65 protein-coding genes and 1 pseudogene (2 of these 66 only partly in view) are annotated in these 53,666 nt (G+C 71.7%); 23 read left to right on the top strand and 43 right to left on the bottom strand.

What is annotated here, in order from left to right:
* Nucleotides 1-2,095, top strand: the 3' portion of a protein-coding gene (locus ACWEGE_RS10830) for an NACHT domain-containing protein (RefSeq protein ID WP_449660221.1). The gene continues 1,022 nt to the left of window position 1, outside the view; only the last 2,095 of its 3,117 coding nucleotides appear in the window; its start codon lies beyond the left edge, outside the window; the stop codon is at nt 2,093-2,095.
* On the opposite strand, the gene rdgB is transcribed toward ACWEGE_RS10830, so the two are convergent.
* Genes rdgB through ACWEGE_RS10805 form a run of 5 tightly spaced genes read right to left on the bottom strand, consistent with a single transcriptional unit; the run spans nt 2,092 to nt 5,720 of the window.
* Nucleotides 2,092-2,694: an RdgB/HAM1 family non-canonical purine NTP pyrophosphatase gene (gene rdgB, locus ACWEGE_RS10825; protein ID WP_449660220.1), complete on the bottom strand. Its 603-nt coding sequence runs from the start codon at nt 2,692-2,694 to the stop codon at nt 2,092-2,094. The two genes, ACWEGE_RS10830 and rdgB, sit on opposite strands and share 4 nt — an antisense overlap.
* Nucleotides 2,691-3,467, bottom strand: a complete 777-nt coding sequence (gene rph / locus ACWEGE_RS10820; RefSeq protein ID WP_091317310.1) for a ribonuclease PH — start codon at nt 3,465-3,467, stop codon at nt 2,691-2,693. The genes rdgB and rph overlap by 4 nt, the downstream gene beginning before the upstream one ends.
* A gap of 23 nt (nt 3,468-3,490) precedes the next feature.
* Nucleotides 3,491-4,258, bottom strand: a complete 768-nt coding sequence (locus ACWEGE_RS10815) for an MBL fold metallo-hydrolase (RefSeq protein ID WP_449660219.1) — start codon at nt 4,256-4,258, stop codon at nt 3,491-3,493.
* Between the two features lie 29 nt (nt 4,259-4,287).
* A complete protein-coding gene (gene murI, locus ACWEGE_RS10810) occupies nt 4,288-5,094 on the bottom strand; it encodes a glutamate racemase (RefSeq protein WP_449660218.1) in 807 nt (268 codons plus the stop codon).
* A complete protein-coding gene (locus tag ACWEGE_RS10805) occupies nt 5,091-5,720 on the bottom strand; it encodes a rhomboid family intramembrane serine protease (protein ID WP_449660217.1) in 630 nt (209 codons plus the stop codon). The genes murI and ACWEGE_RS10805 overlap by 4 nt, the downstream gene beginning before the upstream one ends.
* Before the next feature lie 92 nt (nt 5,721-5,812).
* On the opposite strand from ACWEGE_RS10805, the gene ACWEGE_RS10800 reads away from it, so the two are divergent.
* Nucleotides 5,813-6,673 carry an arylamine N-acetyltransferase family protein gene (locus ACWEGE_RS10800; RefSeq protein WP_449660216.1) on the top strand — a complete coding sequence of 287 codons (861 nt, stop codon included), beginning with the start codon at nt 5,813-5,815 and terminating at the stop codon, nt 6,671-6,673.
* On the opposite strand, the gene ACWEGE_RS10795 is transcribed toward ACWEGE_RS10800, so the two are convergent.
* The gene (locus ACWEGE_RS10795) at nt 6,631-7,347 is read right to left on the bottom strand and encodes an aspartate/glutamate racemase family protein (protein ID WP_449660274.1); all 717 of its coding nucleotides are present in this window, start codon (nt 7,345-7,347) and stop codon (nt 6,631-6,633) included. The two genes, ACWEGE_RS10800 and ACWEGE_RS10795, sit on opposite strands and share 43 nt — an antisense overlap.
* Before the next feature lie 10 nt (nt 7,348-7,357).
* On the opposite strand from ACWEGE_RS10795, the gene ACWEGE_RS10790 reads away from it, so the two are divergent.
* Nucleotides 7,358-8,179, top strand: coding sequence for an MBL fold metallo-hydrolase (locus ACWEGE_RS10790; RefSeq protein WP_449660215.1), 822 nt, complete (start codon nt 7,358-7,360; stop codon nt 8,177-8,179).
* A gap of 1 nt (nt 8,180) precedes the next feature.
* Here ACWEGE_RS10790 and ACWEGE_RS10785 read toward each other — a convergent pair whose 3' ends face one another.
* The 3 genes from ACWEGE_RS10785 to ACWEGE_RS10775 all read right to left on the bottom strand — a co-directional run bounded on the left by ACWEGE_RS10785 (nt 8,181) and on the right by ACWEGE_RS10775 (nt 9,879).
* The gene (locus ACWEGE_RS10785) at nt 8,181-9,131 is read right to left on the bottom strand and encodes a PLP-dependent cysteine synthase family protein (protein WP_176175261.1); all 951 of its coding nucleotides are present in this window, start codon (nt 9,129-9,131) and stop codon (nt 8,181-8,183) included.
* A gap of 3 nt (nt 9,132-9,134) precedes the next feature.
* Entirely contained in the window at nt 9,135-9,407 is a 273-nt protein-coding gene (locus ACWEGE_RS10780; protein WP_176175260.1) for a MoaD/ThiS family protein, read from the bottom strand.
* A 64-nt stretch (nt 9,408-9,471) separates the two neighbouring features.
* The gene (locus tag ACWEGE_RS10775; RefSeq protein WP_410567957.1) at nt 9,472-9,879 is read right to left on the bottom strand and encodes a Mov34/MPN/PAD-1 family protein; all 408 of its coding nucleotides are present in this window, start codon (nt 9,877-9,879) and stop codon (nt 9,472-9,474) included.
* A gap of 81 nt (nt 9,880-9,960) precedes the next feature.
* On the opposite strand from ACWEGE_RS10775, the gene ACWEGE_RS10770 reads away from it, so the two are divergent.
* Nucleotides 9,961-10,338: a hypothetical protein gene (locus ACWEGE_RS10770; RefSeq protein ID WP_449660214.1), complete on the top strand. Its 378-nt coding sequence runs from the start codon at nt 9,961-9,963 to the stop codon at nt 10,336-10,338.
* Here the strand turns inward: ACWEGE_RS10770 and ACWEGE_RS10765 are convergent.
* Genes ACWEGE_RS10765 through clpS form a run of 3 tightly spaced genes read right to left on the bottom strand, consistent with a single transcriptional unit; the run spans nt 10,326 to nt 12,162 of the window.
* Entirely contained in the window at nt 10,326-11,312 is a 987-nt protein-coding gene (locus tag ACWEGE_RS10765; protein ID WP_449660213.1) for a P1 family peptidase, read from the bottom strand. The two genes, ACWEGE_RS10770 and ACWEGE_RS10765, sit on opposite strands and share 13 nt — an antisense overlap.
* Nucleotides 11,309-11,866: a DUF2017 domain-containing protein gene (locus ACWEGE_RS10760; RefSeq protein WP_043776746.1), complete on the bottom strand. Its 558-nt coding sequence runs from the start codon at nt 11,864-11,866 to the stop codon at nt 11,309-11,311. The genes ACWEGE_RS10765 and ACWEGE_RS10760 overlap by 4 nt, the downstream gene beginning before the upstream one ends.
* On the bottom strand, nt 11,863-12,162 hold the full coding sequence (gene clpS / locus ACWEGE_RS10755) for an ATP-dependent Clp protease adapter ClpS (protein ID WP_004560461.1): 300 nt from the start codon (nt 12,160-12,162) through the stop codon (nt 11,863-11,865). The genes ACWEGE_RS10760 and clpS overlap by 4 nt, the downstream gene beginning before the upstream one ends.
* A gap of 74 nt (nt 12,163-12,236) precedes the next feature.
* Here clpS and ACWEGE_RS10750 point away from each other — a divergent pair, with 74 nt between their 5' ends.
* From ACWEGE_RS10750 to ACWEGE_RS10740, 3 genes are read left to right on the top strand one after another with little or no spacing between them, the layout of a single operon-like run.
* Nucleotides 12,237-13,538 carry a nicotinate phosphoribosyltransferase gene (locus tag ACWEGE_RS10750; RefSeq protein ID WP_449660212.1) on the top strand — a complete coding sequence of 434 codons (1,302 nt, stop codon included), beginning with the start codon at nt 12,237-12,239 and terminating at the stop codon, nt 13,536-13,538.
* Between the two features lie 15 nt (nt 13,539-13,553).
* Nucleotides 13,554-14,132, top strand: a complete 579-nt coding sequence (locus ACWEGE_RS10745) for an isochorismatase family protein (RefSeq protein ID WP_364255659.1) — start codon at nt 13,554-13,556, stop codon at nt 14,130-14,132.
* A complete protein-coding gene (locus ACWEGE_RS10740; protein ID WP_449660211.1) occupies nt 14,129-14,773 on the top strand; it encodes a bifunctional 4-hydroxy-2-oxoglutarate aldolase/2-dehydro-3-deoxy-phosphogluconate aldolase in 645 nt (214 codons plus the stop codon). Before ACWEGE_RS10745 ends, ACWEGE_RS10740 begins: the two co-directional genes overlap by 4 nt.
* A 1-nt stretch (nt 14,774) precedes the next feature.
* Here the strand turns inward: ACWEGE_RS10740 and ACWEGE_RS10735 are convergent, their stop codons facing one another.
* Nucleotides 14,775-15,392 carry a choice-of-anchor P family protein gene (locus tag ACWEGE_RS10735; protein ID WP_449660273.1) on the bottom strand — a complete coding sequence of 206 codons (618 nt, stop codon included), beginning with the start codon at nt 15,390-15,392 and terminating at the stop codon, nt 14,775-14,777.
* Between the two features lie 211 nt (nt 15,393-15,603).
* Here ACWEGE_RS10735 and ACWEGE_RS10730 point away from each other — a divergent pair, with 211 nt between their 5' ends.
* The 3 genes from ACWEGE_RS10730 (at nt 15,604) to ACWEGE_RS10720 (ending at nt 18,743) form a co-directional block, all read left to right on the top strand.
* On the top strand, nt 15,604-16,191 hold the full coding sequence (locus ACWEGE_RS10730; protein WP_449660210.1) for a biotin transporter BioY: 588 nt from the start codon (nt 15,604-15,606) through the stop codon (nt 16,189-16,191).
* Nucleotides 16,192-16,294: 103 nt separating this feature from the next.
* Entirely contained in the window at nt 16,295-18,343 is a 2,049-nt protein-coding gene (locus ACWEGE_RS10725) for an ATP-dependent DNA helicase (protein WP_449660209.1), read from the top strand.
* 58 nt (nt 18,344-18,401) lie between these two features.
* Nucleotides 18,402-18,743 carry a hypothetical protein gene (locus ACWEGE_RS10720; protein ID WP_013229471.1) on the top strand — a complete coding sequence of 114 codons (342 nt, stop codon included), beginning with the start codon at nt 18,402-18,404 and terminating at the stop codon, nt 18,741-18,743.
* Here the strand turns inward: ACWEGE_RS10720 and ACWEGE_RS10715 are convergent.
* From ACWEGE_RS10715 to ctaD, 4 genes are all read right to left on the bottom strand, one after another.
* Entirely contained in the window at nt 18,740-19,144 is a 405-nt protein-coding gene (locus tag ACWEGE_RS10715) for an OsmC family protein (protein WP_449660208.1), read from the bottom strand. The two genes, ACWEGE_RS10720 and ACWEGE_RS10715, sit on opposite strands and share 4 nt — an antisense overlap.
* A 16-nt stretch (nt 19,145-19,160) precedes the next feature.
* Nucleotides 19,161-19,940 (bottom strand): peptidyl-tRNA hydrolase, encoded by a 780-nt coding sequence (locus tag ACWEGE_RS10710; protein WP_449660207.1) that lies wholly within the window; start codon nt 19,938-19,940, stop codon nt 19,161-19,163.
* Complete coding sequence (serB, locus tag ACWEGE_RS10705; protein ID WP_449660206.1) at nt 19,937-21,166, bottom strand: phosphoserine phosphatase SerB; 1,230 nt, start codon at nt 21,164-21,166, stop codon at nt 19,937-19,939. Before serB ends, ACWEGE_RS10710 begins: the two co-directional genes overlap by 4 nt.
* Before the next feature lie 115 nt (nt 21,167-21,281).
* Nucleotides 21,282-23,069 carry an aa3-type cytochrome oxidase subunit I gene (gene ctaD / locus ACWEGE_RS10700; RefSeq protein ID WP_449660205.1) on the bottom strand — a complete coding sequence of 596 codons (1,788 nt, stop codon included), beginning with the start codon at nt 23,067-23,069 and terminating at the stop codon, nt 21,282-21,284.
* A 135-nt stretch (nt 23,070-23,204) separates the two neighbouring features.
* Between ctaD and ACWEGE_RS10695 the strand changes: the two genes are divergently transcribed.
* A complete protein-coding gene (locus tag ACWEGE_RS10695; RefSeq protein ID WP_449660204.1) occupies nt 23,205-24,020 on the top strand; it encodes a phosphotransferase family protein in 816 nt (271 codons plus the stop codon).
* Here the strand turns inward: ACWEGE_RS10695 and ACWEGE_RS10690 are convergent.
* A complete protein-coding gene (locus ACWEGE_RS10690; protein ID WP_449660203.1) occupies nt 24,008-24,778 on the bottom strand; it encodes an alpha/beta fold hydrolase in 771 nt (256 codons plus the stop codon). The genes ACWEGE_RS10695 and ACWEGE_RS10690 overlap by 13 nt on opposite strands.
* Between ACWEGE_RS10690 and ACWEGE_RS10685 the strand changes: the two genes are divergently transcribed.
* Nucleotides 24,777-25,316, top strand: a complete 540-nt coding sequence (locus ACWEGE_RS10685) for a GNAT family N-acetyltransferase (RefSeq protein ID WP_449660202.1) — start codon at nt 24,777-24,779, stop codon at nt 25,314-25,316. The genes ACWEGE_RS10690 and ACWEGE_RS10685 overlap by 2 nt on opposite strands.
* 50 nt (nt 25,317-25,366) lie before the next feature.
* Here ACWEGE_RS10685 and ACWEGE_RS10680 read toward each other — a convergent pair whose 3' ends face one another.
* Both ACWEGE_RS10680 and ACWEGE_RS10675 read right to left on the bottom strand, forming a co-directional pair.
* Nucleotides 25,367-25,672, bottom strand: coding sequence for a hypothetical protein (locus ACWEGE_RS10680; RefSeq protein ID WP_449660201.1), 306 nt, complete (start codon nt 25,670-25,672; stop codon nt 25,367-25,369).
* Nucleotides 25,673-25,902: 230 nt separating this feature from the next.
* On the bottom strand, nt 25,903-27,003 hold the full coding sequence (locus ACWEGE_RS10675; protein WP_449660200.1) for an NAD/NADP octopine/nopaline dehydrogenase family protein: 1,101 nt from the start codon (nt 27,001-27,003) through the stop codon (nt 25,903-25,905).
* Nucleotides 27,004-27,155: 152 nt separating this feature from the next.
* Here ACWEGE_RS10675 and ACWEGE_RS10670 point away from each other — a divergent pair, with 152 nt between their 5' ends.
* On the top strand, nt 27,156-27,416 hold the full coding sequence (locus ACWEGE_RS10670) for a transposase (RefSeq protein WP_449660199.1): 261 nt from the start codon (nt 27,156-27,158) through the stop codon (nt 27,414-27,416).
* A 149-nt stretch (nt 27,417-27,565) separates the two neighbouring features.
* Here the strand turns inward: ACWEGE_RS10670 and ACWEGE_RS10665 are convergent, their stop codons facing one another.
* Entirely contained in the window at nt 27,566-28,690 is a 1,125-nt protein-coding gene (locus ACWEGE_RS10665) for an alkaline phosphatase family protein (protein ID WP_449660198.1), read from the bottom strand.
* A 45-nt stretch (nt 28,691-28,735) separates the two neighbouring features.
* Between ACWEGE_RS10665 and ACWEGE_RS10660 the strand changes: the two genes are divergently transcribed.
* Nucleotides 28,736-28,945, top strand: a complete 210-nt coding sequence (locus tag ACWEGE_RS10660) for an FmdB family zinc ribbon protein (protein ID WP_206784598.1) — start codon at nt 28,736-28,738, stop codon at nt 28,943-28,945.
* 24 nt (nt 28,946-28,969) lie between these two features.
* Here the strand turns inward: ACWEGE_RS10660 and ACWEGE_RS10655 are convergent, their stop codons facing one another.
* The gene (locus ACWEGE_RS10655) at nt 28,970-30,088 is read right to left on the bottom strand and encodes a trans-sulfuration enzyme family protein (protein WP_449660197.1); all 1,119 of its coding nucleotides are present in this window, start codon (nt 30,086-30,088) and stop codon (nt 28,970-28,972) included.
* Nucleotides 30,089-30,146: 58 nt separating this feature from the next.
* Between ACWEGE_RS10655 and ACWEGE_RS10650 the strand changes: the two genes are divergently transcribed.
* On the top strand, nt 30,147-30,623 hold the full coding sequence (locus ACWEGE_RS10650; protein WP_449660196.1) for an Lrp/AsnC family transcriptional regulator: 477 nt from the start codon (nt 30,147-30,149) through the stop codon (nt 30,621-30,623).
* 10 nt (nt 30,624-30,633) lie between these two features.
* Here ACWEGE_RS10650 and ACWEGE_RS10645 read toward each other — a convergent pair whose 3' ends face one another.
* Nucleotides 30,634-31,158: an adenylate kinase gene (locus ACWEGE_RS10645; protein WP_449660195.1), complete on the bottom strand. Its 525-nt coding sequence runs from the start codon at nt 31,156-31,158 to the stop codon at nt 30,634-30,636.
* On the bottom strand, nt 31,142-31,606 hold the full coding sequence (locus ACWEGE_RS10640) for an Lrp/AsnC family transcriptional regulator (RefSeq protein ID WP_449660194.1): 465 nt from the start codon (nt 31,604-31,606) through the stop codon (nt 31,142-31,144). The genes ACWEGE_RS10645 and ACWEGE_RS10640 overlap by 17 nt, the downstream gene beginning before the upstream one ends.
* A 93-nt stretch (nt 31,607-31,699) precedes the next feature.
* Here ACWEGE_RS10640 and ACWEGE_RS10635 point away from each other — a divergent pair, with 93 nt between their 5' ends.
* From ACWEGE_RS10635 to tsaA, 3 genes are read left to right on the top strand one after another with little or no spacing between them, the layout of a single operon-like run.
* Entirely contained in the window at nt 31,700-32,539 is an 840-nt protein-coding gene (locus ACWEGE_RS10635; protein ID WP_449660193.1) for an LLM class flavin-dependent oxidoreductase, read from the top strand.
* The gene (locus tag ACWEGE_RS10630) at nt 32,536-32,964 is read left to right on the top strand and encodes a nucleoside deaminase (protein WP_449660192.1); all 429 of its coding nucleotides are present in this window, start codon (nt 32,536-32,538) and stop codon (nt 32,962-32,964) included. The genes ACWEGE_RS10635 and ACWEGE_RS10630 overlap by 4 nt, the downstream gene beginning before the upstream one ends.
* Nucleotides 32,961-33,371: a tRNA (N6-threonylcarbamoyladenosine(37)-N6)-methyltransferase TrmO gene (gene tsaA / locus ACWEGE_RS10625; RefSeq protein WP_449660191.1), complete on the top strand. Its 411-nt coding sequence runs from the start codon at nt 32,961-32,963 to the stop codon at nt 33,369-33,371. The genes ACWEGE_RS10630 and tsaA overlap by 4 nt, the downstream gene beginning before the upstream one ends.
* Here the strand turns inward: tsaA and ACWEGE_RS10620 are convergent, their stop codons facing one another.
* From ACWEGE_RS10620 to nucS, 10 genes are all read right to left on the bottom strand, one after another.
* Complete coding sequence (locus ACWEGE_RS10620) at nt 33,372-35,141, bottom strand: 3-hydroxyacyl-CoA dehydrogenase family protein (protein ID WP_449660190.1); 1,770 nt, start codon at nt 35,139-35,141, stop codon at nt 33,372-33,374.
* A 120-nt stretch (nt 35,142-35,261) separates the two neighbouring features.
* A complete protein-coding gene (dhaM, locus tag ACWEGE_RS10615; protein ID WP_449660189.1) occupies nt 35,262-35,933 on the bottom strand; it encodes a dihydroxyacetone kinase phosphoryl donor subunit DhaM in 672 nt (223 codons plus the stop codon).
* Nucleotides 35,930-36,559: a dihydroxyacetone kinase subunit DhaL gene (gene dhaL, locus ACWEGE_RS10610; protein ID WP_449660188.1), complete on the bottom strand. Its 630-nt coding sequence runs from the start codon at nt 36,557-36,559 to the stop codon at nt 35,930-35,932. The genes dhaM and dhaL overlap by 4 nt, the downstream gene beginning before the upstream one ends.
* The gene (dhaK, locus tag ACWEGE_RS10605) at nt 36,559-37,560 is read right to left on the bottom strand and encodes a dihydroxyacetone kinase subunit DhaK (protein ID WP_449660187.1); all 1,002 of its coding nucleotides are present in this window, start codon (nt 37,558-37,560) and stop codon (nt 36,559-36,561) included. The genes dhaL and dhaK overlap by 1 nt, the downstream gene beginning before the upstream one ends.
* Nucleotides 37,561-37,638: 78 nt before the next feature.
* Entirely contained in the window at nt 37,639-38,631 is a 993-nt protein-coding gene (locus ACWEGE_RS10600; RefSeq protein ID WP_449660186.1) for a DUF3558 domain-containing protein, read from the bottom strand.
* A 47-nt stretch (nt 38,632-38,678) separates the two neighbouring features.
* Entirely contained in the window at nt 38,679-38,963 is a 285-nt protein-coding gene (locus tag ACWEGE_RS10595) for a hypothetical protein (RefSeq protein WP_449660185.1), read from the bottom strand.
* 9 nt (nt 38,964-38,972) lie between these two features.
* Nucleotides 38,973-40,670, bottom strand: a complete 1,698-nt coding sequence (locus tag ACWEGE_RS10590; RefSeq protein WP_449660184.1) for a sodium:solute symporter family protein — start codon at nt 40,668-40,670, stop codon at nt 38,973-38,975.
* Between the two features lie 200 nt (nt 40,671-40,870).
* Nucleotides 40,871-41,647: a hypothetical protein gene (locus ACWEGE_RS10585; protein ID WP_449660183.1), complete on the bottom strand. Its 777-nt coding sequence runs from the start codon at nt 41,645-41,647 to the stop codon at nt 40,871-40,873.
* Between the two features lie 384 nt (nt 41,648-42,031).
* On the bottom strand, nt 42,032-42,238 hold the full coding sequence (locus ACWEGE_RS10580; protein ID WP_449660182.1) for a DUF1653 domain-containing protein: 207 nt from the start codon (nt 42,236-42,238) through the stop codon (nt 42,032-42,034).
* Nucleotide 42,239: 1 nt separating this feature from the next.
* Nucleotides 42,240-42,899, bottom strand: coding sequence for an endonuclease NucS (nucS, locus tag ACWEGE_RS10575; protein WP_167384890.1), 660 nt, complete (start codon nt 42,897-42,899; stop codon nt 42,240-42,242).
* 37 nt (nt 42,900-42,936) lie between these two features.
* Between nucS and ACWEGE_RS10570 the strand changes: the two genes are divergently transcribed.
* Entirely contained in the window at nt 42,937-43,482 is a 546-nt protein-coding gene (locus tag ACWEGE_RS10570) for an NUDIX domain-containing protein (RefSeq protein ID WP_449660181.1), read from the top strand.
* Here ACWEGE_RS10570 and ACWEGE_RS10565 read toward each other — a convergent pair.
* From ACWEGE_RS10565 to ACWEGE_RS10550, 4 genes are all read right to left on the bottom strand, one after another.
* Nucleotides 43,454-43,918 (bottom strand): DUF2867 domain-containing protein, encoded by a 465-nt coding sequence (locus tag ACWEGE_RS10565; protein ID WP_449660180.1) that lies wholly within the window; start codon nt 43,916-43,918, stop codon nt 43,454-43,456. The two genes, ACWEGE_RS10570 and ACWEGE_RS10565, sit on opposite strands and share 29 nt — an antisense overlap.
* The gene (locus tag ACWEGE_RS10560; RefSeq protein WP_449660179.1) at nt 43,915-44,415 is read right to left on the bottom strand and encodes a TetR/AcrR family transcriptional regulator; all 501 of its coding nucleotides are present in this window, start codon (nt 44,413-44,415) and stop codon (nt 43,915-43,917) included. The genes ACWEGE_RS10565 and ACWEGE_RS10560 overlap by 4 nt, the downstream gene beginning before the upstream one ends.
* Nucleotides 44,416-44,479: 64 nt before the next feature.
* Nucleotides 44,480-45,247: an enoyl-CoA hydratase-related protein gene (locus tag ACWEGE_RS10555; RefSeq protein WP_449660178.1), complete on the bottom strand. Its 768-nt coding sequence runs from the start codon at nt 45,245-45,247 to the stop codon at nt 44,480-44,482.
* Entirely contained in the window at nt 45,229-46,212 is a 984-nt protein-coding gene (locus ACWEGE_RS10550) for a GlxA family transcriptional regulator (protein ID WP_449660177.1), read from the bottom strand. Before ACWEGE_RS10550 ends, ACWEGE_RS10555 begins: the two co-directional genes overlap by 19 nt.
* Nucleotides 46,213-46,284: 72 nt before the next feature.
* On the opposite strand from ACWEGE_RS10550, the gene ACWEGE_RS10545 reads away from it, so the two are divergent.
* Nucleotides 46,285-46,827, top strand: a complete 543-nt coding sequence (locus ACWEGE_RS10545) for a cysteine hydrolase family protein (RefSeq protein WP_449660176.1) — start codon at nt 46,285-46,287, stop codon at nt 46,825-46,827.
* On the opposite strand, the gene ACWEGE_RS10540 is transcribed toward ACWEGE_RS10545, so the two are convergent.
* The gene (locus tag ACWEGE_RS10540) at nt 46,820-48,838 is read right to left on the bottom strand and encodes a protein meaA (RefSeq protein ID WP_449660175.1); all 2,019 of its coding nucleotides are present in this window, start codon (nt 48,836-48,838) and stop codon (nt 46,820-46,822) included. The genes ACWEGE_RS10545 and ACWEGE_RS10540 overlap by 8 nt on opposite strands.
* 148 nt (nt 48,839-48,986) lie before the next feature.
* Nucleotides 48,987-49,505: a PH domain-containing protein gene (locus ACWEGE_RS10535; RefSeq protein ID WP_449660174.1), complete on the bottom strand. Its 519-nt coding sequence runs from the start codon at nt 49,503-49,505 to the stop codon at nt 48,987-48,989.
* 153 nt (nt 49,506-49,658) lie between these two features.
* On the opposite strand from ACWEGE_RS10535, the gene ACWEGE_RS10530 reads away from it, so the two are divergent.
* Together ACWEGE_RS10530 and ACWEGE_RS10525 are read left to right on the top strand one after the other, a co-directional pair.
* Entirely contained in the window at nt 49,659-50,285 is a 627-nt protein-coding gene (locus ACWEGE_RS10530) for a LysE family translocator (protein WP_449660173.1), read from the top strand.
* Nucleotides 50,285-50,911 carry a LysE family translocator gene (locus ACWEGE_RS10525; protein ID WP_449660172.1) on the top strand — a complete coding sequence of 209 codons (627 nt, stop codon included), beginning with the start codon at nt 50,285-50,287 and terminating at the stop codon, nt 50,909-50,911. The genes ACWEGE_RS10530 and ACWEGE_RS10525 overlap by 1 nt, the downstream gene beginning before the upstream one ends.
* Here ACWEGE_RS10525 and ACWEGE_RS10520 read toward each other — a convergent pair.
* From ACWEGE_RS10520 to ACWEGE_RS10510, 3 genes and pseudogenes are all read right to left on the bottom strand, one after another.
* A complete protein-coding gene (locus ACWEGE_RS10520; protein WP_449660171.1) occupies nt 50,908-52,098 on the bottom strand; it encodes an alpha/beta hydrolase family protein in 1,191 nt (396 codons plus the stop codon). The genes ACWEGE_RS10525 and ACWEGE_RS10520 overlap by 4 nt on opposite strands.
* Complete coding sequence (locus tag ACWEGE_RS10515; RefSeq protein WP_449660170.1) at nt 52,095-52,913, bottom strand: NAD(P)H-binding protein; 819 nt, start codon at nt 52,911-52,913, stop codon at nt 52,095-52,097. Before ACWEGE_RS10515 ends, ACWEGE_RS10520 begins: the two co-directional genes overlap by 4 nt.
* Nucleotides 52,906-53,349, bottom strand: a pseudogene (locus ACWEGE_RS10510) (nuclear transport factor 2 family protein); the annotation flags it as partial. The gene ACWEGE_RS10515 and the pseudogene ACWEGE_RS10510, both read right to left, overlap by 8 nt.
* Nucleotides 53,350-53,423: 74 nt before the next feature.
* Between ACWEGE_RS10510 and ACWEGE_RS10505 the strand changes: the two are divergent.
* On the top strand, nt 53,424-53,666 hold the 5' portion of the coding sequence (locus tag ACWEGE_RS10505) for a TetR/AcrR family transcriptional regulator (protein WP_449660169.1). 351 nt of this gene lie beyond the right edge of the window; the window shows 243 of its 594 coding nt (coding positions 1-243); it begins with the start codon at nt 53,424-53,426; its stop codon lies off the right edge, out of view.

Below are 53,666 nucleotides of genomic sequence, written 5' to 3'. Positions count from 1 at the left end.
CGCGCACATCGCGCCGATGCTGGCCCCGCCGGAGGGCTGGGCTCGCCGGGTGCTCGACAGCGGCCGCGCGATGGTGCTGGTCGACGGCGTCGACGAGGTGGGGACCGGCCACCGCCGCGAGGTGAAGGCGTGGCTGCGCAAACTGTCCTCGGCGTTCCCGGACACGGTGATCGTGGTGACGTCCCGGACCGCGGCGGCCGACCAGCGCTGGCTGGCCCAGGAGGGCTTCGGCTGCGTCCTGCTGGAGCCGATGAGCGCGGAGGACATCGAGGCACTGGTGACCCGCTGGCACAAGGCGGCCGCGGCCGGGGGAACCGTGCGCGCGGGCACCGACCTCCCCGCGGTGCAAAGACGTCTGCTCAACCAGCTCGACTCGCGGCCACACCTGCGGACACTGGCGGCGAGCCCGTTGCTGTGCGCGATGTTGTGCGCGTTGAACCTGGCCCACCGGTCGGAGCTGCCGCGCGACCGGATGGATCTGTACCGCAAGGCGCTGTCGATGCTGTTGCACCTGCGGGACGCGGAACGCCGGATCGGCGTGATCCTGACGGAGGCGCAGAAGCAGATCCTGCTCGGAGACCTGGCTTGGCGGCTGTCACTGGCGTCGAAGGTGGAACTGCCGAAGGAGCGGGTGCTGTCGCACGTGGCACTGCGGTTGCCGTCCCTGCCGCATGTCGACCACACGCCTGCCGAGGTCTTGGACCATCTTTTGGAGCGCAGCGGCGTGTTGCGCGAGCCGGTGCGGGGCCGGGTGGATTTCGTGCACCGGACGTTCCAGGAGTGCTTGGCGGCGAACGAGGCGACAGAACAGGACCATCTGGAGACGTTGATCGACCGGGCGCATCTGGATACGTGGTGGGAGACGTTCGTGATGGCTTGTGGCCACGCGAAGCACCACCAGGTGGGGACGCTGCTGAGCGGGATCCTGGACCGGGCGGACGAAGAGCCCCGGCACGCCCGGCACTTGCGGCTGCTGGCGGCGGCGTCCCTGGAGACGGTGAGCAATGCGGATCCGGAGGTGCTCGCCCGGGTGGAAGCGGTGATCCGGGACCAGCTGGTACCACCGCGAAGCCTGAAGGAGACGCGATCGCTGGCGTCGATCGGGGAGCGGGTGCTGCGGTATCTGCCCGAGAACCTGGACGGTCTCTCGGACGCAGTCGCGGCAGCGTCGGTCCGCGCGGCGGCGCTGACCGCCGGCGCCGATGCGCTGAAACTGCTCGGCAACTACGCGCGAGACCCGCGCCCGGGGGTGCAGGACCAGCTGCTCCAAGCGTGGCAGTACTTCGACCCGGAACGCTACGCCGTCGAAGTACTGGCCGACTCACCGTTGGCCGACGGCGCCGCCCATCTGGAGACCGCACGGCTCCTGCCCTATGTACGGCGCTTGAAGAACCTGACCGATCTGCGGGTCAACCTCATCACCTCGGACACCCAGGCCGACCTCGGCGTGGTGGACGGCCTGCCGCACCTGAGCCACCTCGAGATGGACTTCCACCGGGAGGCGACCGTCAACCTCGCCCCCTTGGCACGCCATCCCGGCCTCGTCACCGTCGCCTTGTACTTCGCGCGCAGGTACACGCAGTTGCAGAGTTTGAAGAGCCTGCGGAAGCTGAAGAACCTGACGATCTACCGGAAGACGGCCTGGCGGAGCATCGAGGGCTTCGGCGGTTTGACCGGTCTCAGGCACCTCGCGCTCGACAAGCTGCACCTGATCGACAGCTTGGACCCACTGGCCTCACTGGAAAACCTGGACACCCTCGCCCTCTGGGAAATCCGGGTGAAAACGCTGGAGGCTTCGGCGGCCCTCACCGCACCCAAGGTGATCGGGCTTTACCAGTACGAGCCCAAGGACAACAGGCTGAGCGGCGAAACCATCGCGAAGTGCTTTCCCGCGATGAGAGCACTCAACGTCTACGGCATGGAGATCACCGATCTCCATGCCGTAGCCACGTCCCAGCTGCGGTCGCTGGTTCTCGATTCGCTCTCCGCGCCCGTCGATGTCGGCCCGCTGGCGGGCATGGAACTGACCATCGAGGCCAGGCGCACCGAGCTCATCGGCACCGAAAAGCTCGGCCCCGGCGTGGAACTCCTCTAAACCAGCTCCCGCAGCGCCGGCACCAGCGCCCGCAAAGCCAGCCCCCGGTGCGAAACCGCGTCCTTCTCCGCCGGCTCCATCTCCGCCGACGTCCGCGACTCCCCGTCCGGCCGGAAGATCGGGTCGTACCCGAACCCGTTCACCCCACGCCGTTCCCGCACGAGCGTCCCCCGCCACTCGCCGCGGACCACCGTCTCCTCCCCCGACGGCAGCACCAAAGCCGCCACGCAGACGAACTGCGCCCCGCGCCGCTCGTCCGGCACGTCCGAAAGCTGCCCCAGCACCAGATCCAGGTTCGCCTCGTCGTCACCGTGCCGCCCGGACCACCGCGCCGACAACACCCCCGGCATCCCGTTCAACGCATCGACAGCGATCCCCGAGTCGTCGGCGATGGCCGGCAGACCACAAGCGGCGACCGCGTCACGAGCCTTCGCCACCGCGTTGCCCTCGAAGTCCGGCGCCGTCTCAGGTGCCTCCGGGAACGGCGGCACGTCGGCCAGGCCGATGACCTCGAGACCGGAAAGGCCTTCCGCGGCGACGATCCGCCGCAGCTCGCCCAGCTTCTTCGCGTTGCGCGTCGCCAGGAGCAGCTTCGTCACTTCGAGCCCTTCTTCTTGTCCGGGCGCGGCTCCGGCAGCTCGCCCGGGTACGGCAGCGCCAGCGCCTCGTTCTGCAGGCGCGTCAGCTCCGCACACCCCGCCAGCGCCATGTCGAGCATCGTGTCCAAAGTGGACCTGGCGAACGTCGCGCCCTCGCCGGTGCCCTGGACCTCGATCAGGGTGCCCGCGTCCGTGGCCACCACGTTCATGTCGACCTCGGCGCGCGAGTCCTCTTCGTACGGCAGGTCCAGCCGGACCCGGCCGTCGACCACGCCGACGCTCACCGCCGCCACCGAGGACGACAGCGGCTGCGGGTCGTTCAGGCGGTTCGCCGCGCCCAGCCAGGTGATCGCGTCCGCCAGTGCCACGTAACCGCCGGTCACCGCCGCCGTGCGGGTGCCGCCGTCGGCCTGGATGACGTCGCAGTCGATGACGATCGTGTTCTCGCCCAGCGCCGCCAGGTCGATGCAGGCGCGCAGGGACCGGCCGATCAGCCGGGAGATCTCGTGCGTGCGGCCGCCGATCCGGCCCTTCACCGACTCGCGGTCACCGCGGGTGTTGGTCGCCGACGGCAGCATCGCGTACTCCGCCGTCACCCAGCCGAGGCCGGAACCGGCCCGCCAGCGCGGCACCCCTTCGGTGACGCTCGCCGCGCACAGCACCCGCGTGTTGCCGAATTCGATCAGCACCGACCCCGCCGGCCACTGCTGGAACCCGCGGGTGATCTTGATGTCGCGGAGCTGGTCGTCGGTCCTGCCATCTTTACGAGCCACAGGTGCACTCTATGACCGCCCGCTCAGACGTCGTAGACGGCACCCTGCTTGACGACCTCGGCACCCGGGAACGCGACCGACGCCTCGGCCAGCACCGCCCCGGCGTCGGTCCACGGCGCGATGTGCGTCAGCAGCAGCCGCCCGACACCGGCGTCGCGCGCCAGCTCGCCGGCCTGCTTGCCCGACAGGTGCACCCCGGCCGGCCGCTCCGCCGAGTCCGTCCAGGACGCTTCGGCGAGCAGCAGGTCGACGCCGTCGGCGAGCTCGTTCAGCGACGGGCACGGTCCGGTGTCGCCGGTGAACGCGAGGATCCGGCCGCCGTAGGAGATCCGCAGGCCGTACGCCGGGGTCGGGTGGTCGACCTCGACCGCGACGACCTCGAACGGCCCGATCCGGAACGGCTCCGGCCGCAGCGGGTGGAAGTCGTAGACGTCGGAGAGGTCCGTGACGGCCCGCTCGGTCTCGTTGGGCGCGTACGCGTTGGCCAGCCGGACCGGGGCGTCCGGCGGGGCGTACAGCGGCAGCAGCCGCGGGCGCGCCGGGTACGGCGGCGCCGGGTGGTAGCGCCGCAGGACGGTGAGCGCGCTGACGTCGGCGCAGTGGTCCGGGTGCAGGTGCGTGAGCACCAGCGCGTCCAGGTCGAACGGGTCGGCCACGGCCTGCAGCTGCGCGAGCGTGCCGTTGCCGAGTTCGAGGCCGAGCAGGAAGCCCTCGGCCTCGATCAGGTAACCGGACGCGGCGGTGTTCGGCCCGGGGATGCTGCCGGAGCACCCGAGGATGGTCAGTCGCACGACGACACCCTAAGCGTCGGCCGCCGCGATCACGCGGTGGTGGGAGCGAGGACACCCGGGGCGAACCCCATGAACCGCTGGGCGAGCCGGGTGAACGGCTCGGCGGAGCCGGTGGCGAGGAACTCGTGCCGCGGCGGGGTCTTCCGCGCGGTCAGCAGGTCCTGTTCGGTGAGCACGCGGACCAGGTCCTTGGCCGTCTCGTCCGCGCTGGAAACGAGGGTGACCTCCTGGCCCATCACGATCTGCAGCACGCCCTGCAGCAACGGGTAGTGCGTGCAGCCGAGCACGAGCGTGTCGACCTGGGCGTCGAGCAGCGGCTGGAGGTAGCCCTGCGCCAGCCCGAGCACCTGGCGCCCGGTCGTGATGCCGCGCTCGACGAAGTCGACGAACCGCGGGCAGGCGACGCTGGTGAGCGTGATGTCCGGCGCCGCGGCGAAGGCGTCTTCGTAGGCCCGCGACCGCACGGTGCCCTCGGTGCCGATCACGCCGACGCGGCCGGTGTGCGTCGCCACGACGGCGCGGCGCGCGGCGGGCAGGACGACCTCGATCACCGGGACGTCGTAGCGCTCGCGCGCGTCGCGCAGGCAGGCCGCGGACGCCGTGTTGCAGGCGATCACCAGTGCCTTCACCCCGCTCTCCACCAGCTCGTCGAGCGCCGCGAGGGCGTAGCTGCGGGCGGTGGCGATCGGGAGCGGGCCGTACGGGTTGTGGGCCGTGTCGCCGACGTAGCGGAGCTGCTCGGCGGGCAGCTGCTCGAGGATCGCCCGCGCGACCGTCAGCCCGCCGACGCCGGAATCGAACACGCCGATCGGGGCATCAGCGGGCGGAGACGTCACCCTTCGAGGTTACCCGGGACGGCCTTGCGGGAGCGGCGGGTGGTCAGCCAGGCCGCGAGGACGCCGGCCAGCGCGCCGAAGAGGTGACCCTGCCAGGAGACACCGGGGTTGCCCGGCAGCAGGCCGGCCAGCATCCCGCTCCACACGCCGAGCAGGACGACGGCGACCACGATCTGCCCGGCCGCGCGGTTGAACAGGCCGCGGACCAGCAGGTAGGCGAGCCAGCCGAAGGCCAGCCCGGACGCGCCGACGGTGACGCCGTCCGACGGCCCGAGCAGCCACACACCGAGCCCGGAAACCACCCAGATGATGGCCGTGACCAGCGCGAACCGGCCGATCCCCGCGGCCATCGCGAGGAACGAAAACACGAGGACGGGGACGGTGTTCGCGAACAGGTGCGACCAGCCGGCGTGCAGCACCGGCGCGAACAGCACGCCGTCCAGCCCGGACAGCGCCCGCGAATGGATGCCGCCCTGGTCCAGGTCGCCCGGGAGGATGACGTCGACCAGCTCGACCAGGTACAGCAGCAGGGTGAACGACAGCGCGACGATCGCGGCCGCCACCGGTTTCGGCGGCAGCACGCGCTTGGCCGCGGCGGTTTCCGGGGCGGGGTTCAAGGTGCTCACGCTTTCGAGGCTAGGCGGGCCACGGCCGCGCCACCTCGGGTGAAATCCCTGATCCGGGAGTTTTGTCGGTGGTCACCGCTAGCTTGTCCGGCATGGGGAACTTCGACGTCACCGGATACCTGCAGCGGCTCGGCCTCGGTGCGGAACCGCCGAGCCCGCCGGCGCTGCGGCGCCTGCACGCGGCGCACGTGGAGCGCGTGCCGTACGAGCCGCTGGAGATCCAGCTCGGGCGGCCGACCTCGCTCGAGCCGTCGGCGTCGCTGGCGCGGATCCTGCGCGGCCGCGGCGGGTACTGCTACCACCTCAACGGCGCGTTCTCCGCCCTGCTGCACGCACTCGGCTACCAGGTGACGCGGCACTTCGGCGGGGTGCAGGGCGCGGCGGCGGACGCGCCGAACGTCGACCGCAACCACCTGGCCCTCACCGTCACCGGCCTGCCCGGCGACCCGTCGGCGAGCTGGCTGGTGGACGTCGGGCTGGGCGACGGCATCCACGAGCCGCTGCCCCTCCGGGAAGGCACCTACGTGCAGGGGCCGCACACCTACCGGCTGCGGCCCTCGGAGGTGGCGCCGGGCGGCTGGCGGTTCGACCACGACCCCTCGGGCAGTTTCGCGGGCTTCGACTTCGCGCCCGGTCCCGCGGAGCTGGCCGGCTTCGCCGAGAAGCACGCGTGGCTGTCGACGGCGCCGGAGTCCGGGTTCGTGCGGGTCTGCGTGCTGCAGCGGCGGGACGCGACCGGCGTCGACACCCTGCGGGCGCTGACGCTGAACCGCCACGGCGTCCGGGAGCTGGTCGAGTCACCGGAGGACTGGTGGACGGCGGCCGCGGACGTGTTCGGCATCCCGGCGGCGCAGTTCACGGCCGAGGAGCGCGAGCGGCTGTGGCGGCAGTGCGTCGCGCAGCACGAGGCTCACGTCGGCGGCAGCGGCAGCGAGGTGGTGCCCAGCGCGTAGTCCACCGCCGCCTCGGCGTGCAGGCGGGTCGTGGGGAACGTGGGCACCGGGCTGTCCTCCGGGCCGACCAGCAGCTCGATCTCGGTGCAGCCGTAGATGACGCCCTCGGCACCGGCGTCGGCCAGCCGGGCGATCACGCCGCGGTAGGCCTCGCGGGACTCGGGCTTCACGACGCCGAGCACCAGCTCGTCGTAGATGATCCGGTGCACGAGGTCGCGGTCTTCGGCGCCGGGCACGAGCACGTCGAGACCGTGCGCGGCGAGGCGGTCGCGGTAGAAGGGCTGCCCCATGGTGAACCCGGTGCCGAGCAGCCCGACGCGGCGGACACCGGCGGTCCTGATGGCCGCGGCGGTGGCGTCGCCGAGGTGCAGCAGCGGGATCCCGAGGCCCTCCGCCAGCCGGTCGGCGACCTTGTGCATGGTGTTGGTGCAGAGCACGACGAAATCGGCCCCGGCGGCTTCGAGGGCCTTCGCGGCCCGGTTCAGCTCGGCACCGGCGTCGTCCCAGCGGCCGTCGGCCTGCATGGCTTCGATGGCGGCGAAGTCGACGGAGTAGAGCACGGTGTGCGCCGAGTGGAACCCGCCGAGCAGGGTCTTCACCCGCTCGTTGACCAGCCGGTAGTACTCGATCGAGGATTCCCAGCTCATCCCGCCGAGCAGCCCGATGACCTTCATGATGTCCAGCATGCCCGAACTGCGCACGGCGTTCGCCGGGGTTTCGAACGTCCTGGTCACCGACGGAAGCTCGGCCGTCCTGGTCGACGGCTTCTTCTCCCGGCCGTCCCCGCTGAAGATGGCGACGCGCGTGGCGCCCGACCGGACGCGGATCGCCGAGGCCCTGCGGCGCCTCGGTGTCGCCGAGCTGGACGCCGTCCTGGTCGCGCACTCCCACCTCGACCACGTGCTGGACGCACCGATCGTCGCCGAGCTGACCGGCGCCACGCTCGCCGGCTCGCGCTCGACCCGGATGGTCCAGGAGGGCTACGGCCTGGCCGCCGAGCCGTTCGCGGAACTGGTGCCGGGCGAGCCCGTCGAGTTCGGTGCCTTCACGGTGACGCCGGTCGGCGCCGAGCACAGCGCCGGCGACCGGGTGCCCGGCGAGATCACGGAGCCGGTCCGGCTGCCGGCCAGGGCGAAGGCCTTCAAGACCGGGCGGTGCTACTCGTTCCACATCGCCCACCCGGCGGGGCGGGTGCTGGTCCACGCGTCGGCGAACTTCGTGCCCGGCGCGCTGGCGGGTCACCGGGCCGACGTCGTCTACCTCGGTGTCGGGCAGGCGGGGAAGCAGACCGAACGATGGCGGGAGCGGTACTGGCGCGAGACCGCCGGGGCCGTCGGCGCGCGGACCGTCCGGCCGATCCACTGGGACGCGTTCTGGCGGCCGCTGAGCAAGCCGCTCAAGCGCCTGCCGAAGGCGTTCGACGACCTGGGCGCCACCATGGCCACCTTCGAGCGGTTGGCCGATGGCGTCGACCTGGCCCTGCCCGAGCTGTGGCGGCTCGAGTAGCTCAGGCCCAGAGCTGCCCGTCGAGCCGCTCGGCCGCCTCGTCGAGCGACCCGGCGTAGGCCCCCGTGGAGAGGTACTTCCACCCGGCGTCGGCGACGACGAACGCCACGTCCGCCTGCTCGCCACGGGCCGCGGCCTTCTCGGCCACCGCCAGCGCCGCGTGCAGCACCGCGCCCGTCGAGATGCCCGCGAAGATGCCTTCGTGCTCCAGCAGCTCACGGGTGCGCCGCAGCGCGTCGTACGCGCCCACGGAGTACCGCCCGTTGAGCACCGAAGCGTCGTACAGCTCCGGCACGAACCCCTCGTCGAGGTTGCGCAGCCCGTACACCAGCTCGCCGTAGCGCGGCTCGGCCGCGATGATCTGGACGTCCGGCTTGGCCTCGTGCAGGTAGCGGCCGACGCCGACCAGCGTGCCGGTCGTGCCGAGGCCGCCGACGAAGTGCGTCAGCGTCGGCAGGTCCTTGAGCAGCTCCGGGCCGGTGCCGCGGTAGTGCGCGTCGGCGTTGGCCGGGTTGCCGTACTGGTAGAGCATCACCCAGTCGGGGTTCGCCTCGGCCAGCTCCTTGGCCCGCCGGACGGCCTCGTTCGAGCCGCCCGCGGCCGGAGAGAAGACGATCCGGGCGCCGTAGGCCTGCAGCAGCTGCTTGCGCTCGGTGGAGGTGTTCTCCGGCATCACGCAGACCAGCCCGTAGCCCTTGAGCTTGGCGGCCATGGCCAGCGAGATGCCGGTGTTGCCGGACGTCGGCTCCAGGATCGTGGAGCCGCGCCGCAGCTTGCCTTCACGCTCGGCGGCTTCGATCATGGCCAGCGCGGGCCGGTCCTTGATCGAGCCGGTCGGGTTGCGGTCCTCCAGCTTCGCCCACAGGCGCACGTCGTGCGTCGGGGAGAGCCGGGGCAGCCCGACCAGCGGGGTGCCGCCGAGCGCGTCGAGCAGGGACTCGAAGCGAGCCATCGATCAGCCACCGGCCACGGCGGGGAGGATGGTCAGGGTGTCGCCGTCCTTGACCTCGGCCTCGAGCCCGCCGGCGAAGCGCACGTCCTCGTCGTTGACGTAGACGTTGATGAAGCGGTGCAGCTTCTCCTCCTTGACCAGGCGCGCCTTGAGGCCGGCGTGCCGGGACTCGACGTCGTCGATGACCTCGAGGACGGTCGCGCCCTTCGCCTCGACGGACTTCTCGCCGCCGGTGTGGGTGCGCAGGATCGTCGGGATGGAGACGGTCACGGCCATGGGTTCTTACCTCCGGTGGTTTCCTAGACGCAGACGCCTTCGGCGCGCGGTTTGTTCCGGTTCCTCAGTCGATGATCTCGACCGGCTCCTCGGTGATCTCGGCGTCCACGATCCGGTACGACCGGAACTCGTGCACTTCTGGGTCGCGGGTGGAGACGAGCACGTAGTGCGCGTCCGGCTCGGCGGCGATGTTCGCGTCGGTCCGCGACGGGTAGGCCTCGGTCGCGGTGTGCGAGTGGTAGATCACCACCGGCACCTCGTCGTTCGCGGCCATCTCGCGGTAGAGCTTCAGCAGGTCACCGGAGTCGAACTCGTAGAACGTCGGCGACCGGGCCGCGTTCAGCATCGGGATGAACCGCTCGGGGGAATCCGAGCCCTCGGGCCCGGCGATCACCCCGCACGCCTCGTCGGGGTGGTCACGACGGGCGTGGGCGACGATCTCGTCGACGAGTTCACGGCGGATCCGGAGCACACCGACATCTTAGGTGGTGGACAAGGCGCGTCCAGATGGTGAGACATACCGCTCACCAGGCATTCCTGGGACACTGGGCCGATGCCGTTGTCGTCGAAGGTGCGCGACCGGTGCCGGATGTACCTCGGCACGGACGAGCGGATCCAGTACCTGATCCCCACGATGTCGTACTATGTGAACCGCATGCGCGCCCGGGTCGGCTTCCTGATCATGGTGACCGACCGGCACGTCACGCTCCTGGCCTGCAGCCGCTGGACCCTGAACCGGCCGAAGCAGATCTGGGAGCGCCTGCCGCGCAACACCGTGCTGGGCCCGCTGGACATCCACCCGTCACTCGGGCCGATCCTGTCCGTCGCCGGCCTCGACCTCGAGGTCGACGAGGAGTACATCGCGGCGATCCGGGCGGCGAACCTCGAGATCAGCGGTGACGCCCTGCCCGAAGACCCCTATCCGGGCTGAAACGCCTCCGGCCAGACGTCCCGGTAGGCGGGCACCCCACCGGCCGTGGTCGCCGCCAGAAGCCCGTGCACCATCGCCCGGGCGAACACCCGCGCGGCCGCCGAGCACAGCGCGTCCAGCGCCGCCGGCCGGGCCGCCGCGCCGAACGGGCCACTCGCTTCGGGGAGCTCCCGCGCGCCCGTGGCCAGCGCGAACACCGTGTCGCCGTCGAACATCGTGTGGGCCGGGCGCACCGCCCGCGCCAGCCCGTCCTGGGCCGCGACCGCGATCCGCCGCGCTTCGGCCTTCGACAGGGCCGCGTCGACCGCGACCACGCCGATCGTCGTGTTGAGGTCCGTCCGCCGTGAAGGCAGGTCAGCGGGCCGCGAAGGCCACTTCACCCCGAAGTCGCCGTGATCGGCCGCGTATGCCCGGCCCGTCGAGAGGTCCACGGCCTCGCCGGCCGCGTTCACCGCCGCCAGCGCGCCCACGGTGAACTCGCCCACGACCTCGCTCGCCGACCCGATCCCGCCCTTCAGCGACCCCACGGCCGCCCCGGCGCCCGCCCCGACCGTGCCCTGCGCGAAGGAGTCCGAAGCCGCTTCGCAGGCCGCGTACCCGAAGGACGCGTCCGGCCGGTTGCCCCACTCGCTGCGCGGCAGGTCGAACAGCACGGCCGCGGGCACGATCGGCACGACCTCGTGGGGCTGCGCCCCGACCGGGAAGCCCAGGTTGCGCTCCGCGAGCCACCGCATCACGCCGTCGGCCGCGGCGAGGCCGTACGCCGAGCCACCCGACAGGCACACCGCGTTGACCCGCTGCACCAGGTTCTCCGGCTCCAGCAGGTTCGTCTCCCGCGTGCCGGGCGCGCCGCCGCGCTGGTCGACCGCGCCGACCGCGCCCTCGGGCACCAGGACCACCGTCGTCCCGGTGGCCCAGCCGTCGCCGACCCGCTCGTGGTGCCCGACCAGGACACCCGGCACGTCGGTGATCATCCCGTCAGCGCCTGGATCAGCGTCTCCTGCACCCAGGTCAGCCAGTGGTAGACGCCGAGGTGCGGCGCCCGCGGGTCGTCCTCGGGCAGCTCGTCGGGCATGTCCTCGGTGACGTCGAGCGCGGTGCCCAGGGCCAGCCGGACGTCGTTGAGCGCGCCCAGCCAGGCGTCGGCCTGCTCCTCGGTCAGCCGGACGTGGCCGCCGTCGCGCGGCAGCGTGTCGAGCACGATCTTGGCCACGCCGACCTTGATGTCGAGCAGCTCCGGCTCGTGCAGCGACCGCATCGCCGCGACCGAGTCGATGTCCTCCCGCGACGGGTTGTCCGGGTCGAGCTTGTGGAAGTCCGGGAGCAGCCGCGAGAGCACCGGGTCGTCCGGGGACTCGGTGGGACCGGTCCGGATGCCGGTGAGCTCGGCGAGCTCGTCCTGGGGCGCCTCCTCGGCCCGCGCGGTGAGCATGTCCTCGAGCTGGCTGACCAGCCCGCGCAGGACGGCCGCCTCCTGCTGTTCGAACCCCGCGTGGATCACCGCGCCCTTGCGCCGCCAACCGTTCACGAGGGCTGCTCCATGGTCGCCCAGAGGCCCGCCGCGTGGAGTTTCGCCACGTCCGTCTCCACCTTCTCCTTGCTGCCGGACGAGACGATCGCCTTGCCCTTGTGGTGCACGTCCAGCATCAGCTTGGTGGCGTGGTCGCGGCTGTAGCCGAACAGCTTCTGGAAGACGTACGTCACGTACGACATCAGGTTGACCGGGTCGTTCCACACCACGGTCCGCCACGGTGTGTCCGACTCGGCGACTTCGGCACCGGCCGGTTCGACCTGCGTCTGTTCGGATGCGACAGGCGTGGACATGCACCCCATGGTGTCACGGGGGTCACGGGGTACGCCGCGCCAGGTCCGGCCATGTGGGTGAATAGGCTTACCCCATGGGTTCACCGGAGCCGGTCACGGCCAGCACTGCGCTGCTCACCGACCACTACGAGCTGACCATGCTGGGCAGCGCGCTCGCCGACGGGACGCACGCGCGGCCCTGCGTGTTCGAAGTTTTCGCCAGGAGGCTCCCGGACGGCCGCCGCTACGGCGTCGTCGCGGGCACCGCCCGGGTGCTCGACGCGATCGCCGACTTCCGGTTCACCGACGCCGAACTGGCGCAGCTGGAGGCCACCGCGGTGGTCGACGAGGCGACGCTCGCCTGGCTGGCGGACTACGAGTTCTCCGGTGACATCGACGGCTACCCCGAGGGCGAGCTGTACTTCCCCGGCTCGCCGATCCTCACCGTCACCGGTTCGTTCGGCGAATGCGTGCTGCTGGAGACGCTGGTGCTGTCGATCCTCAACCACGACAGCGCCATCGCGTCGGCCGCGGCCCGGATGTCGGGCGCCGCGCACGGCCGCCCGATCATCGAGATGGGCGGCCGCCGCACGCACGAGTACGCCGCGGTCGCGGCCGCCCGCGCCGCCTACCTGGCCGGTTTCGCGACGACGTCCAACCTGGAAGCCGGGCGCCGCTACGGCATCCCGACGCGCGGCACCGTCGCGCACGCCTTCATGCTGCTGCACGACAGCGAGGAGGCGGCCTTCCGCGCCCAGGTGGACAAGATGGGCCCGGACACGACGCTGCTGGTCGACACCTACGACATCACCGCGGGCATCGAGACGGCGGTCCGCGTCGCCGGGCCCGAGCTCGGCGCGATCCGGATCGACTCCGGCGACGTCGGCCCGCTCGCCCGCCGCGCCCGCGAGCAGCTGGATTCCCTCGGGGCGAAGGACACCCGGATCGTGGTCTCCGGCGACCTCGACGAGCACGCCATCGCGGCGCTGCGCGCGGAGCCGGTGGACGCCTACGGTGTCGGCACGTCCGTGGTCACCGGGTCCGGCGCGCCGACCGCCGGCATGGTCTACAAGCTGGTCGAAGTGGACGGCAAGCCGGTCGCCAAGCGCAGCGCGCACAAGGAGTCCCGCGGCGGCCGCAAGTCCGCGCTGCGGCGCCACCGCGGCACCGGCACGGCGGTCGAGGAGGTCGTCTGGACGACCTCCGGTTCCGCGCCCGAGCCGGACGCCAACGACCGGCCGCTGCAGATCCCCCTGATCCGCGCTGGCCGTCCGGAGGCCGACCTGCCTACGCTCGACGACGCCAGGCAACGGCTGCGCCGCGGCCTGGTCAGCCTGCCGTGGGAGGGCCTCAAGCTTTCGCACGGCGAGCCCGCCATCCCGACGCTGTTCCTCTGAGAGGGAGTTCGACCGATGGGTACCGCGCTGATCGTGGTGGACGTGCAGAACGACTTCTGCGAAGGGGGTTCGCTCGGCCTGCCGGGCGGGGCCGCCGCGGCCGCCGGCATCTCGAAGCAGGCCGCCGAGGGCGGGTACAGCCACGTCGTGGCGACCCGGGACAACCACATCGACCCGGGTGACCACTTCAGCGAGACGCCGGACTTCAAGGACAGCTGGCCGGTGCACTGCGTCGCCGGCACGGCGGGCGCGTCGTTCCACGCCGCGCTCGACGTCGTCCCGATCGGCGAGGTGTTCTCCAAGGGCGAGTACAGCGCCGCCTACTCCGGCTTCGAGGGCGCGGCCCGCGACGGGAAGTCGCTGGAAGCCTGGCTGCGCGAGCACGACGTGACCGACGTCGACGTGGTCGGCATCGCGACGGACTTCTGCGTCCGCGCGACGGCCCTCGACGCGAAGAAGGCCGGCTTCGGCGTGCGGGTGCTGCTGGACCTGACCGTCGGCGGCTCGCAGCCGACCGTCGACGCGACGCTGAAGGACTTCGACGAGGCGGGCGTCGCGTACACCGGCACCGCCGTCGTCGGCCCGGCCGCGTGAAGGACCTGCGGGCGGCGCTGGCGGAACACCGGCTCGTCGCGATCCTGCGGGCCGGCGACGCGTCACGGTTCGCCGACGCCGCGATGGTGCTGCACGCGGCGGGCGTCCGGCTGCTCGAAGCCACGCTGACCACGCCGGGGGCGCCCGCGGCCATCACCGCGCTGCGCCTGGCGCTCGGCGAGGACGCGCTGGTCGGCGCGGGCAGCGTCCGCGAACCGTCCGATGTGGACATCGCGGTGGACGCCGGTGCCGCGTACCTGATCACGCCGACGGTCAACCCGGCGGTGCTCGAGCGCGCCGCCGCCCTGGACACGCCGGTGGTCTGCGGCGCGCTGACGCCGACGGAGATCGACCAGGCCTGGCGGCTCGGCGCGGCCGCGGTGAAGGTGTTCCCGGTCGCGGCCGTCGGCGGGATCGCGTACCTGCGCGCGGTCCGGGCGCCGCTGCCGGACGTCCCGCTGGTGCCCACCGGCGGCGTCCACCTGACCGACGTCGAGGGCTACCTGCGCGCGGGCGCGATCGCGGTCGCCGCGGCGACGCCGTTGCTGGGCGACGCGCTGTCCTCCGGCGGGAGCCTGCCGGACCTGGCCACCCGGGCCGGCGAGTTCGTCGCGGCGGCGGCCCGCTTCACGACCACCTGAGCTACTTCTTGCCGAACGGGTCGCAGGCGGCCGTGCCCAGGTAGATGTCGCCGCTCGCCGGGCCGCCCTGCGGGAACAGCTTGATGTGCACCGCGTGCGTCACCAGGCTGCCGTCCGGCGGCTGGGGCGTCACGGTCTCGTTGAGCACGACCGTCGCCAGCGCGGTGCCGGCGGCGCCCCCGGGGATGACGATCCGGTAGTTCGGCGGGATCTCCCCCGGCACGGTGACCCCCTCCACGGCGCCGACCGCCACCTCGCCGAGGCTGCCGGTCGCCGTCGTCGCGCACTTCGCCGAGTAGGTGCGGACGGTGATCTCCGGACCGCCGTAGCGCTTCAGCACGGTCGCTTTGAAGCGCCGCCCGGACGCCTGGGCGATCGACACCTCGCCGGACCGCCCGCAGCCGGTGTCGCCGGCGCCGAACACGGCGACGTCGCCCGTGGCACCCCCCTGCGTCCAGCCCCGGTAGGGGCCGTCGACCGTGCATTTCGCCAGTTCACCGGTGACGATCTGCTCGTTGTCGATGGTCACGGCCACCGAGCCGGACGACGCCCATCCGGTGGACGTCACGGGGGCCGCCGCGCCCAGGAGCGGGACGGCCAGCGCCGTCACGGCCAGCAACCGGTATGTCCTTTTCCTGGCGTTCCGCATGCTCGGGCCTCCACGGTCGGCGGGACAGATCGCAGCCATGCCCTTCGTCATCGGCCGGTCCGGCGGCCGCCCTGATCGGGTCCACCCGGACGAGTGGCCGGTGAGGAACGCAACTCGGCGGGTCCACGGGACGGTAACGAGCGTTAACCTCGGTCGTCGCCTGTTCACCCTGGGAGGTTTCGTGACTTCGCTGTCCTTCGCCGGCAAGCGGCCCGTGCTGGCCGACCTCGTGCCCGGTTCGCTCGTGCGGGACATCGCGCTGGTCGCCGGCGGTGCCGTGCTCACCGGCGCCGCCGCGCAGCTGACGATCCCGGTGCCGGGCAGCCCGGTGCCGATGACCGGCCAGACGTTCGCCGCGCTGCTCGTCGGCGCCTCGCTCGGCATGTCGCGCGGTGCCGCCTCGATGCTCGTCTACCTGCTGGTCGGCGCCGTCGGCGTGCCGTGGTTCCAGCACGGTACCGCGGGCCTGTCCGGCGCCAGCGCCGGCTACATCGTCGGGTTCGTCTTCGCCGGCGCCCTGGTCGGCGCGCTGGCCGGCCGCGGCGGCGACCGGACGCCGGTGCGCACCGCGGGCACCATGGTGCTCGGCAACCTGGTGATCTACGCGTTCGGCGTGCCGTGGCTGATGGCCTCGACCGGGTTCGACCTGCCGACCGCGTTCGCCAAGGGCGTGACGCCGTTCCTGGCCGGGGACGCGATCAAGATCGTCGTCGCCGCCGGCCTGCTGCCGCTGACCTGGAAGCTGGTTTCCGGCCGCAAGCAGGACTGACGCTCGCCGGGGGACCTCCCGCCCGGGAGGTCCCCCGCGACGCGAGTGGCCCGTTCGCGACGGAGCACCGATCTCTGTCGGTGGTGGCGGCTAATGTGTCGCTGTGCCCGCCCGAACCGATTTCCCCGGCGTCCTCGAACTCCTCACCCACGCGGTGGAGTCCGTCGGCGGTGCCGAACGTCCAGGGCAGGTGCAGATGGCCGATGCCGTCGGCCGTGCCATCCGCACCGGCGAGCACCTGGCCGTGCAGGCCGGCACCGGTACCGGCAAGTCACTGGCCTACCTCGTGCCCGCGATCCGCCATGCTGTCGAGAAGGAGGCCACGGTCGTGGTCTCCACGGCCACGATCGCGCTGCAGCGCCAGCTCGTCGACCGCGACCTGCCGCGCCTGGCGAAGGCGCTGAAGAAGCCGCTCGGCCGCGAGCCGACCTTCGCGATCCTCAAGGGCCGTCGCAACTACATGTGCCTGCACCGGCTGGATTCCGGCGCGCCGGACGAGCCGGAGGACGCCCAGCTCTTCGACCCGTTCGCGGTGTCCCGGCTGGGCAAGGAGGTCACGAGGCTGCGGGAGTGGGCGTCGGACACCGAAACCGGCGACCGCGACGAGCTCGTCCCCGGCGTCTCCGACCAGGCGTGGCGGCAGGTTTCGGTGACGGCGAAGGAATGTCTCGGCGCTTCGCGCTGTCCGATCGGCACGGACTGCTTCGCCGAGAAGGCACGCGCCGAGGCCGGCCGCGCGGACGTCATCGTCACCAACCACGCGCTGCTGGCGATCGACGCGCTGCAGGGCTACCAGGTCCTGCCGGACCACGACGTGGTGATCATCGACGAGGCCCACGACCTGGTCGACCGGGTCACCTCGGTCGCCACCGGCGAGCTGACCAGCGCGATGTGCGCGTCGGCCGCGCGCCGCTGCGGCAAGCTGATCGACGCCGACGTCGCCGACCGCCTGCTGGAGGCGGGCGACGGGCTGGCGCTGATCGTCGACGACCTGCCCGCGGGCCGGATGGACGAGCTGCCGCGGCCGCTGCGGGGCGCGATCCCGGCGGTGCGCGACGCCGCGCACGCGTGCATCACGGCGCTGGGCAGCGACCGCAAGGAGGACGTCGAGGGGGCGACGGCGCGCAAGCTGGCGCGGTCGCTGCTCGACGAGGTGCACGACACCGCCGTCCGACTGCTGGAGGCGTTCGACGAAGACCAGGCGCACCAGCGTGACGTCGTCTGGCTCTCCGGCGACAAGTACTCGTCGAACCCGCGGCCGCCGGCCCTGAAAGTGGCGCCGCTGGGCGTTGCCGGCCTCCTGCGGGAGCGCGTGTTCAACCAGCACACGACGATCCTGACGTCGGCAACGCTGACCCTGGGCGGCACGTTCGACACGATGGCGCGCCAGTGGGGCCTCCCGCCGGGCGCGGCCCGGGTGGAGCAGGCGCCGGGCGCCGCGACGGAGAAGGAAGCGCCGTCGGACGACTCGGGCCCCAAGTGGACCGGCCTGGACGTCGGTTCGCCGTTCGACCACCGGCGCAACGGCATCCTGTACCTGGCCAAGCACCTGCCGCCGCCGGGCCGCGACGGCCTCACGCCGTCCACAATGGACGAGCTGGCCGAGCTGATCGAGGCCGCGGGCGGGCGCACCCTCGGGCTGTTCTCCTCCATGCGGGCGGCCAAGCAGGCCACCGAGGAGATGCGCGAGCGGCTGGACTTCCCGATCCTGTGCCAGGGCGACGACGCGACGTCCCTGCTGGTGCAGAAGTTCTCCGAGGACGTCCGCACGTGCCTGTTCGGCACGCTTTCGCTGTGGCAGGGCGTGGACGTGCCCGGGCCGTCGCTGCAGCTGGTGGTGGTCGACCGGATCCCGTTCCCGCGCCCGGACGACCCGGTGTCCTCGGCCCGGCAGCGCGCGGTGGAAGCCCGCGGCGGCAACGGGTTCCTCACCGTGGCGGCCACGCATGCCGCGTTGCTGCTCGCGCAGGGCACCGGGCGGCTGCACCGGGCGGTCAGTGACCGCGGGGTGGTGGCGGTGCTGGATTCGCGGCTGGCGAACGCCCGCTACGGCGGTTTCCTGCGTGCGTCGCTGCCGCCGTTCTGGCCCACGATGGACCCGAAGGTGGTGCGGGAGGCGCTGCGCCGGCTCGACGCAGCCGCGCCCGCGTGACGCGGTCCACAGCATCGCCCGGTACGGTGAAGCAACCGAAGCAACAAGGGAGCACCGGTTGACCCAGGATTCGTCCAGCGCCCAGTCCCGGACCGTCAGCGTCGACGACACCGGCGTGCGGCGACGGCTCGCGGACGGCAGCGAAGAAGCTGTCACGTGGGCCGGCCTGTCGTCGGTGATGGTGCGGGTCATCCCCGACGGCCCGTGGAACGAAGACGTGTTCTTCATGCTGGTGGGCACCGACGGCAAGGGCACGGCGGTGCCCAGCGGCGACCCGGCGGCGGACGCGCTGATCGAGCGCCTGCAGGCCCTGCCGGGCTTCGACAACGAGAAGTTCATCGAGGCCATGACGACCGACGCCGACCAGGCGTACGTCGTTTGGGAATCCGGTCAGAACTAAGCCGCGGGGAAGGTTTCCGTCACCGGGATCTCCTTCTTGAGCGTCCGGCTCACCGTGCAGAGCCGTTCGATCGCGCGGTCCACGGCACCGGCGAGCGCGTCCCGCTGATCCGCCGTCAAAGCCGACACGTCGACATCGAAAGCGACGTGCACGGCGTCCAGCTCCGCAGCACCTTCACGCCGGTCCGCGGTGACGGCGACGCGGAACTTCGCGTCGTCACCGACCCGCCGCGTGATCAGCTCTTCGGCGGTCACCGCGCTGCAGCCCGCCGCCGCGATCTGCAGCAGTTCGGCGGGCGAAAACGCCCCTTCGGCGCCCTTGCGGCCCAGCCGGACTTCCGCGCCGCGCTCGTTGCGCCCGACGAACGCGTGCTCGCCCGTGCGTTCCACTTCCAGAGTCATGCCCGCTCCAACCCGGTCAGGAAACCGCTTGTTCCGGCGCCCACTGGGCGAGAACCGTGATCGTGCCCGGGTCGACCTCGGTGAACCCGGCGTCCCGCACGGCGATGACGCGGTCGCGCCGCCACGCGCCCTCCGGGTCGTCGCCCGGGTGCAGTTCCTTCCACTGCACGGGCGTCGCCGTGCGCACGGCGACCCGGAAGCCCCGCTCGGCCCAGGCGGCCCGCTCGGCGTCGCCCAGCAACGCGGCGAGGATCATCGTCGCGTGGCCGACCTGGGCGGCGCCCTTGCCGACGGTCATCGGCACGTGCGGGTTGAGCAGCAGCAACGGGACGCCGTCCGGGACCGGACCCGGCTCGTCCGGCGGCAGCTCGCTGCTGGAGATCTGCAGCCGTGCGACGTCCTTGGGGGTCTCGGTGACCAGCCCCGGCACGAGCGCCCGCGCCTCGGCGCCGTCGACCTCGACGGTGACGCCCGGCAGGTCCTGGACGGCCGCCCAATGCGCGCCCCGCGCCCGCCGTGCGACCTTCCGGATCCGGTTGTCGAGCCACGCGTGCACCGGCTCGGCCCACTCGCCACCAGGCTGCGAACGCTCGTCGAGGCACACCGCCAGCGCCGCCGCGGCCGCCGCCTCCAGCAGCGGCGTGCGGCCCGGCGGCTCGGCCCGCTCGATGCGGAGGATGACCGGCATCGCGCGGACTTCCTCCGGGAGCTCGTCGGAGGTGTCCGAAGTGTCTTCGGCCGGGAGCCCCAGCCAAAAGGCGTAGCGGGCGCCCAGGGGGTCGAGAACGCTGCTCACGGACGCATCAGCTCGAGCCCGTCGGCGGCGTCGGCCGCTTCGACCTCGCCGCGGGTCAGGCCGAGCATGAACAGCACGGCGTCGAGGTACGGGTGCGACAGCGCGGTGTCGGCCACTTCGCGCAGCGCGGGCTTCGCGTTGAAGGCGACCCCCATGCCCGCGGCCGACAGCATGTCGATGTCGTTGGCCCCGTCTCCGACGGCGACGCACTGCTCGAGCGGGATGTCGTACTCGGCGGCGAAGCGGCGAAGCACCTTCGCCTTGCCCGCGCGGTCGACGACGTCGCCGACGACCTTGCCGGTGAGCTGACCGTCCACGATCTCGAGCTCGTTCGCCACGGCGAAGTCGAGCCCGAGCTCCTCCGCCAAGCCCGCGATGACCTGGGTGAAGCCACCCGAAACGACGCCGGTGCGGAAGCCCATCCGCTTGAGCGTCCGGATCGTGGTGCGGGCACCCGGGGTCAGCTCGAGCGACGCGGCGACCTGGTCGATCGCCGACGCCGGCACACCGGCCAGCAGCGCGACCCGCCGTTCCAGCGACTCGGTGAAGTTCAGCTCGCCCCGCATGGCCGCTTCGGTGATCTCGCGGATCTCCGGCTCGACCCCGGCGTGCGCGCCCAGCATCTCGATGACCTCGCCCTGGATGAGGGTCGAGTCCACGTCGAACACGACGAGCCGCTTCGCCCGGCGCATGATGCCGGCCCGCTCCACCGCGATGTCGACCCCCGCCTCCACGGCGGCGTCCGCGAGCTGGGAGCGCAGCGCCGCGTCGGCGTCGGCGCTGTCCTCGTGGACCGAGACGTACAGCTCGAGCCCGGTCACGGGGTAGTCGGCGACGCTGCGGATCGCGTCGATGTTGGCGCCCAGCGCGGCCAGCCGGCGGGCGACCTCCGAGAAGCCGCGCGCGGTGACCGGGCGGCCCAGGACGACCAGGACGTGCGAGGAGTCGCGGCGTCCGAGCGCGAACGGGTCGTCGCCGATCGCGCTGCCGATCTTCACGTCGACCTGCATGCCGACGGAGGCCATCGCCTGCTCGACCGACTCCTGCAGGCCCTCCGGGTCGCGGTAGACGCCGGCGAGCACCCCGAGCACGAGCTGCCCGCGGATGACCACCTGCTCGACGTCGAGCACGTCGACGTCGTGCCGGGTCAGCACGGCGAACAGCACGGACGAGACACCCGGCTTGTCGGGGCCGGTCGTCGTGATCAGGACGGGGGTCTGGGTCACTGGTCATCCCTCGTTCGGCAACGCTGCACAGCCAGTCTGCCGGTCCGGGGTCGGACATAAGTAGAGCGCGTGCCCGGCTTCACATAAGCCGGGCACGCGCTCACTCGTTCAGGTGTTACTTGTCGCCTTGCTCGCTGGCGTTGTCCTTGGAGTGGTCTCCCGGGATCACCGCTTCGGTGAGCAGCTGCGACGGCGCCGCGTGGCTGTTGACCTTCTGCTTCCCGAAGAAGCCGATCTCGCCCTCGTTGTGGATGCGCTCGATCATGTGCGGGTAGTGCAGCTCGAACGCGGGCCGCTCGGAGCGGATCCGGGGCAGCTCGGTGAAGTTGTGCCGCGGCGGCGGGCAGGAGGTCGCCCACTCGAGCGAGTTGCCGTAGCCCCACGGGTCGTCCACCGTGACGATCTCGCCGTACCGGTAGCTCTTGAAGACGTTCCAGATGAACGGCAGCGTCGAGGCACCGAGGATGTACGCGCCGATCGTGGAGATCGTGTTCAGCGTGGTGAAGCCGTCGGTGGTCAGGTAGTCCGCGTACCGGCGCGGCATGCCCTCGGCACCCAGCCAGTGCTGGACGAGGAACGTGCCGTGGAAGCCGATGAACGTGGTCCAGAAGTGCCACTTGCCGAGCTTCTCGTCCATCATCCGGCCGGTGATCTTCGGGAACCAGAAGTAGATGCCGGCGAAGGTGGCGAACACGATCGTGCCGTAGAGCACGTAGTGGAAGTGCGCGACGACGAAGTAGCTGTCCGACACGTGGAAGTCGATCGCGGGCGCGGCCAGCAGGATGCCGGTCAGGCCGCCGAAGAGGAACGTGACGATGAAGCCCATCGAGAAGATCATCGGCGTCTCGAAGGACAGCTGGCCCTTCCACATCGTGCCGATCCAGTTGAAGAACTTGATGCCGGTCGGGACGGCGATCAGGAACGTCATGAAGGAGAAGAACGGCAGCAGCACGGCGCCGGTGGCGTACATGTGGTGCGCCCACACCGCGACCGACAGGGCCGCGATGGCCAGCGTCGCCCAGACCAGGCTCTTATAGCCGAACAGCGGCTTGCGGCTGAACACCGGGAAGATCTCCGACACGATGCCGAAGAACGGCAGCGCGACGATGTACACCTCGGGATGGCCGAAGAACCAGAACAGGTGCTGCCAGAGGATGACGCCGCCGTTTTCGGGGTCGAACACGTGCGCCCCGAGGTGCCGGTCCGCCAGCAGGCCCATCAGGGCCGCGGTCAGGATCGGGAAGGCGAGCAGGACCAGGATCGACGTCACCAGGATGTTCCAGGTGAAGATCGGCATCCGGTACATCGTCATGCCCGGCGCGCGCAGGCAGACCACGGTGGTGATCATGTTGACCGCACCGAGGATGGTGCCGAGACCACCGACGATCAGGCCGGAGATCCAGAGGTCGGCGCCGACGCCCGGCGAGTGGATGGCGTCCGACAGCGGGGTGTAGGCGAACCAGCCGAAGTCGGCGGCGCCACCCGGGGTCAGGAAGCCGGACATCACGATCAGGCCGCCGAAGAGGTACAGCCAGTACGAGAACGCGTTCAGCCGCGGGAAGGCGACGTCCGGCGAGCCGATCTGCAGCGGCAGGACGAAGTTCGCGAAGCCGAAGAGGATCGGGGTCGCGTACAGCAGCAGCATCACCGTGCCGTGCATGGTGAACAGCTGGTTGTACTGCTCCTGGGACAGGAACTGCTGCCCGGGGCGCGCCAGCTCGGTGCGGATCAGCATGGCCATCGCGCCGCCCGCCATGAAGAAGGCGAACGACGTGACCAGGTACATGATCCCGATCTGCTTGTGGTCCGTCGTGCGGAACAACCGCAGCAGGTACGAACCCTTGACCGACTCGCGCGCGGGATACGGGCGCGTCGCGATCGGCTTGGGGGCTACGGCCGTCACTCCTGCCTCCAACACTGAAACCTTGTGGTGGTCATCGTCGCGCCACCGGGGCTCGGGAAGGCCCGATCCGGCGGCTTAGGGGGATCGTAGCCCTCGCTACCGACAGTCGCGCGCACCGGCTGGCAAGATCGGGGCGTGGCCGACGACTACACCCGCGCGGCGGTGCGCGCGGCCCAGGCCGTGACCGCCCGGCTGGGCCTTCCCGGCCACGGGCCCGAGGTGCTCCACGAACGCTCGAACGTGCTGGTGAGGCTGGGTCCGCTGGTCGCCAGGGTGCCCGCGACGACCCGGCTGCTCCGCCCGGAACCGGCGGCCTGGCTGGCGCGGGACGTCGCGCTCTCGAGGTTTCTCACGGAACGTGGTGTGCTCGTCGTCTCACCGACGACGGATCCCCCGGCCGGGCCGCATTTCGCGGACGGGCTGCCGGTCACGCTCTGGCACCACACCCCGCACGATCCGGGCCACCGGTACGCCCCGGACGTCGTCGCGCGTTCGCTCGCCGAAGTGCACGCGGCCCTGCTCGAATACCCGGGCGAGATGCCCCGCCGCGGGCCACTTTCCGAGCTCGAGGGGCTCCTCGGGCGGTTCGACCTCGACCCCCGCCTGCGCGCGGAAGCCGCCCGGATCGAAGCCGCGTTGCCGGACGGCCCGGTCCGGCCGCTGCACGGCGACGCCCACCCCGGCAACCTGATCGCGACCGCGGCCGGGCCCTGCTGGCTGGACTTCGAGGACACCTGGCTGGGGCCGCTCGCCTGGGACCTCGGCATCCTGGCCCGGCAAGGCGGCCCGGAGTACCTGGCCGCCTACCCCGGTCCGGTGCCCGAGGACGCCCTCGAGGCGTACACGCGGTTGCGGGAACTCTTCGCCGTCGCCTGGCGCTTCGTCATCGCCCGGCGGTTCCCGCACCGGCTTCCCGAAGCCCGCTCCGCGCTCGCTGCTTACTTCTCTTGAAGCTCTCGAGTCGCGGGGTACCAGGAGAGGATCGCCTCGACCACGCCCGCGGGGTCTTCGAGCGGCGTGAGGTGGCCGGCGTCGGGCAGCACGACCAGCGTCGCGCCGTCCATGACCTCGGCGATTTCGCTCGCCGACGCCACCGGGGTGATCGGGTCCTCTTCGCCGACGATGACCAGCGCCGGGACCTTCGAGTCCCGCAGCAGGTCCAGCGAGTCGGGCCGGGTGCGCAGCGCGAGCGCCGTCCACGAGATCCCGGCCGGCGGCTGGGATTCGATGATCTCCCGGACCGTTTCGACGAGCTCGGGACGCCGCGCGTGCGTCGATTCGGTCAGCAGGTTGGGCAGGTTGGCCTCGGCGAGCCAGGTCTTGGTGCCTTCGTGCTCCACGCGGGCCGCGACGTCCAGCCTCGTCTGCGCGGCTTCGGGCGTGTCGGGCGTGGCCTTGGTGTCGATGAGCACGAGCCCGCCGACCCGCTCCGGCGCGAGCCGCAGCACGGCCATCGCGAGGTAGCCGCCCATCGAGCAGCCGCCGAGCACGACGCGGTCGAGGTCCAGCCGGTCGAGCAGGGCGACGACGTCACGCGCGGCGTCTTCGAGACTCGGTTCGCGGCCGGTCTCCGGCAGCGGCGAGCGGCCGAGCCCGCGCTGGTCCGGGGTGATCACCCGAAGGTGTGAAGCGAGGGGCTCGCGCACCGCGTTCCACATGCGGGAATCCAGCGGGAAGGCGTGGAGCAGGACCAGCGGCAGTTCGGTCATGCGGCTCATTTTGTCGGACCCCCTCGTTAGCTTCGCCGATGTGTTCACCGACATCGAAACCGACCGGCTCCTGCTCCGTCCGCTCCGCGAGGCGGACAGGCAGGCGATGGTCGACATCCACACCGACCCGCGGACCAACCGCTTCCACCCGGACCCGCCCGACGTCCCGCGCGCGTCGGAGATGTTCTCGGGCTGGCTGGCGCACTGGGCCGAGCACGGCTTCGGCTACCCGGCGGTCCTCGAGCGCGGCGGCACCGAGGTGCTCGGCATGTGCGGCGTCCGCATGCGCGAGTTCCACGGCGAGAAGGTGCTGAACCTCGGCTACCGCTTCCGGCCGTCGGCGTGGGGAAAGGGGTACGCGGTGGAGGCGGGGCAGGCGGTACTGGCGTGGTGCGCCCGCGAGCTGCCGTCGGTGCCGGTGCTGGCGAGCGTCAGCATCGCGAACAAGCCGTCGCTGCGGGTGGCGGAGCGCCTCGGCTTCATGGAGTACACGGAGGAGCAGTACGAGGGCGCGATGTCGAGGCACTACCGGCTCTGACGGACCGGTCGCTGTTTGACAACTCCAGAGTGAACCGGGCCCACCGGGCTTCACCAGCGGCGGTGCGGCCGCCGCCGGGCCCGGGCGTCCCAGCAGGCGCGGTGCCAGTGCCGCCGGTCGGCGACGGAGCCGGTCTCGTCGGCGGGCCAGACGACGAGGTGCGGCGTCCCCGGCCGGATCTCGTGGTCGCACCCGGGGCACCGGTAGACCTTGGTGGCCTGGCTGCCGGGCACGGTCCGCACCAGCCAGTCCCCGTCCGTCCCGGATTCGGCCCGCGCCCACCCGGTGGCGGCACCGAGCTCCCGCTCGGGCGGCCCCCCATCCGAACGGCGCCCGGGCCGGTTGCGTCGTGGCACGCCCAAACGTTACCCACCCCGCAAGCCGACCCTCCAGGCACGCGAGTCGTCCGCCCAGGTACGCGAGTCGTCCATTTGAGTACGCGAGTCGTCCACCCAGGTACGCGAGTCGTCCCTTCAATCACGAGTGATGCCCCCTCAATCACGGGTGATGCCCTTCCAATCACGCGTGATCCCTGCCCAATCACAGGTGAAGCCCGCTCGAGCCCGGGCGCGATGCCCGCCGGCGCTCAGGCCGCCCGGTCCGCCACCCGGCCGCCGGTGCCCAGCCGGTCCAGGATCGCGTCGTGGGCGAGTCCGTCCCAGCCGAGCCGGCGGAGGGTGCGGCCGGTCCGGCGGAAGTCCTCGCCGCCGAGCACCGACATGATCGTGATCGCGGCGTCGACCATCGGTGTGGCGACGCCGGCGCACCGCGCGAGTGCCTGCAGCGGCACCAGCGTGGAGCGGATGTCCTCGGTCAGGAACCGGTGGTCGAGGCTGGTCGGCGCGGCGATCGTCCGGTACGGCTTCACCGTCCGCAGCGCGTCGAGCAACGTCGTGGCCGGGCAGCCGTAGTAGCGGTCGAGGACCTCGGTCATGGGCAGCAGCCGGGCGCCGTACGCGGCCGCGACGGCGGCGAACTCGGCTTCGGTGCGTTCGAGCAGGGCGATCGTCCGCGCCGAGACGCCTTCGACGTAGAAGAGCAGGTCCTCCGCGCGGTCGATGGTGCCGAGGTTGGCGAGCGCGATCGGCACGTGCGCGACCGCGCCGAAGTCGTGCAGGCCGCGTTCGACCGGGTTGCGCGCGACCTCCAGCATCGGGAACCACTCGCGCAGCAGCCCGGCGCGCCGGCCGACGGCGGCCTCGGTGCTGCCGGAGAGCAGGTTCCAGCCCTTGGTGCCGAGTACGGTGACACCGCCGGTCCCGGACGGCCGCGCGGCGAACAGCGCATCGGTCTCCACGACGTCGACGTCCGGCGCTCCGGCGGCGGCGAGCACGTGGGCGAACTCGACGCTCCCGCAGAGCTTGCTCGAGAACAGCACGACCACCTGCCCCGCGCGCAGGTGCGGCGCAAGCCGGACGGCGACTTCCGGATAGGCCGTGGTCACGGTGGCGACCAGGACGACGGCCCGCGCCCCCAGCCCGGCCGGGTCGTCGGTCACCTCCCGGAGCGGGAACCGCCCGTCGAGCACCCCATGAGCGACGATCTCCCGGCGACACGCGATCTCCCCCACGGCCTGGAGGTCCCGCGTGTAGAGGTGCACGGGCAGCTCCCGCGCGGCGAGGTAGGCGGCCACGGCCCGCCCTTCGCCGCCCGCTCCGACGACCCCGATCCCGTCCAGCACGCTCATTCCGCCCACTCCCGTCAGTCCGGTACGCAGTGGACAGGTCGGCACCCGGAGAGGGAAAGTTCCCACGGGAGCACGTTGCCGGAAACCGCGCGCCCGCTCGCCGAGGCCGGACGCCTTGGTTCCGCACAGTGGCCTGGAGGGAGGATGTCCTGGTGTCTCGCAGGTCGGAGTATTCGGAACAGTTCCGCCGTGCCGCCGTCGAGCTGGTGACCTCGGGTGATCGGCCGCTACCGCAGGTCGCCCGCGAACTCGGGGTGAACCACGAGACCCTGCGCTCGTGGGTCGACACCGCCAAGCAGGAGACGGTGGCCGACGAAGTGGCGCGATTGCGGAAGCAGGTCGCCGAGCTGGAGAAAGAGACGGAGATCCTGCGGAAAGCAACCGGCTATTTCGCGCGCGAGATGGATCGATGAGCTACCGCCACCGTTGATCTCCGGACACCGCGCCACCCACGACGTCCCGCGGATCACCACCGGGCTGCGCCGGCCTCAGGCACACGTGTCGTCCCTCCGATCAGGCGTGTCGTCCCTCCAGGCACGCGTGTCGTCCGCCCAGGAGCGCCCTACCCCTGGGCCAGCGCCAGCGGCACCAGCTGCTCGGCCCTGGTCAGCGACCCGTGCTGCCCGACCAGCGACGTCTCCACGGCCTCCGCGAGCCCCCGCACCATCCCGAACCCGGCACGGGCCGCGGCGACGACGTCGCCGATGCGCGGCAGCACCCGGTCGCTCACCGTGTGCCCGAACCAGCCCTCCGCGACCGCCTCCTCGCGGGAGCGCACCCAGGCCCGCTCGCCCAGCACCTCCCGCCAGGCCGCGAGGACGTCCGCGGCCGCGCCCGGCTCCGCGTAGACGTGCCGGGCGCGGACCTCGCCCCCGAACGTCCGGACGCCCGCGAGCAGCTCCGGGGTGTCCTCGAGGTCGAGCTGGTCGTCGACCGTCACCATCCCGTGGTCGGCCACCACCGCCAGCAGCGCGCCGGCCGGCAGACCGTCCACAAGGGACTCGACGAGCCGGTCGATCTGCCGCAGGTGCATCCGCCAGGCGGCCGAACCGGGGCCGTAGACGTGCCCCAGCAGGTCGAGTTCGCTGTGGTAGGCGTAGCAGAACGCGCGTCCTTCGAGCATCGACAACGTCCGCGCGGCGAGGTCGCCCAGCGCGTGGACCCCGGCGTACTGCGCGCCGCTCTGGGTGGCCAGGGTCAAGGCCGTGTCCCGGAACTTGGCGGACGACACCACGGCCGCGTCGATGCCCGCCGCGGCGGCGCGCTCGAACGTCGTCGGCAGCGGCTGCACCTCGCGGGGCGGGAGCGCACCCCGCAGGTCGCTGCCGTCCTCGTGGCTGCACCAGCGCAACGCGTTCAGCACGCCGGTGCCGGGCATTTCGAAGGTGTAGCCGACCATCCCGTGCTCGCCGGAGGCGAGCCCGGTACCGATCGCGGCCACCCCGGCGGCCGTCGTCGAGGGGAAGCCGACGCGCAGCGGCTCGCGGGCGAGCTCGGTCAGCACCGGGGCGTCCTCGGCGTGCTCGGCGAGCAGCTCCCAGCCGAGCCCGTCGACGAGCAGCACGCCGGCGCTGCGGGCCTCCGGCAAGGCCAGCGCGTTCCCGCAGCCGGGCACCCCGAGCGCGGCGAGCAGGGACGGGACGACCTGGCCGAGGTGGGGCACGTCGGCGAGCGAGGGCGGCAGCACGCGCCCAGCTTCCCATCCCCGGGCGGCTCCGGCGATAATCGCCGCATGCCGACCTACGCCTACCGCTGCCGCGAGTGCACCGAGACCTTCGAGCTCCTGCGCCCGATGAGCGAATCCGGCGCGCCGGCCACCTGCCCGGAGGGCCACGCCGACACCGTCAAGCTGCTCACCACGGTCGCCCTCACCGGGGCCGCGAGCGGACCCGCGGCCCCGGCCGGCGGCGGTGGCTGCTGTGGCGGCGGCTGCTGCGGCTGACCGAACCGACCGGACTGAGCAGGCTCAGAGCGCCTTGAGCGCCTGCTCCAGGTCGGCCCAGAGGTCCTCGACGTCCTCGAGGCCTGCCGACAGCCGGATCAGCTGGTCGGACACCCCGGCGCCGTGGCGGTCGCCCTCGTCGACGATCCGGTGGCTGATCGAACCCGGGTGCTGGATCAGCGTGTCGACGCTGCCCAGGCTGACGGCCGGCGTGATGAGCCGGACGGCTCCGATCAGGGCGTGCGGGTCGCCGTCGATCTCGAAGGCCACCAGCGGGCCGCCGATCCGCGGGTATTGGACGGCGGTCACGGCCGGGTGCTCGCCGAGCCGTGCCGCCAGCGTTGCCGCGGTCGCCGAGGCCGCGTTGACGCGCAGCGGGAGCGTGGAAAGCCCGCGCAGCAACAGGTATCCGGCGAGCGGGTGCAGCACGCCGCCGGTGGCGAAGCGGATCTGCCGCAGCCGGGCGGCTTCCGCCGCGTCGCACGCGACGATCCCGCCCATCACGTCGCCGTGGCCGCCGAGGAACTTCGTCGCGCTGTGCAGCACGATCCGCGCGCCGTGGCGGCCCGGGCGCTGCAGGACCGGGGTGGCGAAGGTGTTGTCCACCAGGAGCGGCACGTCGCCGCAGGCGAGCGCCAGCTCGGCGATGTCCGCCTCGGCCAGGGTCGGGTTCGCCGGCGTCTCGACGAACACCAAGCCGGTGTCCGGCCTCAGGGCGGCGGCGACGGCGTCGGGCGCGGCCCAGGTGACCTCCGTGCCGAGCAGCCCGGACTCGAGCAGGTGGTCGCTGCAGCCGTAGAGCGGGCGCACGGCGACGACGTGCCGTTTCCCCTGCGCCACCGCGGAAAGGAGGCAGGCCGAGACGGCGGCCATACCGCTGGCGAACGCGACGCCGTGGTCGAAACCCTCCAGCTCGGCGAGCGCCCGCTCGAAGCGCTCGACGGTCGGGTTGCCCACCCGGCCGTAGATCGGCGGCCCGTCGAGCTCGGCGCCGGCGGCGAAGGCGTCGATCCGGGCGGCTTCGGCGGCACTGTCGCGGGACGGGTAGGTCGTGGACAGGTCGAGCGGAGCGGCGTGCACGCCGAGGTCCGTGAGATCGTCACGGCCGGCGTGGACGGCGCGCGTGCGCAGCGAGGAAGTCATGCCGGCATCGTCGAGCTTTCCCCGGACCGGGAGCAACACTCTCGGATATCATTCGGCGATGTCCGCTTCCGTCGAACTGAGTCCGGTGGACCTCGAGATTCTGCGCCTCCTGCAGAACGATGCCCGGATCACGAACAAGGACCTGGCGGCCGCGGTCGGCATCGCGCCGTCGACGTGCCTCGACCGCGTCGCCCGGCTGCGGGACACCGGCGTGATCACCGGGCAGCACGCGTCGGTCGACGCGGCGAAGCTGGGCCGTCCGCTGGAGGCGTTCCTGTTCGTCCAGGTCCGCCCGCACCGGCGGCCGCTGGTGGACCCGTTCATCGAGCACCTGCTCTCGCTGCCGGAGGTGCGCGCGGTCTACCACCTCACCGGGCCGGACGACTTCCTCGCGCACGTCGCCACCAGCTCCGCCGGCGAGCTGCAGCGGCTGGTCCTCGACGAGCTGACCGCGCGGGATGAAGTCGCCCGCGTCCACACGAACCTGGTGTTCCAGCACTGGAGCGGCGGCCCGCTGCTGCCGCCGAAGGCCTGACCGCCCGGCTTCAGAGCGTCTCGAGCCAGCGGCGGGTCTCGCGCGGGGACGTCAGCCGGACGACGGCCGGGCCGGGCGGCTCGGCGGCCCACGCCCGGATGCGGTCGCGCTTGCGCGCGAACGACGCGAAGTGCCAGCGGATGATCGAATCCGTGGAGAACATCTGGCGGAACGACTCGACGTTGCCGTTGCAGATCCGACGGCGGGTCAGCGCCCGCACGAACGTCCGGCGCACCAGGCGGCTCAGCGAAAGCCAGCGCGGGTAGTCGAGGCCCACGATCAGCTCGGCGCGGGGCAGTACGACGTCCTGCCACTTGCTGTAGACGGCGTCGAGGACCCAGCGCGGCTCACCGCACACCTCGGCGACCAGGCGGCGCTGCTCCTCGTCGGGGGTGCCGACCCAGCCCGGCTGCCAGCAGATGTCGTCCGCGGAGTGGTAGGGCAGGCCGGTGCGCTCGGCGATCCGGGCCGCGAGCGTGGACTTGCCCGAGCCGGTGACGCCGTAGACGACGATGCGGTCAGGCGTCGAGGTCACGAGCGGGCTCCCGCGGGGCGCGATAGGGCAGCGTCTGGCTGTAGACGAGGTTCGTGGTCGTGCTGCCGAACTGGCACAGCTCGTCCACCGTGCGCTCGAGGTGGGCCATGGAGGCCGCGGCGATCTTGAGCGTGTAGCAGTCGTCGCCGGTGGTGCGCAGGCATTCGAGGATCTCCGAGCGCTCGGCGAGCAGCTTGTGCAACGGCTCGTGCCTGCTGCCCGGGTACTTGAGCCGGACCACGGCCAGCACCGGGTAGCCGAGCTTGCCGAGGTCGATCTCCGCGCGGTAGCCGCTGATCACGCCGGTGGACTCGAGCCGGCGGAGGCGTTCGGTGGCCGCGGACGCGCTGAGGTTCACCCGGCGGCCGAGCTCGGTGAGCGGCAGCCGGGCGTCGCGCTGGAGCTCGGCGAGGATCGCCCAGTCCGTCGGGTCGAGACTCTCGGTCATCCGCCGAACATACCGTGGGATCCACGGCCGAACGGGCCGAACGCCGTGATCATTCCCTTCCGGATTCGGGCAAAACGTCGATAGCCTTTCCGGGTGAAGATCGGCGTGAACGTCCCCAACTTCGGCCCCGGCACGGACCCCGGCGTCCTGCGTTCCTGGGCGCAGACGGTGGAAGGCCTCGGTTTCGACCTGCTGATGGTGTCCGACCACGTCGCCATCACGCCGGACGTCGCCGAGCAGTACCCGGCGCCGTTCTACGAGCCGTTCACGACACTGTCGTGGCTGGCCGGGGTGACGCGGAAGGTCCGGCTGGGCACCACCGTGCTGGTGGTGCCGTACCGGCATCCCCTCCTGGTGGCACGGATGGCCGCGAACCTCGACCAGCTCAGCGGCGGCCGGCTCGTGATCGGGGCCGGGATCGGCTGGGCCAGGCAGGAGTTCGAGGCGCTGGGCGTGCCGTTCGAGCAGCGCGGCAAGCTCACCACCGAGCACCTGCGGGCGATCCGGGCCGCGTGGGCCGAGCGGGACGACTACCGCGCCGGCCCGATCCCGCTGTGGCTCGGTGGCCACAGTGACGCCGGGCTGCGCCGGGCGATCGAGCTCGGCGACGCGTGGCACCCGCTGCGGCTGACGACGGCCGGATTCCGGGAACTGCTGGGGCGCCTGGAAAAACTGGCGGGTGACCGGCCGGTGCCCGCTTTCGCGCCGCGGATCCTGCTGCGGCTGACGGCGGCGCCGGTGACCGGGCCGGGCCGGCTCGCCGGGCACGGCACGCTCGAGCAAGTCCTCGACGACCTGGGGCAGTTGCGAGCACTGGGGGCGGACACCGTCGTGCTCGACCCGTTCGACTCGGACCCGGCCGAAACGCTGCGCCCGGAGGTGGCGTGGCGTGATCTCGCGGCAGTGGCCGCATCCTGGAGGGAGAACCTGTGAAGGACACCGAAGAAGCCCTGCTGCGGCGGGCGATCGAGCTCGCCCGCGAGGCGCGCGAGGAACACGGCAACCCGCCGTTCGGCTCCCTGCTGGCCGACGCCGACGGGAAGATCCTGGCCGAGGACCGCAACACCTCGTTGACCGACAACGACATCACGGCCCACCCGGAGCTGAAGCTGGCCCGCTGGGCGGCGCAGCACCTCGACCCGGAAACCGCGGCCGCGACGACGATGTTCACCAGCACGCAGCCGTGCGGGATGTGCACCGGCGCGATCGAACGGTCCGGGCTCGGCCGCGTCGTCTACGCGCTGTCGACCGAACAGTTCCTCACCCTGCGCCCGCCGCTCACCTGGGGCAACCACAAGCTGGAAGGCCCCGCGCTGTTCGACGAGGCCCGCGTGCCGGTCGAGGGCTACTACAAGTGACGGACTACCAGGTGCGCCCGGTGGCGCGCATCGAGTCACCCCTGACGGACCGCGCGGCGGCCCCGAAGCAGGGCGACGAGGGCGCGCCACCGTCCCGGGTGGTGTTCGCACCGGAGTTCGCCCCGGCGGCGGCCGACCTCCGGCCGGGCGATCGGCTGGTCCTCCTGACGTGGCTGCACGAAGCGGACCGGGACGTCCAGGCGGTCCACCCCCGTGGCGACCGGGAGCGCCCGAGCACCGGCGTGTTCTCGACGCGCTCGCCGGACCGCCCGAACCCGATCGGCCTCCACACGGTGACGGTGACGGCGGTCGAGGGCAGCACGCTCACGGTCACCGGCCTGGAGGCCATCGACGGCACGCCGGTGCTCGACGTGAAGCCGGTCCTCGGCGAGGTGGCCGAGCGCTGATCAGTAGTCCTTGAAGCCCTTCCCGGTCTTCCGGCCCAGCCGCCCGGCCGTCACGAGGTGCTCCAGCAGCGGCGCCGGCGCGAAACCCTCCTCGCGGAACTCGTTGTAGAGCGTCCGCTGGATGGCCAGTGACACGTCGAGGCCGACGACGTCCAGCAGCTCGAACGGGCCCATCGGCAGGCCGCAGCCGACCTTCATGGCGGTGTCGATGTCGTCCGCGCCCGCGTAGTGGGCCTCCAGCATCTTCACCGCGTCGTTGAGGTACGGGAACAGCAGCGCGTTGACGATGAACCCGGCGCGGTCGCCGCAGTGCACCGCGTGCTTGCCCACCGCGGCGCAGACCGCGCTCGCCGTCGCCACCACGTCCGGTGCGGTCGCGATCGTCGACACCACCTCGACCAGCTTCATCACCGGGGCCGGGTTGAAGAAGTGGAGACCGACCACATCGGACGGCCGGGACGTCGCGGCCGCGCACTCGATCACCGGCAGCGAAGACGTCGTCGTCGCCAGCACCGCGCCGGGGCGGACCACCTCGTCCAGCGCGGCGAACACCGCCTGCTTGACCGCCAGTTCCTCGGCCACCGCCTCGACGACCAGGTCGACGTCGGCCAGCGCCTCGAAGTCGGTGACCGGGGTGATCCTGGCCAGTGCGGCCGAAGCGTCCTCTTCGGACAGTTTGCCCTTGACCACGGCCTTGTCGAGCGACTTCTTGACGCGCGCCACCGACGCCTGCGCCTTCTCCAGGCTCCGGGCGCGCAGCACGACGTCGAGGCCGCGCTTGGCGAACACCTCCGCGATGCCGGTTGCCATCGTGCCCGTGCCGATCACGCCCACCCGCGCCACCGGGCGCGGCGGCACAGCGTCCACTGTGGACACAGCCGCCGCGTCCGCGACCACGTTGGGCGAGTCCGGGGCGTCGTAGGTGTAGAAGCCCCGGCCGGTCTTGCGGCCCAGCAGGCCCGCGGTGATCATCTGCTTGAGCAGCGGCGCGGGCGCGTGCAGGCGGTTGCGGGACTGGTGGTACATCGTGTCGAGGATTTCGTTGGCGGTGTCCAGCCCGATCAGGTCGAGCAGCGCGAGCGGGCCCATCGGGTAGCCGCAGCCGAAGCGCATGGCGGCGTCGAGGTCCTCGCGCGTGGCGTAGCGCTGCTCGTACATCCGCACCGCGTGGTTGAGGTAGCCGAACAGCAGGGCGTTGGCGATGAACCCGGCCCGGTCGCCGATCACCACCGGCACCTTGCCGAGCCGCTCGGCGAACTCGACCACCCCGGCGACCACGTCCGGCTCGGTCACCACCGTCTTGACGATCTCGACGAGCTTCAGCACCGGCGCCGGGTTGAAGAAGTGCATGCCGACGACCTTGCCGGGCCGCGCGGTGTGCACGCCGATCTCGGTGATCGACAGCGACGACGTGTTGGACGCGAAGACCACTTCGGGCCGGGTGATCTTGTCCAGCTCGGCGAAGACGTCGGCCTTCAGCTCGAGGCTCTCCGGGATCGCCTCGATCACCAGGTCCACTTCGGACAGATCCGACAGTGACGTGCGGTAGGTGATCCGGCCGAGCAGCGCCGCGCGCCCGGCCTCGTCCAGCTTGCCGCCGGAGAGCGCCCGTTCGGTGGAGTGCTCGAGGTGGCCGCGGCCGCGCGCGACACCGGCTTCGTCGAGTTCGACCGTGACGACGTCGAGCCCGCTGCGCGCGAGCACTTCGGCGATCCCGGCCCCCATGGTGCCCAGGCCGACCACACCGACCGTCGAGATGTCCCGCGCCATCGAAGCCTCCAGAGAGGTTACTCGCCGGTAATTGGCCTCGATACTGCCACGCGGCACCGCCGGAAGCCCAGACGGAATCGAGTCAGTACCGCGCAAGTCACCCGGTCGGCGACGACGGCTTCACTCGCCGAAATTGCCCTCCACCAGCTCCTTCGCCTTCTCCAGCGCCGCGGACGCCTGCGGTCCGCGCGCCCGGACGCGGATCCGGTCGCCCTGGCGCGCGCCGAGCGACATCAGGGCCAGGACGCTGTGCCCGTCGGCCTCCTGGTCACCGAGCCGCACGGTCACCTCGGCGTCGAACTCGCTGAGCGTGCGGACCAGCACCGCGGCGGGCCGGGCGTGCAGCCCGACCTCGTTGTGCAGCTCCAGTTCGACTTCGGCGGCGTCGGCCGGGTCCTCGGCGAGCTCCAGGTCCTCGGGGAGGCCGGCCGCGGCGGCGGCTCCGGCCACCGCCTTGCGGTCCCGCCCGGCCTGCGCGGCGACCGCCGCCGCGATCGCGCCCTCGACCAGCGGGCCGTCGGCGACGACCGCGGCCGACGGGTCGGCGAGCGATTCGACGGCGAGCTCGGCCGTCATCTGGGCACTGCCGAGGTCGTAGAGCAGCACGACACCGTCACCGGAGTCGGCGCGCTGGGTGGCGGCGACGACCTCGTCGTAGTCCGTGCCGATCGAGCCGTCGGAGAGGCCGCCGGCGGGCACGATCGTGACGTCCGGCGCCATCTGGGCGGCCAGCTCGGCCAGGCCTTCGGCGAGCTTCGCACTGTGCGACACGAGCACGATCCCCACGCTCACCGGGCGGCCTCCGCGAACGCCCGCAGCAGCAGCGCCGACGAGCGGGCCCCGGGGTCCATGTGCCCCACCGCGCGCTCGCCGAGGTAGGAGGCCCGACCCTTCCGCGGCACCAGCTCCACAGTGGACTCCGCGCCGGCGTCGGCCGCGTCGGCGGCCGCGGTGAGCACCGCGGCGACGTCGGCGCCGTCCTCGGCCGCCTTCTCCGCGGCCGCCACCGCGGGGATCAGGGCGTCGACCATGGTCGCGTCGCCGCCGACGGCCTTGCCGCGGGCCTGGACGCCTTCGAGGCCGGCGCGCAGCGCGTCCAGCAGCGCCGGGACGTCGAGCTCGGCGGCCGCACCCAGCTTGGCCGAAGCCCGCAGGAAAGCCGTGCCGTACAACGGGCCCGCGGCCCCGCCGACCTTGGAGATCAACGTCGTCGCGACCAGCTTCAGCACCCCGCCGGGGGTGTCCGGAACCGCGGAGTCCAGCGCCGCGACGACGGCCGCGAAGCCGCGGTTCATGTTCTCGCCGTGGTCGCCGTCGCCGATCGCGCGGTCGAGGTCGATCAGTTCCACGCGGTGCTCGGCGACCACCGCCGCCGCGGCGCGCACCGCCGCCGCGACCCCCTCGGCCGGACAGGCCATCAGAGCCCCCACCGCAGCGCCGCGGTGTTGACCGGGGCGTCCCACAGCTCGGTCAGCTCGTCGTCCAGTTTGAGCAACGTCAGACTCATCCCCTGCATCTCGAGGCTGGTGATGTACGGGCCGACCAGCCGGCGCTCGACCACGATCCCACGGTCGGCCAGCAGCCGCTCGGCGATGCCGTGGGCCAGGTAGAGCTCGACGAGCGGGGTGCCGCCCATCGAGTTGGTGAACAGCAGCACGCGATCACCCGGGGCGAACGGCAGGTCCGACACGACCGCGTCGACCATCCGCGCCACCAGCGCGTCGGCCGGCTCGGCCGGGATCCGCTCGCGGCCGGGCTCCCCGTGGATGCCGATGCCGAACTCGATCTCGTCGTCGGCGAGGTCGAAGCTGGGGGTGCCCGCGTGCGGCACGGTCGGCGCGGTGAGCGCGACGCCGATCGACCGGACCTGGCCGATCACCTTCTGCGCCAACGCGGTCACGGCGTCGAGCGAGTCGCCGCGCTCGGCGGCGGCGCCGGTGATCTTCTCCAGCAGCACCGTGCCGCCCACCCCGCGGCGGCCCGCGGTGTACGTCGAGTCCTTGACCGCGACGTCGTCGTCGATCACGACGCTGCGCACCTCGAGGCCCTCGGCGGCGGCCAGCTCGGCGGCCGTCTCGAAGTTCAGCACGTCGCCGGTGTAGTTCTTCACGATGAGCAGCGCGCCCGCGTCGCCGGTGGTGGCGGTTACGGCGGCCTGCACCGCGTCCGGCGTCGGCGAGGTGAACACCGCACCGGGCACGGCGGCGGCGAGCATGCCCTGGCCGACGAAGCCGCCGTGCAGCGGTTCGTGCCCGGACCCACCGCCGGAGATGACCGCGACCTTGCCCGCGACCGGCGCGTCGGCTCTGATCACGACGTCCGGGTCGTACTGGACACGGAGGACATCGGCGTGCGCGGCGGCGAGGCCCCGCAGCGACTCGGCGACCACGTTCGCCGGATCGTTGATGATCTTCTTCACGGCAGCCTCCGACACATCGGCGGGTGGGGTGTCCCCTTCCTACCTCTCCGCGCGGCCCGCCGCCAGATCAGGGCCGGGTCACGGTTTGGGCAGCTTGGTGACCACGTTCTTCGCGACGGCCACCGCCTTGCCGCACGGGTCGGCGTCGTTGTCGGCATAGCCCTGGTAGTCCACCTGGGCCAGTTCGACGTCGTCGCCCTGCCACGGCCGGTGCTGCCACTCGACCTTGCACCGGGCCGAACCCCCGGTCTGCTGCTTCTGGAAGCCGGTGACGCCGTTGCCGAGGTCCACCTTGGAATTGCCGTCGCCGACGAGCGGGGGCAGGCCCGGCCGGAACCCGACCGTCACCGCCGGGCCCCGGTCCTTCCACTCGCACGCGTGCAGGCCCGAGGGCGCGGGCTTCGCGGACGGCACGGCGGCGGTCACCACCGCGACGTCGGCCATCGCGCACGGATCGGCGGTCAGCACGGTGCCCGCGGGCGTCGAGTACTTCTCCGGCGAGCTGTGCAGCTTTTGGACGACGGCCTCGGCGAACGTCTGCCCGGGACGGCAGGGATCACCGGGGTAGGTGACCGTCACCTCGAGCCCCACGTCCGGGTTGAGCGCCGTCATCACGGCGACGGTGCAGTCGGTGTCGCCGGTCTTGTTCACGCGCACCGGCAGCCCGCCGGTCACCCCGGTCGTCTTGTCGGCCCGCGGCACCAATGTGCTGCCGACCTCGAGCTCGAGCCGGATCACCTTGCCGCCGGGGTCCTTCACCTTGTTGCTGCAGGTGTCGAAGGCGATCGAAGACGGCGACGGGTCGTCTTCGACCGTGCCGAGACCGAGCGCGCCGAGCGCGGTCTTGGTCAGGAACTGGCACGGCTGGATCGTGCGGAGCACGCCGACGGCGACGGCGGCGTCGGTGATCGGGCCGTCGGCGGGCTGGCCGGAGCCGGCCGCCGCGGGCACCGTCGTCCGGGCGAAGTTGGACTTGCCGAGGTCCGGCCCGCACGCCGTCAGCGGCAGCGCGAGCGCGGTGACCAGCAGGAACAGCTTCGGGAGACGGCGGCGCCGAGCGTCTGGGAACACGCGATGCACGGTAGCGGCACCTTCGCGCCGCTGTCCGGACAACCCGGCTATTCGCCCGCGACGGCCGGTGTGTCGTCGCTCTCGGTCTCGGCGGGCACGACGAGCGGGCGCACCACGGCCCAGATGACGAACAGCGCGGCGACCACCAGCATGCCGATCCCGGCCCACAGGTTGATGTTGACGTCGGCCGCCTTCTTGATCTCCTCGTCGGAGGTGAAGCCGATGCCCATCACGGTGAGGATGACGCCGTAGACGCCGATCAGCAGGGCGATGATCAGCCGGATGTCGAAGGCGCCTGCCTTGTGTGCGCGCGGCTGCGACTCGGTAGCCATTCCGACCTCCTAGAAGATGACGTTCAGGGCGATGGTCAGGACGAGCACGATGCCCGCGAGCAGGCCCGGCTTGCGGTACCAGCCCGCGTTCTCGCCCGTGGCGTCGTGCTGCCGCGTTTCCTTCGGCGTCAGCGAGTAGACCAGGCCCACCAGCTCCTCGTCCGGCTTCGGCTTGGTCGCCAGCGACACGACGACGCTCACCACGATGTCGACCACGAAGGCGACCCCGGCGGCCACGAAGCTGGTGCCCTGGCCCTCCAGGCCGATCACCCCGGCCTGCGACAGGCCCCAGATCGTGATCGCGGACGCCGTCCCGAGGACCAGGCCGCTCCAGCCGGCGTGCGGGGTCATCCGCTTCCAGAACATGCCCAGGATGAACGTCGCGAACAGCGGCGCGTTGAAGAAGGAGAACAGGTCCTGCAGGTAGTTCAGGATGTTGCCGGAGTTCGACGCGATGAACGCGGTGCCGATCGCGAGGATCGTGCCGCCCGACGTCACGATCCGGCCCAGGTTCAGGTAGTAGTGGTCCGGCTTGTCCTTCTTCACGTAGGTCTGCCAGATGTCGTACGTGAAGACCGTGTTGAACGAGCTGAGGTTCGCCGCCATGCCGGCCATGAACGAGGCCAGCAGCCCGGCGATGGCGATGCCGAGCATGCCGTTGGGCAGCAGGTCGCGCATCAGCAGCAGGAGCGCGTTGTTGAAGGTGACGCCGCTTTCGGCCTTGCCGCCGTCGAGCAGCACCTGCTTGTCCTTGACGTACTCGGACACCGTGACCGCGGCGATCATGCCGGGGATGATGACGATGAACGGGACCAGCATCTTCGGGAACGCGCCGATGATCGGCGTGCGCCGCGCGGCGGACATGCTCTTGGACGCCATCGCGCGCTGGACCTCGACGAAGTTCGTCGTCCAGTAGCCGAAGGAGAGCACGAACCCGAGGCCGAACACGATGCCCAGCACCGAAAGCAGGCTGTTGCCGAAGCCGGTCAGGTTGTCGCCGGGCCACGAGTGCAGCTGCGCGGTGCCGCCCGGGCTGTTGGTCACCTTGTCGACCAGGCCCTGCCAGCCGCCGACCTTGACCAGGCCGATGATCGTCAGCGGCACCAGCGCGATGACGATGACGAAGAACTGCAGGACCTCGTTGTAGATCGCGGCGGACAGGCCGCCGAGCGCGGTGTAGGAGAGCACGATCGCGGCGGCGACGATGATCGACACCCACAGCGGCCAGCCCAGCAGCAGGTTCACCACGCTGGCCAGCAGGAACAGGTTCGCGCCCGCGATGAGGATCTGGGCCGCGGCGAAGCTGATGCCGTTGACCAGGTGGGCCGGCTTGCCGAAGCGCCGCCGCATGAACTCCGGGACGCTGCGGACCTTGGAGCCGTAGTAGAAGGGCATCATCACGATGCCGAGGAACAGCATCGCCGGGATGGCGCCGATCCAGAAGTAGTGCACGGTCGGCAGGCCGTACTGGGCGCCGTTGGCGGACATGCCCATGACCTCGACCGCGCCGAGGTTCGCCGAGATGAACGCCAGGCCGGTGACCCAGGCGGGCAGCGAGCGGCCGGACAGGAAGAAGTCGAGGCTGCTCGACACCTGCCGCCGCGCCAGGTACCCGATGCCGAGCACGAGCGCGAAGTAGAAGGCCAACTCGATGTAGTCGATCGCGCTCGCGTCGAGTCGCAGGTTCGCATCGGCCAGTACGAGCACCCGACCCACCTCCGGCAGTTCCCTTATTCAAACAGGACAAGATCCGACAGGAATCACCAGCATCCCGTCGGATCCGGACAGTACTGCATGGATTCAGGGTCGGCACGCCGACGTGTCCACAATGGGCGGAGGGCGCGCCTCCCCCGGTCACCACCAGGGGAAACGCGCCCTCGTTCACGCGCCGCGGGAGCGGTGCGGAATCACCGGTCGGTCGGCACCGCGATCTCGCCGTCCTCCTCGATCAGCTTGGCGAGCACCGCGTCGGGCAGGTAGGTCCGGTGCGGGAAGCCCGGGCCCCACGAATTGAGGATCGGCACGGCGCCGAGCTCGTCGGCCCGCGGGTTGGCCAGCACGGAGTGCACGTCGTCGACCGACTTCGCCCAGCGGAACGCCTTGATGCCCTGCTTGGCCTCGGCGGTGTACTTCTCGCGGGCGTGCCAGTCGTCGTTGGCGTAGGAGTCGTCCCACAGGACGTGCCCGGCGTCCTTGAGCACCTCGGCCGCGGCCCGGACCGACGTGCCGTTCTCGTCACCGGGGTTGGTCTCGGGCCACTCGTCGCGCTTCTTGGCCGAGTCCCAGAGCCAGCGGGCCGCGTACTCGCTGCCGTTGAAGATCGACATGCACCGCGACCAGCCGAAGCCGACGCAGGCGCCTTCGTGGCCCTGGTCGTAGAACGCGTACCAGGCGTCGGTGTCCGGGGCGCCGCCCGGCTCGAGGCACACGCAGTGGCCGCCGCGGATGTGACCGAGCTTCTTGACGCCGGCCTTCGCGATGAAGAACTCACCGGACTTCTCGTCCTGCTCCGGCTGGTCGAAGGCCGAGTACCAGTTGACGCCGATCACGACCGGTGCCCGGGTGGGCCGGTCTTCCTCGGCCAGCGCGCCGAGCGGATACCTTTCCACGTGCCGCCAGTCGTCCGGAATGAACCGGCCCAGGCGCGGGTCGACCGGGTCGGAACCGAGTGGGCGATAACGCATGACTTCCTCCTCCGTGCAGGTCAAATGCGCGCACGTCGGCCGGCTGGCATGCGCACCCCGAGCTCGAAGGCGGACTGAAACGTTGGCACGACAGGAAAACGACGGCCGAGCGCACCACCCTCCGGCACGCCGGACGCACCGGCGGAACCCCTCGAATCGAGTGTGGCACAGCACCGTCGAATAAGATCCCGATCTCACCCGAACAGCGCACAGAATGGCGGCGAGAAAGTTTCCGCTAACCACACGCGCGCCTATCGGGTCAAAGATTTCCTCGACGAGTAATAATCACCGAATCAGATACATCGATTTCGGCATCGATTCGGTATCGACCGCAGATACCGCCCGTCCGGGCGGCCGAGGGGTCAATTTTTCAACGACGGCCGGTCAGTCCGCCACCCGCCGGAAGCGTGGCACGCGACCGGCGGGCGTCTCGACCGTCTCGGTGAACATCGGTTCCGGGCGCACCCACAGCCCGCGCTCGCCGTAGAGCGCCCGGTACACCACGAGCTCCTCTTCGGTCTCGCTGTGCCGGGCCACGCCGATCACCTCGTACTCGCCGCCCTTGTAGTGGACGTAGCGACCCGGCTCCACGTCAGAACAGCCGGAACTCGTCGGACTCGATGCCGCGGAGCTCGTCGTAGTCCAGGGTCAGGCAGCGGATCCCGCGGTCCTCGGCCAGCGTGCGGGCCTGGGGCTTGATGATCTGGGCCGCGAACACGCCCTGCACCGGGGCCAGGAGCGGGTCGCGGTTGAGCAGCTCCAGGTAGCGCGTGAGCTGCTCCACGCCGTCGATTTCGCCGCGGCGCTTGATCTCGACCGCCACCGAGCGGCCCTCCGCGTCGCGGGCCATGATGTCGACCGGGCCGATCGCCGTCGGGAACTCGCGGCGGACCAGCGTGTAGCCGTCGCCGAGGGTCTTGATGTGCTCGGCCAGCAGTTCCTGCAGGTGCGCTTCGACGCCGTCCTTCTGCAGGCCCGGTTCCGCGCCCAGGGCCTGGGAGTAGTCGTGGAAGACCTCTTCGATCGAGATCACCAGCTTCTCGCCCTGCTTGTTCTCCACGATCCAGAGCTTGCCGTCCTCGATCAGCCAGCACGGCGGGCTCATCCAGTTCAACGGCTTGTACGCACGGTCGTCGGAGTGGACCGACACCGAGCCGTCGGACTTGACGAGCAGCAGGCGGGTGGCCATCGGCAGGTGGGCGGTGAGCCGGCCGGCGTAGTCGACCTGGCACCGCGCGATCACGAGACGCACCCGAGGAGGGTAGGACAGGGTCGGTGATACTGGGCGCGTGGACCCCATTCAGCGTGTCGCGTCCCGCGAGGTGTACCGGAACAACTGGATGACGGTGCGGGAGGACGAGATCCGCCGCCCCGACGGCTCGGCCGGCATCTACGGCGTGATCGACAAACCGACGTACGCGCTGGTCATCGCGCAGGACGGCGACCGGTTCCGGCTGGTCGAACAGTTCCGCTACCCGCTCGGCGAGCGGCGCTGGGAGTTCCCGCAGGGCACCGCGCCGGACCTGGCGGACGTGCCGCCCGCCGAGCTCGCCGTGCGGGAGCTGCGCGAGGAGACCGGGCTGCGGGCCGGCTCGATGGTCGCGCTCGGCAAGCTCGACGTCGCCGCGGGCATGAGCAGCCAGCGCGGCTGGGTGTTCCTCGCCACGGACATCACCGAAGGCGAGCCGGAGCGCGAACACGAGGAACAGGACATGCGCAGCGCGTGGTTCGCCCGCGAGGACATCGAGAAGATGATCCTCGCCGGCGAGATCACCGACGCGCAGTCGATCGCCGCGTGGGCCCAGCTCACGCTGTTCGAGCGGCACCGGCCTTGAGCATCCCGCGGATCACCAGGTGGTGGAACGGCTTGATGATCGCGAAGTAGGCCGGGCCGACGCGGTTGTGGAAGTGCACGAGCGTGCCGAGCCGGAAGCCACGGGGAACCGCCTCGACCGTCAGGTACCCGGTGAGGTGGCTGTCGTCGACGCCCGCGACGAGGTAGCGCTCGGGATCGCCGGCCCGGACCGTGAAGAACGCGACCCGGTCACCGGGCGCGAACCCGACGTCCTCGGGCCGGAGCCGGCCGGACCGCGGCACGGACGCGGTGTCCAGCCGCAGCGCTTTCGCCAGCAGGTACCGGACGCCGAAGAGGGCCTTCACCCACACCGGCGACCAGCCGAACACGCCCGCGACGAACTCGCGCAGGCTGTTCTCGCTCTCGATTTCCTTGAACTCGACGTAGTCCGCGCCTTCGGCGAACGGTTCGGTCATTTCCCTCTCCCCAGTACCAGTTCCAACGCGTTCTTGAGCTCCCGCCCGGACAGCGGCGGCACGACCTGCCCGGCACCGACGACGACCAGGTACAGCGCCTGCGCCAAGCCGGCGTCGCCGCTGACCTCGGTCAGGTAGGCCACCCGGGTCCGGTCGACGCGCTCCTGGACCGCCCTCGCTTCGGCGTCCTGCAGGGCCCAGGCCCGGACGGCGATCTCCAGCCCGAGTCCGGGTCCCGGCGCGAGGACGAGCTTCAGCAGCGCGCCCAGCCTGTCCTCCGGCGCCGCGTCGGCCTGCTCCACGAACCGGGTGGTGCGCTCGGTCTCGAAGTGCTCCAGCAGGGCCGTGCGGAACCCGCCGGTGCCCTTGAAGTGGTGGTAGAAGGAGCCCTTCGACAGGCCGAGCCGCTCGGTCAGCCGCTCGATCGTCACCGCCGGCGCGCCCTGCTCGGCCAGCAACACCAACCCCGCGTCCAGCCAGTCCCGCTTGCTCGCCATGACCATACCGTACCGTATGGTATGGATCGCGGCCACGAAAAAACCCAGCCGGAGCCCAGAGCGCTCAGTCGGGCCAGGAGGGCTTGCGCTTCTCCAGGAACGCCGCCATGCCTTCGCGGGCGCCGGGCAGCTGGGACGCCGCGGCCATGACCTCCAGCGCGATCGCGTATGCGTCGGCCTCGGGCCGGTCGAGCTGGGCGTAGAGCGTCACCTTGCCCATCGACTTGCTGGCCCGGCTGCCGCGCGTCGCCCGCGAGAGCAGGTCCCCGACGGCGTCGTCGAGCTGTTCGTCGGGCACCACCCGGTTGACCAGGCCCCAGTCGAGCGCGGTCGCCGCGTCGATGACGTCGCCCGTCAGCGCCAGTTCCATCAGCCGCTTGCGGCCGATGGAGCGCGCCACCGGCACCGCCGGCGTGTGGCAGAACCAGCCACCCTTGCCGCCCGGCAGCGCGAAGCCCGCCGACTCGGCGGCCACGGCCAGGTCGCACGACGCCACGAGCTGACAGCCCGCCGCGGTGGCCAGGCCGTGCACCCGCGCGATGACCACCTGCGGGATCGACTGCATGGTCTTCATCAGGTCGGTGCACAACGCCAGCAGCTCGCGCACGCCCATCAGGTCGCGCTTGGCCACGTCGCCGAAGTCGTGCCCGGCGGAGAACACCGGTCCTGCGCCGGCCAGCACGACGCCGGTCGCGTCGGACGTCCCCGCCGCGTGGAACGCGGAGAGCAGCTCGGCGAGGTGGTCCGCGGACAGCGAGTTGCGCCGCTCCGGCCGGTTCATCGTGATCGTGACGGTGTCGCCGTCCCGGCTCATCAGCAGGTGCTCGTACATTCCCCGACCGTAGCCCCTCCGGACCGGAATGTGCGCCGGTAACTGTCCGGACCGACCCCGACCTCGGCGTGCATCCGGCGCCGCAGGTTCGCCGCCGTCCCCAGCCCGGACCGTTCGGCGACGCGCTCGACCGGCAGCGACGTCGTCTCCAGCAGCCGTTGCGCGAGCCGGACCCGCTGCACGCGCAGCCAACGTCCCGGGGTCACGCCGGTAGCGGCGGCGAACTCGCGGTGGAACGTCCGCCCGCTCATCCGCGCGTGCCCGACCAGGTCTTCCACCCCGATCCCGGAGCCGAGCCGGGCCAGTGCCCAGTCCATTGTGGACGTCAGGCCGGGCTGGGCAGCGCTCGGGGGCAACGGGGGGTCGACGTACTGCCGCTGCCCGCCCTCCCGCGCCGGCGGCATCACCAGGCGACGCGCCAGGGCGGCGGCGACGTCCGCGCCGTGGTCGCGGCGGACCAGGTACAGGCAGAGGTCGAGGCCGCCGACGACCCCCGCGGACGTCAGCACGCCGCCGTCGTCGGTGTAGAGGACGTCCCGCTGGAGGTCCGCCCGCGGCGCGACGCGGGTCAGAGCGTCGAAGTCGCGCCAGTGCGTCGTCGCCGGGCGGCCGTCGAGCAGGCCGGCGGCGGCCAGGGTGAACGCGCCGGAACACAGTCCCGCGACCGTGCGCCCGTCCCGGTGGGCCCGGCGCAGCGCCGTCACGGCGGAGGACGACACCGGCGCGAGGGGGTCGTCACGGCCCGGCGCCAGCACGAGGTCACAGCCGTCGAGCCCGGCCAGACCGTGCGTCGCCGCGACGTCACCGAACGGCGACACGGCCGTCCGCACCCGCCCGGGGCTGCACAGCCGGACGGTGAACGGGCCGATCCCGCTGTCGGTGCGATCCTGGCCCCAGACCTCGCCGATCACCGCGAGGTCGAACATCCGGGTGCCCGGCAGCAGCAGAACGCCGATGGTGCGCATGGCAGAAAAGTACCGCATCGCGCGTCTTCTGCCACTCCCCCGACGCGGCGGGAGCCCGCGAAACTCGACGGCATGACCGAAACGGCACTCATCCTGATCGACGTCCAGCGCGGGTTCGACGACCCGGAGTTCTGGGGCCCGCGCAACAACCCGGGCGCCGAAGCGAACATGAAGGCGCTGCTCGACGCGTGGCAGGAACGGCGGCTCCCGGTGGTGCTCGTGCGCCACGACTCCGTCAAGCCGGACTCGCCGTTGCGGCCCGGGCAACCCGGCAACGACTTCAAGCCCGAACTCGACGGCGCGCGGCCGGACCTGGTGTTCGGCAAGAAGGTCAACTCCGCCTTCATCGGCGATGTCGACCTCGACGCATGGCTGCGCAAGCGCGGCATCACCGGGTTCGTGGTGGCCGGCATCCAGACGAACTTCTGCTGCGAAACCACCGCGCGGATGGGCGGGAACCTCGGTTACGACGTCACTTTCGCCCTCGACGCCACGTTCACCTTCGACCTGCCGGGCGTGACCGCGGACGAGCTCTACCGCGTCACGGCGGCGAACCTGGCGAACCAGTTCGCCACCGTGAAGTCCACAAAGGACGTCCTGGCCGAGCTCAGCTGAGGCCGTGCCGCTCGCGGATCAGGCTGACGATGCCGTCCATGATCCCGGTGAGCTCGTAGTCCTTGGGCGTGAACACCCGGGCGATGCCGCGTTCGGCCAGGAGCGCGGCGTCGTGCGGCGGGATGATGCCGCCGACGATCACCGGTACGTCGCCGGCGCCCGCGGCCCGCAGGCCGTCGACGACGTGCGGGACGACCTCGAGGTGCGAGCCGGACAGCACCGACAGCCCGACGACGTGCACGCCTTCCTGCACCGCGGCCGCGACGATCTGCTCGGGCGTCAGCCGGATGCCCTGGTAGACGACCTCGAAGCCGACGTCACGCGCCCGGACGGCGACCTGCTCGGCGCCGTTGGAGTGCCCGTCGAGGCCCGGCTTGCCGACCAGGATCCGCAGCCGTTCGCCCAGCTCCGCCTCGGTTTCCCGGACCCGCGCGCGCACCCGCTCCAGCTCGGGGTCGCCCGTGCCGGCGACCGCGGCGGCGGAAACCCCGGTGGGCGCCCGGTATTCGCCGAACACCTCGCGCAGCGCGCCGGCCCACTCGCCGGTGGTCACCCCGGCCCGCGCGCAGTCCACAGTGGCCTCGAAGAGGTTCTCCGCGGTCTGCGCCCGCTCCTTCAGCGTGGCCAGCGACCGCTCGACGGCGTCGTTGTCCCGCTGCGAGCGCCAGTCCTCGATGGCGGTGACGGCCGCCTTCTCGACGGCAGGATCGATCGTCTCGATCGCCTTCGCGCCTTCGGCCTGCAGCGGCGACGGCTCGGTCGTCCCGAACTTGTTGACCCCGACCAGGACCCGCTCGCCGTTCTCCATCTCGCGGCGGTACTCGGCCAGCGAGGCGACCAGCTGCGACTTCATGTAGCCGCTCTCGACCGCGGCGACCGCCCCGCCCAGGTCCTGCACGCGGGCGATCTCTTCGCGGGCCCCGGCCATGATCTCGTCGACCTTGGCCTGGATGACGTGCGAGCCGTCGAAGATGTCCTCGTACTCCAGCAGGTCCGTCTCGAAGGCGAGCACCTGCTGCATCCGCAGCGCCCACTGCTGGTCCCACGGCCGGGGCAGGCCGAGCGCCTCGTTCCACGCGGGCAGCTGGATCGCGCGGGCGCGGGCGCCGCGGGAGAGCGACACCGCGAGCATTTCCAGCACGATCCGCTGGACGTTGTTCTCCGGCTGCGCTTCGGTCAGGCCGAGCGAGTTGACCTGCACGCCGTACCGCAGCCGGCGGGCCTTGGCGTCGGTCACGCCGTAGCGCTCCCGGGTGAGCTCGTCCCAGAGCGCGGTGAACGCGCGCATCTTGGACATCTCCTCGACGAACCGGACGCCGGCGTTGACGAAGAAGGAGATCCGCGCGACGACCTTCGCCATGTCGGCTTCGTCGACCTGCCCCGAGTCCCGGACCGCGTCGAGCACGGCGATCGCGGTGCACAGCGCGTAGGCGACCTCCTGCGTCGGCGTCGCCCCGGCTTCCTGCAGGTGGTAGCTGCAGATGTTGATCGGGTTCCACTTGGGCACGTGGTGCACGGTCCAGGCGATCACGTCGGTGATCAGCCGCAGGCTCGGCCCCGGCGGGAAGATGTAGGTCCCGCGGGACAGGTACTCCTTGATGATGTCGTTCTGCGTGGTGCCGGCGAGCTTGGCGAGCACCTCGTCCACGTCACGCCCCTCGGCTTCGGCCTGCTCACGCGCCACGGAGACGTACAGCGCGAGCAGCCACATGGCCGGCGCGTTGATCGTCATCGACGTGTTGGCCTCGGCGAGCGGGATGCCGTCGAAGAGCCGTCGCATGTCGCCGATGTGCGACACCGGGACGCCGACCTTCCCGACCTCGCCGCGGGAAAGCTGGTGGTCCGGGTCGTAGCCGGTCTGGGTGGGCAGGTCGAAGGCCACCGAGAGGCCGGTCTGCCCCTTCGCGAGGTTGCGCCGGTAGAGCTCGTTCGACGCCGCCGCGGAGGAGTGGCCGGCGTAGGTGCGCATCACCCACGGGCGGTCTCGCTCGCGGTCCGTTGGGTACGGCACTGGGCACCTCCGGCGGTGGACGTTTCGTCGAGTGTACCGACCGGTAACTTAGCTGGGCAGTGGAATCCGACACGTCCGGGTGATGCCCGGCCTGGTCCCGAGCCTGCCCTGCGCGGGCGCACGAGGACCGGCCCGGCCGAGTGCCCGATCAGGCAGCCGGGCTGTCCGCTTCCGGCGGCACCTGGCGGGCCTTGGCCTCGTCGATCGCCTTGGTGAGCAGGTCGCGGACCCGCTTGGGCTCGCCGACGCCGATCAGCGTCACCGGGCCCGGCCCGAACGCGATGGTCCCGGTGCGGGACGGTCCCGGCTTGAGCACCGGCGCGGGCAGGCCGGCCAGCTCGCTGGAGCGTTCCTTCTGCCGGAACAGACCCGACCGCGCGATGATCCGGCTGTCGGTGACCGCGTAGGTCGTGCGCCCGAGCGCGAGGTACCGCAGGACCGACCGCCCGACCGCACCGTAGAGGCCGAGCACCAGAGCGACGACCGCGGCGGCCGGAGCGAGGCCGCTCGGCGCCTGCGTGAGCAGGTACCAGAGCGCGGCGGCCGCGAGGACGAGCCCGGCAGGGGCGATCACCCCGTCCGCGGCCACGTAGAGCGGACGGTGGACCGGCTCGCCCGCCCAGAGCACGCGCTCACCGGGCCACAGCTCGATTTCCCCTGCTGACATGGCCGAACACTACTCCGGCGGAGGCCCTTCCGCCGAGCCTCACACGCGACCCGGTACCCGCCTGCACCCTCCGTGCGTGGCCGAACGCGCAACGAACCCGGTGACCGAAATCCGCGAGACCCGAGCCCACGCCGTCGATTAGCGTGGATAGCCGTGACGTGGAGTTCGTACGGGAGTTACCTGGTCATCGTGGTCCTGATCGTCCTCGCGCCGGGACCGGACACGATGGTCATGCTCAAGAATGCCCTCTCCGGCGGGTTCCGGGGCGGCCTCCTCGCCTCTCTCGGCATCTTCGTGGGGAACGCCGTCCAAGGCAGTGCCGCGGCGCTCGGGCTCGGTGTCCTCATCGCCCGGTCGCAGCCGGTGTTCCTCGCGCTCAAGTGGGCCGGGGCCGCCTATCTCGTCTTCCTCGGCGTCCAGGCGCTGCGCGGCGCGTTCCGCGGCGACTACCACGCCGTCGAGCAGGCTCAGCGGCGCCGGGGCGGGGGTTTCCGGCGGTTCCGCGAGGGCTTCCTCTCGAACATCACCAACCCGAAGGTGCTGGTGCTGTACCTGTCCGTGCTGCCGCAGTTCCTCGACCCGGTCCGCACGACGACGTGGGACGCGCTCGCGCTGGCCTACACCGTCGCCGTGCTCGGCGTGCTGTGGCTGCTGGTGCTGCTGGTGTTCGTGCACCGCGTGCGGGCCTGGCTGGAACGCCGCCGGGTGCGTCGCACGCTCGACGGCGTCACCGGCACCGCGTTGCTCGGCTTCGGCGCGGCACTGGCCTTGGAGTCCTGATGACCTGGAGCACCTACGCCGGTTTCGCCGGGATGATGGCCTTCCTGGCGATGATGCCGGGCCCGGACACGATGGTCGTGCTGAAGAACGCCCTGACCGGTGGTGCCCGCGGCGGCGCCTGGGCGTGCGCGGGGATCACCGTCGCGAACTTCCTGCAGGGCACCGCGGCCGCCTTCGGCCTGGGCGCGGTGATCACCCGCTACCGCCCGGTGTTCGAGACGGTGAAGTGGCTCGGCGCGGCCTACCTGGTCTTCCTCGGCATCCAGGCCCTCCGCGGCGCCTGGCGCGGGAACTACGAAGCCCTCGAAGACGTCCGGAGGGCCCGCGCGTCCCGCGGCCGGCGGTTCCGCGAGGGGTTCCTGTCCAACATCACCAACCCGAAGGTGATCGTGCTGTACCTGTCGGTGCTGCCGCAGTTCCTGACCCCTGGCGTGACGGACCAGGCCGACGCGCTCCTGCTGGCGTACACCGTCGCGGCGCTGGGCGTGCTGTGGCAGGTGCTGCTGCTGTTCTTCGTGCACCGGGTGCGCGGCTGGCTGCGGCAGCGGAAGGTGCGGCGGGCGATGGACGGCGCGACGGGCGCAGCACTGGTGGGCTTCGGCGCGGCGCTCGCCCTCGAAGGCTAAAGCGTCCGGTCCAGCCAGTCGTAGATCCGGCCCGCCGCCAGGCGCTGGGCTCCGACGTGGCAGTGCGCGTCCGCGCCTTCCTCCGCGGTGAACGTCAGCAGCGTCTTCGGTCCCGTCAGGTGCGCGTACAGCCGCCGAGGCTCGGTTTCCTGCTCCCCGCCGAAGAAGAGGTCGTCCGCCGCTTCGCAGACCAGGACCGGGCACACGATCTTCTCCGCGACGCCGTTTTCGAGCGTGTACTCCAGGTACTTCGCGATGAACTCGCGATCGGTCGCCGCGCCCAGGACGTACCGGCCGTGGTCGCACGCCCAGCGCAGCGTCGGGCTCGCCTGGCGGCCCGCCGCCAGCAGCGCGTCGAACTCCTCGTCGTGCTCCGCGCGGGCCCGGCGCACGATCTCCGCACGCGGCCAGGGCAGCATCGACGTCACCGCGGCACCCGCGTCGTACACGCCGTCCACCGCGACCACCGCCGCCAGGCGCGGCTCGAACGCCGCCGCACGCGGGGCCAGCATGCCGCCCAGGCTCACGCCGAGCAGGGCGATCCGCTCCGGGTCGACCCCGTCGAGCCCCCGTGCGAAGTCCACCACCGGTGTCACCACGTGCTCCCAGTCCGGCCGGAACACGAGCTTCTCGTACCGGATCGCGCTGGGCTGGCCCGGCCCGTCGAAGGTCAGGACGTGGTAGCCGCGTGAAGCGCCCGCCGCCGCGCCCATGAAGTGGCATTCCTCGGCGCTGCCGTCGAAGCCGTTGTGCATGAGCAGCAGCGGCTTCGGGCCGTCGCCCGGCGCGCGGTAGAGGTAGCCGCGCAAAACCGTTCCCTGGTAGGGGATTTCGACCGGCTCGGCCACCTCCGCACGCCGGAAGCACTCGACGCTCCGGTCGTACGCCGCCGCGATGCGCGGGTCGGCCGGGTCGCCGTGCAGGAAGAACTCCGCCGAGAAGTAGTACGTCGAGGCGCGCAGCAGCAGCTCGCGCGCGGTGACGGGCCCCGCCTCGGCCGCTTCGGTGTACAGCCGGTCGGCCAGCGCGCGGTAGGCGTCGTGCCAGCTGTCGTAGTCGCCCGGCGTCACCGCCGAGGCGGCCGCGAGGACCTCGCCGAACTCCGAGCCGCCGTAGGACGTGTGGCCGAACAGGCGCAGGGTCTCGAACCAGAACTGCGCGTCCTCTTCGAACATCAGCTGCTTCACCGGATCTCCTCCTGGACAAAGGTTTCGAACGAACGGGCCGGCCGCCCGGTGACCTGCTCGACGACCGGGGTGACGCGGTCTTCGGTGCCGCGGCGGATGTCCTCGTCGAGGGCGGCGAGCACGCGGGCGAACTCGGCGGGGACCCCGGACGCGGTCACCCGCGCGGCGAACTCGGCCGTGGTGACCGCGCGGTGGCGCACCGGGCGGCCGAGGTGCGCGGCCACGATCGCGGCCGCTTCGGCGTAGCTCACCGCGGCCGGTCCGGTCAGGACGTGGTCGGTGTTGTGCGGCACCGGATCGGTCAACGCGCGGACGGCGACCGCCGCGATGTCGCCGGCGTCGACGAAGGCGACCCGGGCGTCGCCGGTGGCCGTGACGATCTCGCCGTCCCGCACGCCCTGCGCGACCAAGTGCTCCCCGGTGAAGTTCTGCATGAACCAGGACGGCCGCAGCACGGTCCACTCCGGCACCGCGCGCACCAGCCGCGTCAGCTCGCCGAGCCCGGGGGTCTCGTCGGTGACGGCCGACGAACTGAGCAGGACGACCCGCCGGACGCCCGCGGCCAGCGCGTCGTCCAGGAAGGGCGCCACCAGACCGGCGGGAGACGCTTCGCCGATCGGGGCCAGCAGGTACACCGCGCCGGCCCCGCGCAGCGCGTCCGCGTGGGTGGCGCGGTCGGTCCAGTCGAAGCGGACCTGGCCGGCTTCGCCCGGCTTCCGCGTGGCCGCCCGGGCCGTGACGCCGGTTGCGCGCAGGCCCGCGACGACCCGCCGGCCGGTCGTGCCGGTGCCGCCGAGGACCAGGACGTCAGCCACCGAACGCCGCCGTCAGTTCGTCGAGGCCGCCGAGGACCTCGGCCGCGGCCAGCGGGCTCCAGTAGTCGCGGTAGGTGCGGATCTCCCCGTCCTCGACGGTGATCACGGCGATGTAGGACAGCTCGTACGGCTTCTGCGACGCCACCACGAGCCCGGCCACGGTGAGCTCGACGACGACCACCGCCGGATCGGTGGTCTCGTGCACGGTCTTCGCCGTGACCTCCCGGACGTCCAGCAGGTTCGGGTAGTCACGCAGGTACTCGTGGATCGCCTCGCGCCCTTCGACGCGCTTCGGGTAGCCCGGACCGGCGAACGGGAACTCGAGGACGCCGTCCTCGGCCCAGAGCCCGGCGAACCCGGCCATGTCGTGCTTGAGCAGCAGTTCGAGCGCGTGCTCGACGAGGTCTCGCATCGCAGCCTCCTTCGACGTTCGGACGAGACGGTACCGTCCCGACGTAAGTCACCATAGACGGGACGGTACCGTTCCGTCCACCCGCTAGACTGCGCTCCATGGCACGCACCCCGACCGGCGCCGCGGTCCTCCAGCCCGAGGTCACGCAGGCGATCACCGACGCCGTCCTGCGGGAACTGGCCGACCAGGGCTACGGCCGGCTGTCGATGGAGGCGGTGGCCAAACGCGCCGGAGTCGGCAAGAGCGCGCTCTACCGGCGCTGGCGCTCGAAGGACGAGATGATCGCCGCGGTCGTCACCGAATTCAGCGTGACGCGGGCGGCGGAAGCGGACACCGGTTCA

The organism is Amycolatopsis sp. NPDC004747 (assembly GCF_053601335.1).
Note: the sequence above shows the minus strand (reverse complement) of the source record. Positions and strands in the feature narration are given on the sequence as shown.

Excerpts from the sequence above, each read along its gene's own strand:
- ACWEGE_RS10800 (WP_449660216.1), top strand. The coding sequence starts at position 5,813 with ATGGGGAACTTCGACGTCACCGGATACCTGCAGCGGCTCGGCCTCGGT.
- ACWEGE_RS10655 (WP_449660197.1), bottom strand. The coding sequence starts at position 30,088 with ATGACTTCCTCGCTGCGCACGCGCGCCGTCCACGCCGGCCGTGACGAT.
- ACWEGE_RS10770 (WP_449660214.1), top strand. The coding sequence starts at position 9,961 with ATGCCGTTGTCGTCGAAGGTGCGCGACCGGTGCCGGATGTACCTCGGC.
- ACWEGE_RS10785 (WP_176175261.1), bottom strand. The coding sequence starts at position 9,131 with ATGGCTCGCTTCGAGTCCCTGCTCGACGCGCTCGGCGGCACCCCGCTG.
- ACWEGE_RS10650 (WP_449660196.1), top strand. The coding sequence starts at position 30,147 with ATGTCCGCTTCCGTCGAACTGAGTCCGGTGGACCTCGAGATTCTGCGC.
- ACWEGE_RS10545 (WP_449660176.1), top strand. The coding sequence starts at position 46,285 with ATGACCGAAACGGCACTCATCCTGATCGACGTCCAGCGCGGGTTCGAC.
- dhaL (WP_449660188.1), bottom strand. The coding sequence starts at position 36,559 with ATGGCCTGTCCGGCCGAGGGGGTCGCGGCGGCGGTGCGCGCCGCGGCG.
- ACWEGE_RS10750 (WP_449660212.1), top strand. The coding sequence starts at position 12,237 with ATGGGTTCACCGGAGCCGGTCACGGCCAGCACTGCGCTGCTCACCGAC.
- ACWEGE_RS10790 (WP_449660215.1), top strand. The coding sequence starts at position 7,358 with ATGCCCGAACTGCGCACGGCGTTCGCCGGGGTTTCGAACGTCCTGGTC.
- ACWEGE_RS10555 (WP_449660178.1), bottom strand. The coding sequence starts at position 45,247 with ATGTACGAGCACCTGCTGATGAGCCGGGACGGCGACACCGTCACGATC.
- ACWEGE_RS10550 (WP_449660177.1), bottom strand. The coding sequence starts at position 46,212 with ATGCGCACCATCGGCGTTCTGCTGCTGCCGGGCACCCGGATGTTCGAC.
- ACWEGE_RS10565 (WP_449660180.1), bottom strand. The coding sequence starts at position 43,918 with ATGACCGAACCGTTCGCCGAAGGCGCGGACTACGTCGAGTTCAAGGAA.
- ACWEGE_RS10585 (WP_449660183.1), bottom strand. The coding sequence starts at position 41,647 with ATGCGTTATCGCCCACTCGGTTCCGACCCGGTCGACCCGCGCCTGGGC.
- ACWEGE_RS10620 (WP_449660190.1), bottom strand. The coding sequence starts at position 35,141 with ATGGCGCGGGACATCTCGACGGTCGGTGTGGTCGGCCTGGGCACCATG.
- ACWEGE_RS10660 (WP_206784598.1), top strand. The coding sequence starts at position 28,736 with ATGCCGACCTACGCCTACCGCTGCCGCGAGTGCACCGAGACCTTCGAG.
- ACWEGE_RS10780 (WP_176175260.1), bottom strand. The coding sequence starts at position 9,407 with ATGGCCGTGACCGTCTCCATCCCGACGATCCTGCGCACCCACACCGGC.
- ACWEGE_RS10640 (WP_449660194.1), bottom strand. The coding sequence starts at position 31,606 with ATGACCGAGAGTCTCGACCCGACGGACTGGGCGATCCTCGCCGAGCTC.
- ACWEGE_RS10675 (WP_449660200.1), bottom strand. The coding sequence starts at position 27,003 with ATGAGCGTGCTGGACGGGATCGGGGTCGTCGGAGCGGGCGGCGAAGGG.
- ACWEGE_RS10745 (WP_364255659.1), top strand. The coding sequence starts at position 13,554 with ATGGGTACCGCGCTGATCGTGGTGGACGTGCAGAACGACTTCTGCGAA.
- ACWEGE_RS10560 (WP_449660179.1), bottom strand. The coding sequence starts at position 44,415 with ATGGCGAGCAAGCGGGACTGGCTGGACGCGGGGTTGGTGTTGCTGGCC.
- ACWEGE_RS10690 (WP_449660203.1), bottom strand. The coding sequence starts at position 24,778 with ATGACCGAACTGCCGCTGGTCCTGCTCCACGCCTTCCCGCTGGATTCC.
- ACWEGE_RS10685 (WP_449660202.1), top strand. The coding sequence starts at position 24,777 with ATGCGGCTCATTTTGTCGGACCCCCTCGTTAGCTTCGCCGATGTGTTC.
- ACWEGE_RS10595 (WP_449660185.1), bottom strand. The coding sequence starts at position 38,963 with ATGGCTACCGAGTCGCAGCCGCGCGCACACAAGGCAGGCGCCTTCGAC.
- clpS (WP_004560461.1), bottom strand. The coding sequence starts at position 12,162 with ATGTCCACGCCTGTCGCATCCGAACAGACGCAGGTCGAACCGGCCGGT.
- ACWEGE_RS10765 (WP_449660213.1), bottom strand. The coding sequence starts at position 11,312 with ATGATCACCGACGTGCCGGGTGTCCTGGTCGGGCACCACGAGCGGGTC.
- ACWEGE_RS10525 (WP_449660172.1), top strand. The coding sequence starts at position 50,285 with ATGACCTGGAGCACCTACGCCGGTTTCGCCGGGATGATGGCCTTCCTG.
- ACWEGE_RS10535 (WP_449660174.1), bottom strand. The coding sequence starts at position 49,505 with ATGTCAGCAGGGGAAATCGAGCTGTGGCCCGGTGAGCGCGTGCTCTGG.
- ACWEGE_RS10795 (WP_449660274.1), bottom strand. The coding sequence starts at position 7,347 with ATGAAGGTCATCGGGCTGCTCGGCGGGATGAGCTGGGAATCCTCGATC.
- ACWEGE_RS10715 (WP_449660208.1), bottom strand. The coding sequence starts at position 19,144 with ATGACTCTGGAAGTGGAACGCACGGGCGAGCACGCGTTCGTCGGGCGC.